Origin of the sequence: Sphingomonas sp. KR3-1 (assembly GCF_040049295.1) — a bacterium.
Lineage (GTDB): Bacteria > Pseudomonadota > Alphaproteobacteria > Sphingomonadales > Sphingomonadaceae > Sphingomonas.
Window position 1 is genome coordinate 1 of record NZ_JBDZDQ010000002.1, and the last position, 57,671, is coordinate 57,671.

The following is a 57,671-nucleotide window of genomic DNA, read 5'->3' on the forward strand; positions in this document are numbered from 1 at the left end:
TCGCCGCGCCCAGCGCCAGCGTGCCGCCATTGACCGCGACGGCCGTCGCCGCCGACGTGCCGTTCAGCACCGAGCTGCCGCCCAGGTTGAAGACCGTGCCCGTGCCCAGATTGGCGTTCACCGTCGCGCCGGTCAGCTGATACTGGCCCGCGGTCAGCGTGCCGCTGCCCGCCAGCGTCCCGTTCAGCCCGAGCGTGCCCACCGTGTCGCTGAAGCCACCCAGGTCGAGCGTCGCCCCCGAGGCAACCATCACCGTCGCCGTATCCGCAAGCCGGTTCGCCGCGCCCAGCGCCAGTGTCCCAGCCTGCACCGACACGTTGGCGGCGGCGGACGTCCCGCCGAGATAGCTGGTGCCACCGAGCTGGTACAGGTTGCCCGCACCCAGATTGGCGTACACCGCTGCCCCGTTCAGCTGATACTCGCTCGCCGTCAGCGTGCCCCCGGTACCGTTCAGCTGGCCGCCGACGGCGACGATGCCGACGGTGTCGTTGAAGTTGCCGATGTCGAGCACGGCACCCGAAGCGATGGTGACCGTGGCGTTGTCGGAGATGCGATCCGAAGCACCGAGGATCAGGATGCCGCCGTCGATCGCGACAGTGGCGCTGGTCGCGGTGCCGTTCAGCACCGAGGTGCCGCTATGCTGCACCAGCGTACCGGCGACATTGGCGTTCACCAGCGCGGTATCGAGCTGGACGATGTTGGCGCTCAGCGTGCCGGTGCCGTTGAGATACCCGCCGATCGCCGCCGTGCCGACGGTATCGTTGAACGCGCCGAGGTTTAGCGTCGCACCCGAAGCGATCGAGACCGCCGCATTGTCCGCAAGGCGGTTCGATGCGCCCAGGTTCAGCGTGCCGGCATTGATTGCCACGACGCCGGTCGCGGACTTGCCGCTCAGCGTCGAGTTGCCGCCCATCTGCACCAGCGTGCCGGTGCCGAGATTGGCGTTCACCGTCGCGCCGTTCAGGTCATATTCGGCCGCAGTCAGCGTACCGAAGCCGTTGAGCGTGCCGGACAGCGCGAGGCCGCCGACCGTGTCGTTGAACCCGCCGAGGTTGAGCGTTGCGCCCGAGCTGACCGTCACGGTGGCGGTGTCGGCGAGGCGGTTCGACGCGCCGAGCGTCAGCGTGCCGGCGGAGACGACCACCGTGGTCTGCGCCGCGGTGCCGTTCAGCACGCTGGTGCCGCCGCCGTTCAGCAGCAGGCCGCTGCCGGCGAGATTGGCGTTGACCGTCGCGCCGTTGAGGAAGGTGGTGCCGGTGGTGCTCAGCGTGCCGGTGCCGTTGACCGTGCCGGCCAGCGATGCGGCCGCGACCGTGTCGCTGTTCGCGCCGAGGTCGAGCACGCCGCCCTGCTGGACGACCAGGCTCGAGCCGTCCGCCAGAATGTTCGACGCGCCGAGGGCGAGCGTGCCGCCCACCGTCGTGGTGCCGGTATAGCTGCTGGCGCCGTTCAGCGTCAGCGAAGCGCCGCTGAGGACGGCCACGCCGCCGGTGCCGGCGATCGTGCCGTCGAAGCTGCCGGTGCCGCTCAGTGCCAGCGTGTTGCCGCCAAGCGCGACATTGCCCGCGCCGGCCAGCGTGCCGATCGTCTCGTTGCTGGCGAGGCCCAGCGTGCCCGGTGCCGAGATCGTCACGATGCTGGCATCGCCGATCGCGCTGCCGCCGGCAGCGACGATCGTGCCGGAGTCGATCGCCCAGTTGTTGTTCGAGCTGTCGAAGCCGGTGAGCGTCCACACGCCCGTGCCTTCCATCGTGCGGCTGTCGAAATTGGCGACGTTGGTGACGTCGAGCGTGGCGTTGCCGGTGCCGGCGAGCACCAGCGCATCGGTGCCGCCGTTGCCGTTGAAGCTCGAATTCGCGCCGATCGTGGCGTCGCTGAACAGGATCAGCGTGTCGTTGCCGCCGCCCAGGTTCACGGTGCCGGTATAGCTGCCTGCGATGCTGAGCGTGGAGTCGGCATTGCCGAACAGCTGGATCGCGCCGTTGGTGGTCGAGCCCGCCTGCAGGTCGATCGTCGTCGCGCCGTCGCTCTGAATCAGGCCGGTGAGCGTGCCGCCGGCCTGGTTGGTGAGGCTGAGCGTGCCGTTGCTGACGATCGCGGTGCCGTTGGTGCCGCCGGCGATCGTACCCGAATTGACGATCGTGCCGCCGCCCTGGAGCCCGATGGCATAGTCGGTGCCGCTCGAGGCGATCGTGCCGGCATTGGTGATGTTGGCAGAGCCGCTGGTGACGTTGACGCCGATGCTGCCGGTGATCGTGCCGCCCACCGCGTTGGTCAGGGTCAGCCCGCCGTTCGACGCGATGCCGACGCCGTCGCCCGCGATCGTGCCGCCGGCCTGGTTGTTGACCGTGCCGCCCGCCTGCAGGGTCACGCCGGCGCTGCCCGCGTTGAGCGTGTAGCCGCCGACGCCGAAGGCGCCGCCGATAATGGTCCCGCCATTGTCGATCACCGTGGCGGCATTGTTCAGATAGACGCCGGCATAGCCGCCCGAGACGTTGCCGTCATTGATCAGGTGGATCGCGCCATTGCCGATAAAGGCCGCGCTCGAACCACCCTCGATCGTGCCGCTGGCCTGGTTGTCGACCGTGAGCAGGCCGGTGCCGCCATTGTAGAGCACGCCGAAGATCGCGCCGCTGTTGCTTACCAGCGCATCGGCCGCGCCGCTGCCGCTGACCGAGCCGGTGACGCTGCCCTGGTTCAGGAAGCTGCCGCCGCCCGCGAGCGACACGGCGTCGGCCGAAGTGGTGGTGATCGAGCCGGCATTGATCAGCGTCGAGCCGTCGAGGACCTGGAAGCCCTGATCGTTGGTTGCGGCGCCCGCATAGGTCAGCGCCTCGCCCGCCGCGAGGCCCGAGACGGTGACCGCGCCGGTGCCCGAGATGTCCTGGAAGACGATCCCGCTGGTCGGCTGGACATAGGCCAGCGTGCCGTTGGTGACGATGCTCGTTCCCGAGATCGTGCCGCTGGTGCCCTGGAGCGTCGCGCCCGCATTGATCGTGGTGGTGCCGCTCCAGCTGTTCGCGCTGTTGGAGAGGACGATCGTGCCCTGGCCGCCGATCACCAGATCCTGGTCGGGATCGACGCCCGCGCCGGTGCCGGTGGTGATCGCGCCGGTGAGGTTGGCGATCACGCCCGCATCGGCATTGAGCGTCGAGGGATTGGCCGAGGACGGCGTCACGACTTCAAGCGAGATGGTGTTGCCGAAGGTGCCGCTCGCCCCGAAGGTCGCGGTCGGGTCGATCATGTGGATCGTGCCCGAGCCGAAAGCGCCGTCGCTCTCCGCGCGGATCGAGCCGCCATTGACGTAGATGTCGCCGGTGATGTTCGACGTGCCGTCGAAGGTGATCTCGCCCGAGGGCGCACCGTTGCCGGCGTAGATCGCGGTGCCCGGCGAGGTGCTCGGGCCGCTGAGCGTCAGGTTGCCCGAGAGCAGGCCGATGCCTTCGAAATTGGTGAAGCTGGTGAGGTTGACGGTGCCGCTGTTGCCCGAACCAAAATCGGCGAACAGCGTGTCGTTGCCCGCGCCGCCGTCGATCATGCCGGCGATGGTGCCGCCATAATAAGTGAAGGTATCGTCGCCGTCGCCGAGATCGGCCGAGGTGATCGAGCCGCCATCGGTGAGCACGAGATTGTCGATGCCGGCGCCGGTCGAGAGATAGCTGCCGTTCAGCGCGCCGGAGATGGTGACATTGCGGCTGCCGCCGCCGGTCGAGACGATGTCGCCATTGACGGTCGAGCCCGCCTGCAGGCTGACCGAGATCGCCGAAGCGCTGTTCAGCGCGATCGCGCCGGCGCTGCCGCCGGTGATCGTGCCGCTGTTCTCGATCGTCGCCGCGCCACTGCCAACCAGGACGCCCCAGCCGCTCTCGGCAACGCTGCCGCCGCTGATCGCGCCGCTGTTGATGAGCCTGCCGCCCTGGCTGAGCGTCACGCCGTTGCCGATCGTCGCAGTGATCGTGCCGGCGTTGGTGATCTGGGCGTTCGTGCCGCCCATATAGATGCCGGCCTGGCCGGTGATCTCGCCGCCATCCTGGTTGTCGACGATGCCGTTGAAGCTGGTCAGGTTGACCGCAGCGTTGATGTTGGCCGTGGCACTGGTCACGCCGGTGATCGTGCCGCTGTTGACCAGGCTCGAATTCGGGCCGGCCAGCGTGATCAGCGCATAGTTGTCCGCGGGGGCGAGGGCGGTGATCGTGCCGGTGTTGTTCACCTGCCCGCTGGCACCCTGCAGCGAGATCGCGCCGGCCGAACCTGCGTTGATCGTGCCGTCATTGTTGACCGTCGCAGCAATGCCGCTGGCGTTGCCGGCGATGGTCACGGTGTCGCCGCCGACGGTGCTGTTCCAGTTGACGTTGACCGTGGCGTTGCTGTTGTTGAGCGTTGCCGCGCTGCCGCTGGTCGACAAGTCCGCGAACCCGCCCGTGCCGATGTTGAGCGTGGTGCTGGTCCCCAGCGTCCAGCCCGCCTGGCCGCTCTGCGTGCCGACGAGCGTCAGGCTGCTCGACTGGAGGTTCTGCGTCTCGAAGCCGGTGAGGTTGGCGACGTTGAGCGTCGAGGCCACGCCGGTGTTGACGTTGAACACGTCGGTGCCCGTGCCGCCATCGGCCGACGTGAAGGTGCCGCCGTACCAGTTGAGCGTGTCGTTGCCGCCGCCCAGGTTGATCGCGCCGTTCACCGCGCCGCCGTTCAGCGTAACCGTATCGGCGCCCGTCCCCAGCGCGACGTTGCCGTTGATCGTGCCCGCATTGGTGAGGGTGAAGCTGGCGGTTGCGTTGATCGCATTGCCGACGCCGGTGATCGTCCCGTTGTTGACCAGGCTCGTGCCGGCCGTGCTGCTGGCTACCGCCTGGCCGTTTGCCGAGCTCAGCGTCGCGCCGTTGTTGACGGTCAGCTGGGTGCCGGTGCCATTCAGGGTCACGGCGCTGCCGTTCGTGTTGGTGAGCGATCCGCTCAAGGTCAGCGTGCCACCGCTCACCGCCCAGCCGATGCCGCCAGCGCGGTTGCCGGTCAGCGTCAGGTTGCCCGTCTGGTTGGTATGGACCTCGAAATTGGTCAGGCTGGCGAGGCTGAGCGAACCGCTGACCCCGGTGCCCAGGTCGCTGGCGAAGCTGTCGGTGCCCGCGCCGGCGTCGATGCTGGTGAAGCTGCCGCCCCGCCAGGTGAAGCCGTCATTGCCGGCGCCGAGCTGGACGGTGCCCGCGATCGATCCGGTCGCCGCGAGCGTCAGGGTATCGATGCCGCTGCCGCTGCTGGCGTTATAGCCGCCCAGGCTGCCGGCGATCGTGACCGCGTGCGTGCCGTTGTTGGCGGTAACGATCGCGCCGGTGGTCGAAGACTGCAGCAGGCTGACCGTCATCGTGCCGGCGGTGTTGGTCAGGTTGATGCCACCGGCCGTGCCCGAGATGATGCCGCTGCTGGTGATCGTGCCGGTGCCGCTGGCGACGATCCCGTAATTGCCGGTCGAGGTGATCGAGCCGGCATTGCTGATCGTCGTGGTGCCGGCGATGTTGATCGCCGCGGTGCCGCCGCGGATGAAGCCGTTCACCTGGTTGGTGATGCTCGCCCCGCCCGTGGCGAGGATGCCGTAGCTGCCGCCGTCGATCGTGCCGCCGGTCTGGTTGAGGACCGTGCCGCCGCCGCCGTTGAGCGAGATCGCCTCGCCGCCGGAGATCGTCGCCGCGCTGCCATAGCCGCTCGCGAGCGTGCCGGTGAGGATGCGCCCCGAATTGGTGATCGAGTCCGCCGCGTTGCGGCCGACCACGCCCCAGCTGTAACCGACGATGTCGCCGGCATTGGTGAGGCTGAGCGCGCTGTTGGTCAGGTCGATCGCCGAGCCGGTGAAGGTCCGAGCGACCAGGCCGCCCGCATTGTTGGTGATCGTCAGCGTGCCGCCGCCGGTCGCGCCGATCGCCGCGGTCGTGCCCGAGTTCGTTACGCTCGAGGCACCGGTGCCGTTGAAGAGCACCAGGCCGCTCAGCGTGCCCCCGGCATTGTTGGTGATCGTGCCGGCGCTGGCGAAGATCGAATTGCCGGTACCGCCGGCGATCGCGCCCGAATTGACCACGGTGATCGTGCCGGCGCTGTTGGTGATGCCGTTCGCCGAACCGGCGTTGATCGAGCCGGTGCTGCCCACGGTGAGCGAGGTGCCGCCCGCCATCGTCACGCCGCCGCTCTGGCTCGCCGCGCCGCCCAGCGTCAGCGCGCCGCCGGTGAGCGCCAGCGCGCCCGTGCCGCCGATCGTCCCCGAATAGGTGCCGGCCGCATTGGCAAGCGTCAGGTTGCCGCCGCTCAGCACCGTCGAGCCGGCGCCGTTCAGGCTGGCGATCGTCTCCGCGCTCAGCACCGAGAAGGTCGCGCCCGCGCCGACATCGACGCTGCCCGCGTCCGAAATCGCCGAACCGCCCGAGATGGCGAGCGTGCCGCCCAGGATCGAGGTGAGGCCGGTATAGGTGTTGATGCCGTTCAGCGTCAGCGTGCCGGTGCCGGTCTTGGTCAGCCCGCCGCCCAGGTGCAGGCCGCCGGTGAAGGCATAGTTGATCCGCGTGGGATCGGTATGGTCCTGCACATAGGCGGACGTGTCGCCCTGGAAATTGTAGCCGGCGGTGTTGTTGTCGACGCGGTAGGTGGCGGACGCCTGGACATAGGCCGTCGGGCTGGCGCCATAGGCATTGTACCAGGCGAGATCGTTGATCGTCGCGGTGCTCGAGCCTGCGGTCGAGGTGCGATAGTCGCTCGCGTTGCCGCCGAAGAGCAGGGCCGCGGCCTGCTGCGCGGTATAGGTCGGCGGGTTCGTCGACCAGGCCGGGCCGTCCGAGACGACCCAGCTGCCGATATAGGCGACGGGCGTGGTATCGATGATCGCGCCGGAGAAGGTCGTCGAGGCATTGTCGCCGCCGACGGTAAGCCGATTGGCGAGCACGTTCGCGGTACCCGCGCCGGTCAGGCTGCCGACCGTCTCGCCGCTCGCAAGGCTCAGCGTCGCGCCGCTGGCGACGCTGACTGCGCTGGTGTCGCCGATCGCGAGGCCGCCGCTGACCGAAAGCGTGCCCGCAACCACGTTGGTCGCGCCGCTATAGGTGTTGGCGCCGTTCAGCGTGAGAATATGCGACGGCACATTGATCTGGACCGCGCCCGCTCCCGAGATGTTGCCCGTGAAGCTGCCGTCGAAATTCTGGCTGAACGCCAGCGTGCCGGCATTGGCGAAGGAAGAGCCCGAGATGGTGTTGGTCGCGCCCTGCAGCGTCGCGCCGGCATTGATCGCGGTGACGCCGGTCCAGCTGTTGCCGGTATTGGCGAGCACGATTGTGCCGTTGCCGCCGATCGTGACATACTGGGTCACGTCGCCTGCGCCGCGGCTGATCAGGCCGGTCAACGTCGCGGTGACGCCGGCATCGGCCGAAAGGATCGTCGGGTCGCTGCTCGCCGGGACGACGACTTCGAGCGAGATGGCGTTGGCATAGGTGCCCGTCGCGCCGAACTGGATGGTCGGGTCGATCGCGTGGATCGTGCCGGTGCCGAACGCCGTCGTCGTCGTGGCGCGGATCACGCCCGAGCGAAGATAGATTCCGCCCGTCAGCCCGGTGCCGCTGAACACCAGCGTGCCGCCATTGGCGTTGATCACGCCGGTGGTGAGCCCACCCGATGCGGTGCCGGTGAGCGTCCAGGTGCCCGTGTCACCCTTGGTCAGGATGCTGGCGGTGGCGATCGAGCCGAGATTGTAGGTGCCGGCGGCACCGTTCGCCGCCGTGCCGTCGCCGGTGCCGAGCAGCGCCAGCGTGTTGGTGCCCGTGCCCAGGTCGACCGTGCCGAAGCTCGCGGCAGCGAGCGTGCCGGCATTCTGCAGCGTGATGCCGCTGGTGCTGTCCACAGTCGCTGCGCCGGCCGTACCGCGGCCGTTGAAGATCGACAGCGTGTCGTTGCCCGTACCGAGCGTGATGTTGCCGGTAGTCGAGCCTGCCTGCAGATTGACGTTCACGAGGACGTTGCCGGAAATCACGCCGACGCCGCCCGTGCTGGTCGCGGACCCGTAGTTGACGAACGTGGCGGCGCCGGCGAGCGAGACGCCCGCGGTGCTCGCACCGATGATATGCCCCGCCGCGGCATTGGTGATCGTGCCGGCGCCCGCGTAGATGCCGGCATAGCCGCCGCCGGTGATCGTGCCGCCGTTGACGATAGTCGCGTTGCCCTGGACGGTTACGCCGTCGAAATTGCCGGTGCCCGTGCCGCGGCCGGTGATGGTGCCGGTGTTGTACAGGGCCAGAAAGGCGCTGGCGACGATGCCGCCCGCGGCGCCGTCGATCGTGCCGCTGTTGGTGATGGTGCTGGAGTAGACCTTGATCGCATCGGCGGTTCCACCGGCGGTGAAGGTGCCGCCCGAGACAGTGCCCGTGCCGATCGTGCCGGCATTGTTGACCTTGGTGATGGTGTAATCGGGCGCAGTGATGCCGTTGGTCAGGCCGGCGATCACGCTGGTCGCGCCGATATTGTTGACGGTAACCACGCCGTCGGCCTGGCGGATGCCATAGCTCGCCGCGTCGGTGCCGCGGATGACCGCGCTGTTGTCGACCGTAAGGCTGGTGCTGTTCACCAGCAGGCCGCCGCGGCCGCCGGTGATCAGGCCGGCGCTATTGGTGACCGTTCCCGTAGCGGTGCCCGAAGACTGCACGCCATAGCCGAAACTGGTGTCGCTGCCGCCGGTGATCGTGCCGCCATTGTTGGTCACCGCGCTGTTCGCGCCGGTGAAGGACACGCCCGAGGCGGCTGCAGCGGTGATGCTGCCGCTATTGGTGAGCGTCAGCCGGTTGGTGACCGTGATCGCATCGAACGCACCCGTCGCGGCGGTCGAGATCGTGCCGTCATTGGCGATGGTCGTGATGCCGGTGGAATAGATGGCCGCGTTCCGGTTGGCAGCCACCTGGCGGATGATCGCGCTCGCCTGGTTGGTGATCGTGCCGCCGCCGGTGCCCAGCACGACCGTATAGGGGCCGCCGGTGCTCGTCTGGAGGATGCCCGAGCCGTTGTTGTTGATCGTCACGCTGGCAGTCGTGGCGCTCACCGCCGCGCCGAGGTTGGAGGCGGTGAAGCTGCCGCCCGTGATCGTGCCGATATTGGTGAGCGTGCCGCCGCCCGAGGCGAAGCTCACGCCGCCATAGGATGCCGCGGTCATCGTGCCCGAATTGGTCACGTCGATACGCGCGCCATTGGACAGGAAGATATTGCCATCGACGCTGATCGTGCCGGCGTTGCTGAAGGTAACGGCGCTGGTGCCCAAGCTCGCCGCGAAGTTGTTCAAGCCGGTGACCGTTGCGCCGGCCAGCACATTCACGGTGCCGCCATAGGCGCTGACGGCGTAGGAGGCGCCGCCCGCGACATTGAAGGCGGTGGTGGCGAAATTGAGCGTCGTATCGGTCGCGATCTGCCAGTAATTGCCCGAGGCTGCCGTCGAGCCGATGAGCGTTAGCGTGCCGCTCTGCAGGGCGCGCTGGCTGAAGTTGGTCGGCGTTTTCGAGACGTCGAGCGACGCGGAATTCCCTGCCCCGATCTGGGCGGTGAAATAATTGGTGCCGGCGCCGCCATCGACGACGCCGCCGAGCGTGCCGCCCTGCCAGTTGAAGTTGTCGCTGCCGCCGCCGAGCGACACGGTGCCGCTGATCGAGCCGGTCGCCGCGAGCGTGACGGAGTCGATCCCCGTGCCGGTGCTCGCGTCGTAATTGCCGGTCAGCGCGCCGGCGATCGTGATCGTATGGAGGCCGCTGCCGTTCGAGACGAGGTTGCCGGTCGTCGTCGAGCCATTGGCCAGCGTGACGCTCGCTGCCGTCGTGCCGTTGAGCAAGATGCCGCCGGTGAGCGACCCATTATTGGTGAAACTGCCGCCTGCGAGAAGCGAGACGCCGGTGCCGCTCGAGACGATGCTGCCGTTGTTGACGACCGTCGAACCCACCTGGTCGTAGATGCCCTGCGCCGCCTGGACGGTCGCGCCGTTGGCAACCGTGATCGCGAATGCGCCACCGGTAGAGGTATAGATGCCGGCGGTTCCGGCGGTGACGTTGGCATTGACGTTGATGGCGTTGCCGGTGGTGGCGCTGGCCTGTGCCTCGATGCCGCGGGCGAAAGCGGTGGCGTTGCCGATCGCGGCGCCCACGGTGATTGCCACCCTGCCCGCGCTGACCGCATTGATGCCGGTGCCGAGATTGGCCGAGCTGCTGTTGATCGTGCCGCCGCCGCTCGTCGTGATCGTGGTGGCGCCCGTGGCATCGCCGGCCGCAGTCGAACTGATGCCGGTCGCCGCGGTGATCGCGCTCTGCGAGTTGACGCTGTTGTTGCCGCCCGTCGCGTTGAGCAGGATGCCGGTGCTGGTGGCGTTGATCGAGCCACCGGTCGAGATGAAGCCGGTGCCGTAATAGTTCGACGCGTTGACGCCGGTGGCGAAGCCGCTGATCGACGATCCGCCGATCTGGATGCTCGCGTTGACGCTCGAGATCGCATTGATGCCGGCGACCGCGGTGCCGTTGCCGATGAACGACTGGCTGTAGCCCGACGAATCGAAGCTGATATAGCCGCTCGGCGCGTTGAGGTTGATGCCGTAGCTGCCGGTGAAGACCGACCCGCTCGAGGTGAGGCCCACGCCCATATTGGCGTTGGTCTGCACATAGAGCGCCGAACCGCCGCTCACCGTGGTGGTCAGGTTGTTGGCGCCGGCAAGCGTAAAACCGGTCGAGTTCAAGCCCGAGGTATAGCCGCGGATGTCCAGCGCGTTCGCGCTCGTGTTTCCGGTCGTGTCGTTGATCGTGACGCCGTTCGCCGTCAGCACGGTGGCCTGGGTGAGGTTGCTGATCGCTACGCTGCCGCCGCTGGCGGTCTGGTTGTTTACCGTGGGGCTCCCGCCCGAGGCGGTGATGGTGCCGCCGGCCGTGGGCGAGGCGATCGTCTGCGCCGCGGCGGGGAGCGCCAGGCCGATGCCGATCAGCGCGGTGGTGCCGAGCAGTGCCTTGCGCCGGCGCTTGCCGGCAGTGCCGCTACGAACGAACGAACCGCTCGACGCCTGTGCGTCGCGACCAAAAAGCGCCATTGTCTGAACCCCCGGGGATCGAAAAAATAAGAGCCGCAAGGGGCGCGAAGAGCGCAGTCCGACGACTTAACCTGCGCGCACTACAGTATTTTTCCGATTAACCTCTTGAATGGACGTGTCATCGCTTGTCTGTATGCGTCATCGGCGTGGGAATTTTTTCGAATTGTGCTGGCGCCTTGCACGACCTGCGCTGCGAGCGGGCAGTCGCCACTTTGGGTCACGAACCCCGGATCCCGGCTTGTCGGCCAGCCTCCACCTCGAGAAGCTGATGCCCATGCCCGGGATAGAATGTTTATTCTTCAATTAATGAAATTCGCTAACCTATACTGGCTTCGTGCAGGGGGGGCTTTCTGCATGGATTCGAAGATTTCCCGGGAGAGGCGAGTTGGGATTGCCGGCCGGCGGGTGTGCTGCACGACAGCGCGCGCGTCTGTGCGCTTGAGGGGGCGTGGCCGGCGCAAAGGGGGGCGTTGCGAGTGCGTTTGCGGCAGATCGAAGTTTTCCACGCAGTCTATGTCAACGGATCCATCAGCGCGGCGGCACGGACGCTGAACGTCTCGCAGCCGGCGGTCAGCAAGGTGCTGCACCACACGCAGGACCAGCTGGGGCTCAGGCTGTTCCATCTCGTGCGCGGAAGGCTGGTGCCGACGGCGGAGGCCCATGCCCTGGCGCGCGAAGTGAGCGATGTGTACGGCCGGGTCTCGTCGCTCCAGCAGGCGATCCGCAACCTCAAGAGCGCGGGGCTGGGCGGGCATCTGCGCATCGCGGTGGTGCCCTCGCTCGGGCTGGCGGTGGCGCCGCTGGCGGTGGCGCGCTTCCGCGACGAGTTTCCCGACGTCACCTTCGACGTGCAGACGCTGCACCATGTCGATCTCTTCCGTGCGCTGTACGAGCGCGAATGCGACATCGCCTTCGCCTATGATCCGCCCGCGCATCCGCGGATGAAGCGGGTGACGCTGGCCAAGGGCAGGCCGATGCTGCTGGTCCACGAAGCGAGCTATCCCGATCTGCCCGATCCCGTGCCGCTCAAGCGCCTGGAAACCGAGGACCTGATCGGGCTGGGCACCACTGGCCCGGTGGGCGACCTGGTCGCCGCCGAGATCGACCGGCAGCAGCTGATGATCCGCGAAGTGGTGTCGGCGCAGACCTTCTACATCGCCGCGGCGGTCGCGCGGTACGGACGGGGCATGACGATCATCGACGAGTTCACTGCGCGTGCCTGTGCGGGGGACGGGATGGGCTTCCGCGCGCTCGAGCCGAGGATGGAATTCGCAGTCCAATATGTATTCCTAGAAGATATACCTCCAACGCCTATGGCTAAGAAGTTTGTAGAGATGTTTCGCAAGGCATTGATCGAACAGCAGGTCGGCTCCGGGTGAGCCCATAACCCAGCGTTATGTAACATTAATGTAATCTTGGGTTTGCTCGCAGCCATTTCGGATCAATCGTTAACCCCATCGATCGTGCTCGCCAGGGGCCGCCATTTCCGGCGGTAGCGCGCGCGAAGCGAAAACGGGGTGGGCTACATATGATCGTTGGGGTCAGGGTTCGGCGCGCATGCATGTGCGGCGCGTCGATGTTTGCGTTCGCAACTGCACAGGCGCACGCGCAGGATGCGCAATCGGTCGCGGCGTCGCCGCAGCCGCAGCAGCAGCAGCAGGAAAAGCCGGAGCGCGAGCCTGCCGAGCCTTCCGCGAACATCGTCGTCGTCGGCAGCCAGATCCGCGGGGCGCAGATCGAGGGCATCCTGCCGGTAACCGTGGCCGACCGGGACGATATCGACGCGCAGGCGGCGACGGACGGCGACGACCTGTTCCGCGCCATTCCGCAGAATGGCGATGTCGCGTTCAACGAATCGCGCGACACCGGCGGCATCAACGATGCCCGCGGCGACGTCGGTTCGGTCAATTTGCGCGGATTGGGTACCGGAAACACGCTGGTACTGCTCAACGGCCGCCGTCTGGTGCTCCACCCCGGTGTGCAGGCCGAGAACCTCATCCCCGTCGTCAGCGTCAACACCAACGCCATTCCGGTGACGGGCGTCGAGCGCGTCGAGGTGCTGCTCGAGGGCGCTGCGGCAATCTACGGCACCGATGCAGTGGCGGGCGTGGTCAACACCGTGCTGAAGACTCGCTTCGACGGTCTCACCATCGACACGACGGTCGGCCAGACCGACGGCACGCAGCAGACCGAGCGCCAGGTCAACTTCGAATGGGGCAAGACCTTCAACGGCGGCCGCACCAACATCTCGCTCTTCGGCACCTACAACAAGCGCGACCCGCTCTATGCGAGCGAGCGCCGCAATTCGCGCTCGAGCGACCTGCGCCCGCTGGTCGCCGACACGGCCTTTGCCGGGGACGGCGATTTCGACAATCGCAGTCTCGATACGATGTGGGGCGAATTCGTCCGCCTCGATTCGAACTACCAGCAGGTGACGACCGTCGCCCGCTACAATGGCACCGCGCTTACCACGAGCGGCACCTTCCATGTCCAGCCTTCGAGCAACGAGGGCTGCATCGCGCCGGCCGGCAACGGCATCTGCTTCGACAACAGCGTGCTTTCGACGGCAAGCACCGACGCCAACCTGAAGTACAACACCAATGCGGATCGCACGATCCAGGGCGGCAACGAGCGGCTGAACCTGTTCGGCTTCGTCAACCATGAGTTCAGCGCCAGCCTGAACTTCTATGGCGAGCTTGGCTTCTACAAGTCGGACTTCAATTCGCAGCGCGAGCAGGAAACCCCGCTCGCCACCCAGCGCCTGATCATCCCCGCCACCGCCTATTGGAATCCGTTCGGCGTCGCCGGCAGCCCCAACCGGCTGCCGGGGCTAACCGGCGTATCGACGGACGGCGTCGCGCTCGAGTTGCAGGACTATCGGTTCGTCGATGCCGGGCCGCTCAACATCAACGTGAAGAACACCACGCTGCGCTTCCTCGGCGGCCTGCGCGGCAATTTCGGCCATTTCGACTTCGATACCGCCGCACTCTATTCGCGCGCCGACACGACCGACACGATGGAAACGATCAGCATGACGCTGCTCCAGCAGTCGATCGCGGGCACCACGGCGGCGGCGTACAATCCGTTCAACGGCGGCGATCCCAGCAATCCGGGCAGCGTCGACAGCACGCCCAACCCGCGCGCGACGATCGACAGCTTCCTGGTCGACGTCTATCGCAAGAACAGCACCACGCTGGCGCTGTGGGACTTCAAGATCTCCAACGCGCGCCTGCTCCGCCTGCCCGGCGGCAATGTCGGCTTCGCCGCCGGCGTCGAGGTGCGGCGCGAGACCTATCGGGACGATCGCGATCCGCGCCTCGACGGCACGATCACCTACACCGCGCTCGACGGCACCAAGAACGGCAGCGACGTGATGGGCGCCAGCCCGACGCCGGATTCGGGCGGCGGCCGCACGGTGGAATCGGCGTTCGTCGAGCTTGCCGTGCCGCTGGTCTCGCGCGGGATGCACGTGCCCTTCGTCCGCAGCCTGGCGATGCAGCTGGCCGGCCGCGTCGAGAATTACACCAGCTTCGGCATGATCGCGAAGCCCAAGGTGGCGGTGGGCTGGACGCCGATCGATGGCCTGCAGTTCCGCTCTGCCTGGTCGCTCGGCTTCCGCGCGCCGAACCTGCCGCAGCTCTTCGAGAACGGCGTCCAGCGCAGCAACACCCGCACCGACTGGATCAATTGCGAAGCCGATGTCCGCGCCGGCCGGATCGCGAACTTCGATGCCTGCACCCGCTCGGTGGCGGTGGTGTCGAACCGGTCGGGCAGCCAGTCGCTCAAGCCGGAGGAGTCGAGCAACTTCACCGCCGGCGTGGTGTTCCAGCCGCCGATGCCGGCGGGCCTGGGTCGGCTGACCTTCACCGTGGACTATTGGCGGATCCACCAGACCAACCTCATCGGCCTGTTCGGGGACAACAATGCCCTGACCCTGGATTATTATCTGCGGCTCAAGGGCTCGTCCAACCCGCTCGTACAGCGCGACACGCCGACCGCGACGGAGATCGCCAACTATGCCGGCACCGGGCTCACCGCGCCGGGCCGCGTGATCCAAGTGATCGACGACTACGCCAATCTCAACCCGCGCACCGTGCGCGGGCTCGATCTCGCCATGGCGTACCGCCTGCACAAGACCCCGATAGGCGACTTCGACTTCAAGGTGAACGCGGCGCACCTGATCGAATTCTATCAGGATCCCGATGCGCAGAAGGCGACGCTGATCGCCGCCCAGGCATCGGGCGCGATCGATGCGACGATCCCGATCAGCGGCGCGGAGAGCCTGTTGCGGCAGAATGGCCGACCGACCTGGCGCTTCACCAGCACGATCACCTGGCGCAAGGACGGGTGGGGCCTGGGCTATTACAACAGCTATGTCGGCAGCGTGGAGGACACCTCCGCCTCGCTCCCGGATGGCACGCTCTGGGAAGTGAGCGACGTGCTGACCCACAACCTCTATGGGCAGTACAGCTTCGGCCGCAAGGCAGGCGTGCTCAGCAACACCCGGTTCCGGATCGGCGCGCGCAACCTGCTGAACACGCTGCCGCCGATCGCCGACGGCTCCTATGGCTATCTCGGCGAGCTGCACAGCATCCGCGGGCGTTACATCTACGCCTCGATCCGCAAGCGGTTCTGAGGGGGCGGGCGATGAAGGGCATCCTCCCCCGCGCGGCGCTGGCCGTGCTCTCGCTCCTCGCCGCCGCGCCGGCGCTCGCTCAGGTGGCGGCCGGCGATTCGGAAGCCGATGAGGCACCGGTTGCGGAGAAGGCCTCGGCCGAGGCCAAGGTGAAGGTCGAAAGCGTCAAGTTCCTCAGCGCCGACGGCAAGAACATGATCAACGGCTATGTCTTCACCGCCGAGGGTGGGACGGGGCGCAAGCCGGCGATCGTGATGGAGCATGGCCGCGGCGGCGCCTATTCGAGCCTCGCCGACGGTGTCTACAACGCCGATACGCTGTCCTCGCGCCACAAGATGTGGGGCAGGCTGTGGGCGCGGCGCGGCTATGTGGCGATCATGGTCGATGATTTCGGCCCGCTGGGCTATCCCCAGGGCTTCGGGCGCTTCACCTACAACAGCCGCCCCGCCGAGCTCGACGAAGTCACCAACCGGCCGCTCCACGCCTATGGCGCGCTTAAATATCTGAAGACGCGCAGCGACGTGGATCCCAGGCGGATCGGGCTGATGGGCTGGTCGAACGGCGGCAGCCTGACGCTGGCGGCGATGGCGAACGACAAGCCCGAGGGGATCAAGGCGGCCGGCTTCCAGGCCGGCGTCGCCTTCTATCCCGGCTGCGGGCTGAAGAACCGCTTCGATCGGACCGGCTACAAGCCGTACAACCCGGTGCTGCTGATGATCGGCACCGGCGATGCCGAGGTATCGCCCACCTTGTGCGAGCGGCTCGTGTCGCACAGCCGCAGCAGCAAGGGCGATATCGAGATCGTGCTCTACAAGGATGCCGAGCACAGCTTCGATACGCCCACCAAGTCGCGCCAGTCCGTACCCGCCAACGCGGCGGCCAAGGACGACGCGATCGCGCGCACGCTCAGCTTCTTCGACGAGAAGCTGAAGCCGCGTCCCTGACCTGACCCATCTCCAGCGGGAAGGGTCGCGATCCTTCCGGCACCTTCACTGCATTTCCGTTTTCCGGGGGATCACCATGACTGCTGTCGCCGCCAACACGCTTTCGCCGACCCGCCGCCGCAACCTGCGGCCGTTGCTGCTCGCTTCCGTGTTCGCCGCGGGCGCAGTGCCGGGCCTTGCCCATGCGCAGACCGTGGTGAGCGCGAACACCTCGACTTCGACCTCCACCAATGTCGGCGGCGAAGCCACGGTGACGGTCAATCCGGGCGTCACGGTCACCTATACCGGCACCAGCCGCTGGATCGGCTACACCACCGCGCCGACCAACAACGGCCCGGTGATCACCAACAACGGCACGATCCTCGCCACCGCCACCGGCGCGCGCGTGCTCGACACGACCGGCAATTTCACGACGCGCTCGCTGACCGTGAACAACAATGCGGGCGCGGAGATGCGCTCGGACGAAGACGTCATCCGCATCTACAATCTCGCCACCAACGTTGCCGCCACCGGCACCACGGTCACGATCAACAACGCCGGCACGATGACGTCGATCAACGGCGATGGCATCGACCTGGCGAATGTTTCCTATGCCAACCTGCTGCTGACCAACACCGGCACGATCAATGCCGGCGCGAACGGCATGACCTTCGGCAACGGCACGATCGAGCAGCGGGGCCAGATCACCGCGGCGGGCACGGCGATCAACTCGACCAGCACGATCACCACGCTGGTGCGCAACATCAACCTGCGCACGGGCAGCGTGACCCGGAGCACGGGCGGCGAGGGCATCACCCTGGCCGGCAACAGCAGCACCAACCTGATCTCGATCGAGAACGGCGCCACGCTGCGCGGCGCGACCAACGGCATCTCCGCGGGCGCGGTGACGATCAACAGCGCGGGCTCGATCACCGGCACCTCGGGCTATGGCATCACCGGCACGACCACGGCGGTGCGCAGCATCACGCTGAGCAGCGGCAGCACGACGCAGGGCGGCACCAGCGGCATCAACCTGACCGGCGGCAGCAACACGGTCAACGTGCTGGGCGGCGCGAGCGTCACCGGCGTGACCGCCGGCCTCTATCTGACCTCGACCGGCACCAACGTGGTCACCGTCGCGGCAAATGGCAGCGTCACTGCGTCCGGCGCGGTCGATACCGACGGCAATCCCGACAGCGACGGCATGTATCTGAGCACCGTCACGCTCAGCAATTACGGCACGATCAGCGGCACGAGCTATGCGCTTTCGGGCCAGTCCTCGACGGCGCATGTCCGCGACATCACGCTCTATGCCGGCAGCACCACCAGCGGCGGCATCAGCGCGATCGATTTCTACGGCGGGATGAACACGATCTCGGTCGAGACCGGCGCGACCGTGATCGGCGAGATCAGCGGCGGCGTGACCAGCACCGGCGGCTACGACACGCTGAAGCTGTTCGGCAGCGGCGTGGCGGTGATCCCGACCATCTCCAATTTCGAAGCGCTCCAGGTCAATGGCGGCGACTGGACGACGACCCAGACGCTCAACGTCACCACCGCCGGTGCGACGGTCGCGCAGGGCGCGATCCTCCGCCTCGGCAATGGCGGCACGCTCGGCAGCGTCAACGGCGCGATCGTCAACAACGGGTCGCTGATCTTCAACCGCAGCGACACCTACACCCAGGCCGCGGCGCAGACGATCAGCGGCACCGGCACGCTCGAGATCACCGGCGGCACCTATTCGCTGCTCAACGCCAACAGCTATACCGGCGCGACGACGATCACCGGCGGTGCGTTGCGCGCCGGCGCCGACAATGCCTTCTCGGCGGCGTCCGCGATCACGATCGGTGCGGCGGGCACGCTCAACCTCAACGGCTTCAGCCAGACCGTGACCGGCGTCACCGGCGCGGGCAACATCGATCTCGGCACTGCCGGGGCGACCCTGAGCTTCGGCGGCAACAACGCCGATGCGGTGCTGTCGGGCGTGATCTCGGGCACCGGCAACCTGACCAAGATCGGCACCGGCCTGCTGACGCTGAGCGGCGCCAACAGCTTCCTCGGCCTGACCACGATCGACAGCGGCAGCCTTCGCGTCACCGGCGCGCTGGCGAGCGGCGTCGCGATGAACACCGGCACGCTGAGCGGCAACGGCACGATCGCTGGCGCCGTGACGATGGCGGCGGGAACGGTGATCGCACCAGGCTCGCTCGGCACCGCCGGCACGCTGCGCACCGGCTCGCTGGTGCTCGATGCCGGCACCACGCTTGCCTTCGACCTGGGCGCGCCGGGCACGGCCAATGCCGCGCAGAGCGATCGCATCATCGTCACCGGCGACCTGACACTCGGCGGAACGCTCGCGGTGAACGATGTCGGCGGGTTCGGCATGGGCGTCTATCGCCTGATCGACTATACTGGATCGCTCACCAACAACGGCCTGACCGTCGGCACGATGCCCGCCGGGACCGACACCAGCCTGGTGACGATCCAGACCTCGATCGGCCAGCAGGTCAATCTGGTCTATGGCGATGCCGGCACGCTGGTGCCTGCGGTGCAGTTCTGGGACGGTTCAGGCTCTTCGGGCGACGGCGTGATCAGCGGCGGTTCGGGCAGCTGGGTCAACGGCATCGACAACTGGACGCGCAGCGACGGCGTGATCAACGACGCCTGGGGCGAGCAGTTCGCCGTGTTCGGCGTGACCGGCGGCACGGTGACCGTGGACGACGCGATCCACTTCGGCGGCATGCAGTTCATGACCAACGGCTATGAGATCGCCGGCGGCACCGGCACGCTGCAGGCGATCGAGGCGGTCACCTCGATCCGTGTCGATCCGGGCATCTCGGCGACGATCTCGGCGGCGATCAGCGGCACCGGCGGGCTCGCCAAGCTCGACAGCGGCACGCTGACGCTCACCGGCGCCAACAGCTATACCGGCGGCACCGTGGTCAATGGCGGGCGCCTGCGCCTCGCCGGCGCCGGTGCGCTGCCGGGCGGCTTCACGGTCGCTTCGGGCGCAGTGGTGGAAGTCGCCACCGCGCAGAGCGCGACGACCATCGCGGGTGACGGCGCGGTCGAGCTCGGCGCGCAGCTGACCATCGGCGCCGGCAATGCCGACAGCAGCTTCGCCGGCGTGCTCACCGGCACGAGCGGCATCACCAAGACCGGCACGGGCACGCTGATCCTGAGCGGCGCCAACAGCTATGGCGGCACCACCGTCCTGACCGGGGGCACGCTGCGCCTCGCGGCGGGCGGGACGCTCGGCACCGGCAATGTCTCGATGACCTCGGGCACGACGCTCGACCTAGCCGGCATCGCCACCACGATCGGCACGCTCGCGGGCGGCGGCACGGTCGCGATCGGCACCGACGGATCGCTCACCACCGGCGGCAGCGGCAACACCAGCTTCGCCGGCTCGATCACCGGCACGCGCGGCGCGCTGGTCAAGACCGGCACCGGCACGCTGACGCTCAGCGGCTCGAACAGCTTCAGCGGCGGCACCACGATCGGTGCCGGCACGCTGGTGGTCGCGGCGGCCAATTCGCTGTCGAACACCGGCACGGTGCGGATCGAGGCGCCCGGCACGCTCCAGATCGGCGTCAGCAAGACCCTGGGCGGCGTCAGCGGCAGCGGCGCGATCGCGCTCGGCGCCAACACGCTGACCGTCAGCACCAGCGGCGCCTATGACTTCGCCGGCACTGCCAGCGGCACCGGCGGCATCGCCAAGGCCGGCACCGGCACCTTCACGCTGAGCGGCGTCAACAGCTATACCGGCACGACCGCGGCGAGCGCGGGCACGCTGCTGGTCAACGGCAGCGTTGCGGGTGACGCCAGCGTGGCGAGCGGCGCGACGCTGGGCGGCACCGGCGCGATCGTCGGCACGGTGACGGTGGCGAGCGGCGGCACCCTGACCGCCGGCACCGCGGGAGCGGCGGGCACGCTGACGCTCGGCAACCTGGTGCTGACCGGCGGCGCGAACCTGAACTATGATCTCGGCGCGGCCAGCATCGCCTCGGCCAGCGACCGTCTGGTCGTCACCGGCGACGTGACGCTGGCGGGCTCGCTCAACATCACCGATGTCGGCCAGTTCGGCACCGGCGTCTATCGCCTGATCGACTATGGCGGCACGCTGACCAACAACGGCATCGCGTTCGGCACCCTGCCGAGCGGCGTGGCGGTCGCCCAGCTCGATCTCCAGACCAGCGTCGCCAACCAGGTCAACCTGGTCGTCTCGGGCGCGCTGCCCGACGTCCAGTTCTGGGATGGCACCGGCACCGGTGGCGACGGCGCGATTGCCGGCGGCGGCGGCAGCTGGAACAACAGCGCCTATAACTGGACCGGCTCGGCCGGGCTGGAGAACACGCGCTGGGGCTCCAAGTTCGCGGTGTTCCAGGGCACCGGCGGCACCGTGACGGTCGATGCCGGGATTTCGTACACCGGCATGCAGTTCATGAACAACGGCTATGTCATCGCCGCGGGCACCGGCACGCTGACGGTGACCTCGGCCGACGGCAGCATCCGCGTCGATGACGGGGTGACCGCGCGCATCGATGCCAGCATCGCCGGCACCGGCGGGCTGACCAAGCTCGACAGCGGCACGCTGATCCTGGGCGGGCAGAACAGCTATACCGGCGCGACTCTCGTCAGCGGCGGCACGCTGCGCCTCGCCGCGAGCAACGCCATCGCGGCGACGTCCGCGGTGACGGTGGCGAAGGGCGCGACGCTCGATATCGCCGCCGCCAATACGCTCGGCGCGCTTGCGGGCGAGGGCGCCGTGGTGCTCAACGCCAACCTGGCGGTGGGTGCCGGCAACGCGACCAGCGCCTTCGCCGGCACGCTCTCGGGCACCGGCCAGCTCAGCAAGACCGGCACCGGCGTGTTCACGCTTGGCGGCACGCAGAGCTACAGCGGCGGCACCAGCATCGACGCGGGCACGCTGCGCCTCTCCGGCGCGACCGTGCTCGGCACCGGCGCAGTGAACGTCGCGACCGGCGCCACGCTCGATCTGGCCGGCAACGCCCTGTCGGTCAGCCGCCTCGCCGGCACCGGCGCGGTCACGCTGGGCACCAGCGGCGCGTTGACCGTCGCGGAGACGGCAGCCGATGGCAGCTTCGGCGGAGTCATCTCGGGCGCGGGCACGCTGATCAAGGCAGGCGCAGGCACGCTGACGCTCACCGGCGCCAACACCTATACCGGCGGCACCCGCATCGATGCCGGCACGCTCGCGCTGACCGCAGCCAACTCGATCAGCACCACCGGCGCGGTCGACATCGCCTCGGCGGGCACGCTGTCGATCGCCACGGCCAAGACCATCGGCACGCTGAGCGGCGCCGGCAGCGTCACGCTGGGCAGCAACACGCTGACCGTGGGCAGCGGCAACGGCAGCAGCAGCTTCTTGGGCGTCGTCTCGGGCACCGGCGCGCTGACCAAGACGGGCACCGGTACGCTGACGCTGGCGGGCGCCAACACCTATACCGGGCTCACCACCATCTCGGGCGGCACGCTGGTGCTCGCCGCCACCGGCAGCCTTGCCGGCGGCGTCAACATCACCTCGGCCACCGGCGTGCTGGATCTCACCGCGGGCAGCAAGACGCTGGCCGGCCTGCGCGGCGTCGCCGGCGCCGCGGTCCAGCTCGGCACCTCCAACCTCGTCATCGCCGGCACCGCGACCGAGACCTGGGCCGGCGTGATCAGCGGCACCGGCAATGTCGAGAAGGCGGGCACCAACACGCTCACCGTCTCGGGTGCCAACAGCTATACCGGCACCACCACGATCAGCGGCGGCATCCTGCGGGCAGGCGCGACCAACGTGATCGCGCTGAGCGCGCTCAACATCGCGGCGGGCCGCTTCGACCTGGCGAGCTTCGACCAGACGATCGCCGGCCTCACCGGCGCGGGCACCGTGACGCTGGGCACCGCCACGCTCACCGTGGGCGGCAACAACGTCAGCACCACCTATGACGGCGTGATCAGCGGCACCGGCAACCTGGTGAAGACCGGCACCGGCACGCTGACGCTCACCGCGGCCAACACCTATTCGGGCTATACCCGCGTCGATGCCGGCAAGCTGGTGGTCAACGGCACGCTCTCCAACACCGCGATGACCGTCGCGGCGGGCGGGCGCCTGGGCGGCACCGGCACCTTCGCCAGCCTCGACGTGGTCGGCACGCTGACGCCGGGCAATTCGGTGGGGACGATCACGACCACCGGCAACGTCACCTTCCGCGCCGGATCGGTCTACGAAGTCGAGACCAATGCGACGATCGGCAGCGACCTGGTCGCCGCGGGCGGCAATGTCGTGATCGAGGGCGGCACGGTGCGCGTGATGCCGCTGGGATCGGGCTATAACGCCTCGACCACCTATCAGATCGTCAGCGCGGGCGGCACGCTGACCGGGAAGTTCGCCGGCGTCACCAGTGACCTGGCGTTCCTCGCGCCGAGCTTGGTCTACACGGCCAATGCCGTGAACCTGGTGCTGCGCCGTACCGACATCGCCTTCGAAGCGGTAGCGGCGACGCCGAACCAGGTGGCGGTGGCCAAGGCGGTCCAGGCGGCCGGCGCGGGCACGGTGTTCAGCCAGGTGCTGGGCCAGGATACTGTCGGCGCGCGCCAGGCCTTCACCCAGCTTTCGGGCGAAGTCTACGCCGCGCTGCCGGCGCTGGCGCTCCACCAGGCCCGCCAGAACCGCGACGCCGTGCTGGATCGCCTCGGCGAGCCGGTAAACGGCGGCGTGTGGCTGCAATATTCGTCGAGCGACATGGATATCGACGCGGACGATGGGCACGCGGCGCTCGGTCGCCGGATGACCGGCGTGCGCGGCGGGCTCGACGCCACGCTCGGCGGCCTGCGCCTCGGCGCGGTCGCCGGGCACGGCACCAGCGACATCCGCGCGGACGGGCTCGCGAGCCGCGCGACGATGACCGCCACGACCTTCGGCATCTATGGCGGCTACCGCGCCGGCCGGCTCAAGGTGCGCCTGGGCGCGACGGTCGAGAGCAGCCTCGCCAAGGCCTATCGCTCGGTGTCGATCGGCGGCTTCGGCGATACGCCGGCCGGGCGCGGGACGACCAACATCGTCCAGGCCTTTGGCGAAGTCGCCTATTCGATCGCGCTGCACCGCTGGAACATCGAGCCCTTCGTCGCCAGCGGCGCGAGCCGCGTGGCCGCGAAGCACATCGTCGAGACCGGCGGTCTCGCCGCGCTCGAGCTCGGCAAGGTCCAGCAGGGCGTGCTGGGGAGCAAGGCCGGCGTGCGCTTCAACGGCGCGCTGCCTGTCTTCACCGGCAGCCGGCTGCGCCTGACGGGTGCCGTCGCGGTGCAGAGCCAGGATCTCGACAAGGTCGCGGCGCGCGATGCCCGCTTCCTGGCGACCGGCCAGGCCTTCACCATCTCCGGCAACCAGCCGTCGAACACCAGCGCCGCGCTCGATCTCGGCATCGCGCTCGACGCGGCGGGCGGCACGCTCTCGGTCCGCTATGTCGGCGAATATGCCTCCAACGCCCAGGATCACGGCGTCCGCGCGACGCTCGGCTGGCGCTTCTGAACCTCGCACAAGGGAAGACCATCATGTTGAAGTCGTTCGCGATCGCGCTGCCGCTGTTCTCCGGAGCCGCGGTCGCCGCCACTCCGGCACCTACCGCCACCGAGGCGCAGGACAAGGCGCCGTCGCTCCAGTCTGTCTGGGGGGACAAGGGCTATATCGAATATATGCCGGGCAACGGGCCGGTGATCATCACCGCGCCGCATGGCGGCAACATGATGCCGGAATCGATCCCGGACCGCACGCCCGAGAGCTGCGGCGGCAAGGCGGTGGTGGTGCGCGACACCAACACGCTCGAGCTCGCCAAGGCGATGCGCGATGCCTTTTATCGCCGCCACGGCTTCTATCCCTATGTCGTCGTCAGCCATATCGCCCGCAAGAAGCTGGACGCGAACCGTCCGCTCGAGGAGGCGGCCTGCGGCTCGCCCGAGGCCGGCAAGGCGTTCGACGAATGGCATGCCTTTATCGAGCAGGCCGAGCGCGAAGTGATCCGCGACTTCGGCAAGGGCTGGTACATGGATGTGCACGGCCACGCCCATCAGATTCAGCGGGTCGAGATCGGCTATCTGCTGACCACCGCGCAGGTCAATTATTCGGACGCGTCGCTCAATGCCGACAAGGCGCTGCGAGACCGGGTGTCGATCCGCAACCTGCTGTCGGACAAGGTTCAGCTCGCCGATATCCTGCGCGGGCCGGATGCGCTGGGCTCCGCCTTCGAGCGTGACGGCTTCCGCGCAGTGCCGAGCGACGCCGATCCGGCGCCGGGCGCCAACAAATATTTCTCGGCGGGCTACAACACGCTGCGCCACGGCTGCTCGGCCGATGCTGCCGCGGCAGGCAGCAAGACCGACGGCAAGATCTGCGGCGTCCAGTTCGAGACCAACTACAAGGGCCTGCGCGACACCGCCGAGAACCGCCGCCGCTTCGGCGACACGGTGGCGATCGCGGTGGGCGACTATCTGAAGCGCTATTACGCGATGGATATCGGCGCCAAGAAGAAGGGCCGCCGCTAAGGCCAGGGTGCGTCGCCGTGCGGACCGCCGGCGACGCACTTCGCTGGAAGGCATAGTCGCCGGTGCTGCCCGGCGGAGAGGGTGGGTAATTACCCATCGGCTTGCTTGACCTGAATTTCCCCGTGGAGACTAATCCGTCCAAACAGGGGGTTCAGATGAAGGCTTTGACATTGCTCGCCGTTCTGCTCGTTCCGGCGATCGGCTTCGCCCAGCCGCCCGCAGCGGAAGAGCCGTTTCCCAAGGCCGCCTTCGAGGTCTTCCGCATGGCGCCGGGCCGGCAGGAAGACTTCATCCGCAAGCTCGCGCTGTGGGACGAAGTCTCGGCCGCGGGCGGCCAGCCGCGCACCCAGATGTTCATCCACGAAGAGGGTGAGGGCTGGGACGTGCTGCTGTTCAAGCCCTATCCCAAGACCCCCGCCACGCCGGCGCAGCAGGCGGCGATGGATGCCAAGGCGAAGTCGCTGGGCCTGGCGACCGGGCCGGCCTTCTGGCTCGAGATGCGCAAGAACGTCGCCTGGCACAGCGAGACCACCGCGCAGGGCCCGATCCTGGCGTCGCAGTGGCTGGCGCGGCTCGATGCGTGGCGCGCCGCCAATCCCGGTTCGGCGCAGGGCCAGTGACGCTCTCGCGGCGGCACCTGATCGGTGGCGCTGCGGCCTTGCCCACGCTGGCGAGCGTGCCCGTGCGGGCGAGGGCGGGCAGCGGTTGGGACGTCATCGTCGTCGGTGCCGGCGTGTTCGGCGCCTGGACCGCATGGACGTTGCAGCGCCGCGGCGAGAAGGTGCTGCTCGTCGATGCCTGGGGCGCGGCGCATGCGCGCAGCTCCTCGGGCGGCGAGACCCGGCTGATCCGCACCGAATATGCCGGCAACGCACTCTATACCCGCTGGGCCTGGGAATCGCTCGCCGAGTGGCAGGCGCTGTCGAAGCGGCACGAGAGCCCGATCTTCCACGATGTCGGCGCGCTCTACATCTATGGCCAGGACAGCGCGAAGATCGACGCGAGCATCGCGCTGCAACGCGGGCTCGGCATCCCGATCGAGAAGCTCGGCGCGGCCGATCTCACGCGGCGCTGGCCGCAGATGAACTTCGACGGCATCGCGGTCGGCATCCTGCAGCCGACCATGGGCGCGCTGATGGCCCGGCGCAGCGTCCAGACGCTGGTGCGCGAGTTCGTGGCGGCCGGCGGCAGCTTCCGCCCGTTCGCCGTCGATCCGCCGCACGCCACCGGAGCGGCGCTCGCGGCGATCACCGGCAATGGCGGCGAGACGCTCCGCGCCGATCGCTTCGTCTTCGCCTGCGGTCCCTGGCTGCCCAGGCTGTTCCCCGAGGTGGTCGGCAGCCGCATCGTGCCGACGCGCCAGGACGTGTTCTTCTTCGCCCCCGCGCCGGGCGACGACCGGTTCGAGGGCAGCAAGCAGCCCGCTTGGGTCGATGCCAGTGATATTGATTTGCATTATGGCTTTCCGGACATCGAATATCGCGGCTTCAAGATCGCGCTCGATCGCCACGGCCCGCGCTTCGATCCGGACGGCGCCGACCGCGTCGTCACCGAGGAAGCGCTGGCCAAGGTCCGCGCCTATCTCGCCCGGCGCTTCCCCGATCTCGCCCGCCGCCCGCTCGCGGAATCGCGGGTCTGCCAATATGAGAATAGCGACAACGGCCATCTGCTGATCGATCGCCATCCGGGCTGGGCCAATGCCTGGATCGCCGGCGGCGGCAGCGGCCACGGGTTCAAGCACGGCCCCGCGGTGGGCCGCTATCTCGCCGACCGGGTGCTCGGCACCGGCACGCCCGAGCCGGCCTTCACCCTCGCTCAGCACCAGCCGCATGGAGAGACCCAGTGACCCGTTCATGGAAAGCCGGGGCCATCGCCCTGGCGCTTTCGGCAACCGCCGCGCAGGCCCAGCAGGCTGCGCCCGTGCCCGCGGCGGTGCCCACGCCTGCCGTGCCGGGCTACACCATGCCCTCCACCCAGATGTGGGACATGACCGCGCCCAACGGCGCGATCTACCGCATCTTCGTCTCCTATCCCGGCAAGGACATCGCGCCGCCCCCGGGCGGCTTCCCGGTGCTCTACGTGCTCGACGGCAACGCGATGTTCGCCGGCTTTGCCGAGGCGCGGCGGATCCAGGAGGGCACCGATATCGGCAAGTCGATCGTCGTCGGCGTCGGCTATCCGGGCGATGCCGCCTATGACATCCGCCGGCTCGACGACCTGACCGGCGGCCCGCCGCCGCCGCCCTGGGAGGCGCTGGGCAAGTCCCCCTATGGCCATTGGGAGCGGTTCCTCGATTTCCTCACCGGGCCGCTGCGCACCGAGATCGGCAAGCGCTTCCCGGTCAATCCCGCCCGCCAGGCGCTGTTCGGCCATTCGCTCGGCGGCCTGTTCGCCGCGCATGCGCTGCTTACCCGGCCCGGCGCCTTCCACGCGATCGTCGCGGCGAGCCCGTCGCTGTTCTGGCAGGAGCAGGAGATGCTCAAGGAGGAACGCGATTTCGCCGCTGGCCTGGCATCGGGCAAGATCGCCAAGGTCGCGCGCATAATGGTCGTCGCCGGCGAACGCGACGAGACCGCGCTCGAGCGCTGGGATCCCCAGGCCTTCGCCAAGCGGATCGAGCCGCTTTCCGCCTATGGCCTGCGCAGCCGGTTCGAGCTCTATCCGGGCGAGGTGCACATCACCGTGCCCAGCCGCTCGGTCACCGAGACGCTGCGCTTCGCCTTCACCTGGCCTTGACGCGATATGGAACGGAAGGGGCGGATCATGGCGCATGAGATTTCGCGGCGCGGCTTCATCGCATCGGGAGGCGCGGCGATGCTGTGCGGGCCGGCCTTCGCCGCGGCCGGCACGCTCGACATCGCGCTGGTCAACGCGCGCGTGTGGACGGGCGGCGCGGGCATGTCCGACGCGGTCGGCATCGCCGGCAACCGCATCGCGGCGCTCGGCGCGCGGGCGGTGCGCTCCGCCACGGGCACGACGACGCGCGTGATCGATTGCAAGGGCGCGTTCGTCATGCCCGCCTTCACCGATTGCCACACCCATTTCCTGCGCGGCTCGCCCAACCTCACCCAGCCCGACCTGCTCGAGGTCCGCTCGCGCGAGGAATGGGTCGCGCGGATCGGTAAGGCGGTGCGCGACGTGCCCCGCGGCCAGTGGCTCACCGGCGGCCCGTGGGACGAGCAGCGCTTCGGCGGCCAGCTGCCGCGCAAGGAATGGGTCGATGCGGTGACCGCCGACGTCCCGATCGCGATCCCGCGAACCGATCTCCACTCGCTGTTCCTCAACTCGGCGGCGCTCAGGCTGGCCGGGATCGATCGCAACACGCCCGACATTGCCGGCGGCGTTATCGAGCGCGACGAGCGCGGCGAGCCGACCGGCGTGCTCAAGGACAATGCCACCCGCCGCGTGCTCCAGGTCATCCCGCCGCCCACCGAGGCGATGATCGACCAATATATGCGGCGCGGCATCGAGAATGCGCTGAGCAAGGGCGTCGCGCAGGTCCACAATACCGAGGTCGACTGGTCGGTGCAGGATGCCGCCCGCCGGCTGCGCGCGAAGGGGCCGACGGGGCTGCGCTTCTATTCCTTCGTGCCGCTCGCCGATTGGGAGCGGATGCTCGCGCTGGTCAAGGCGGAGGGGCGGGGCGACGACTGGGTGCGCTGGGGCGCGCTCAAATGCGTGTCCGACGGCTCGCTCGGCGCCCGCACCGCGCGCTTCTACGCGCCCTATGTCGATGCGCACGACCAGCGCGGCGTATGGACCACCCGCGTCGAGGACATGCGGCAATGGATCCCGGCAGCGGATGCCGCCGGTCTGGCGATGACCACCCATGCGATCGGCGACGAGGCGAACGACACGGTGCTCGACATCTATCTCGATGCCGCCCGCCGCAACGGCCCGCGCGACCGGCGCTTCCGCATCGAGCATGCCCAGCATCTCAGCCCCGGCGCCTGGAACCGCATGGCGCGCCAGAAGGTCATCGCCTCGGTCCAGCCCTATCACGCCGCCGATGACGGGCGCTGGGCGGTCAAGCGGATCGGCGAGGAGCGGCTGAACCGCACCTATGCCTTCCACACCCTGCTCAAGGCCGGGGTGACGACCTGCTTCGGCTCGGACTGGCCGGTCGCGCCGATCGATCCGCTGACCGGCATCGACGCCGCGGTGACGCGCCACACGATCGACGGCGCCAATCCGAACGGCTGGCATCCCGAGCAGCGCGTCTCGATCGAGGCGACGCTCACCGCCTATACCCGCACCGCGGCCTATGCCGGCTTCAGCGAGGATCGGATGGGCCGCATCGCGCCGGGCTATCTCGCCGACCTGGTCGTCCTCGATCGCGACCTGCTCACCGTGCCGAGCGACCAGTATCTCAAGACCGGCGTGCTGCGCACCTTTGTCGACGGAGTCGAGCGCTTCACCGGCGCGGCGGCGTAGCGATGGAACTGAGCCGCCGCACCGCGCTGCGCGGGCTGCTCGCCTCGCCGCTGCTCGGTGCTGCCCGCGCGCCGGATCCGGCGCCGCCGACGCTCCTGATCAAGGGCGCCTGGCTGTTCGACGGCACCGGGAGCCCGCGCGCGGCGCGCAATGTCCGGATCACCGGCAACCGGATCGACGCGGTCTCGGCCGGCGACATCGCGGTGCCGGCGGGCGCCACGGTGATCGACGGGGCAGGGCAGACGCTGATGCCCGGCCTCACCGATGCGCATTGGCACATGGCGGCCGTGAAGGGCGTGCCCTGGGTGGGGCCGGAAGACCCGGTCTCGGTCGCGCTCGTCTTCAAGGATGCCGAGCGCCAGCTGTTGCGCGGCTTCACCACGGTGCGCGACACCGCCGGCTCGATCTTCGGCATCCGCGACGCGATCGAGCGCGGCATCATGCCCGGCCCGCGCTGCTACCCGAGCGGCGCGGCGATCTCGCAGACCTCCGGCCACGGCGATTTCGATCCCGCCGATGAGCTGCCGCCGACCCTGGGCGGCGCGCCCTCGCGCTATCGCCGCATGGGGATGACGGCGGTGGCGAACGGCGTGCCCGAAGTGCTCGCCGCCGCGCGCCAGCAGTTCAAGCGCGGCGCCACCCAGGTCAAGATCATGGCCGGAGGCGGCGTCACCTCGGACTTCGATCCGATCGACACGCTCCAGTTCACCCCCGAGGAGCTGCGCGCGATCGTCCAGGCGGCGAGCGACTGGGGCACCTATGCCTGCGCGCATGTCTACACCGCCGCCGGCGTGCGCCGCTGCTTGGAGGCCGGCGTGGTCTCGATCGAGCACGGCCATCTGATCGACGACGCCACCGCCGCGCTGATGGCCGAGAAGGGCGCCTGGCTCTCCACCCAGCCCTTCGAGACCGGCGACAATGTCCTCAGCCCGGCGCAGCTGGAAAAGGCGCATGAATCGCTCGGCGATGCCGGCTGGCGATCGAGCGTCGGCCTGGCGAAGAAGCACGGCGTCCCGGTCGCCTTCGGCACCGACCTGTTCGCCCGCACCGCGGAATCGCGGACGGAGAACGCGATGCTGCCCCGGCTCGGCGCGATCTTCTCCAATGCCGAGGTGCTGCGCATCGCGACCTCGGGCAATTGCGCGCTGTTCGCCCGCAGCGGCAAGCGCAATCCCTATCGCGCCGCGCCGCTCGGCGTGGTCAAGGAAGGGGCCTGGGCCGATCTGCTGCTCGTCCGCGGCAACCCGCTCGACGATCTCCCCCTGCTCGAGGATCCCGCGCGCAACCTGCTGCTGATCGTCAAGGACGGCGTGGTCCACAAGAACCTGCTCGGCTGAGCGCCTTACCCGCCTGCGCCCTTGTCGCGCGGGCGATCGGCTGGAATGATCGCGCCCGAAGAAGAAGGGGGAGCAGGATGGGGATTTCGCGATTTCAGGCGGGCTGGCGGCTCGCGGCGCTCTGTCTCGTGCTGCTCCTGGTCTGGACGGTCCGCCCGATCGGCGTCAGCGCCCCGGGCAGCGCCGGCGCGTTCGACACGCAGCGCGCGGTCGCGCGGCTCGCGACGATCCTCGGCGATCAGCGCCCGCATCCCGCCGGCACGCCCGCCAATGAAGCGGTGCTCCAGCGGCTGATGCAGCAGGTCCGCGCGCTCGGCTTCACGCCCGAGATCGACGAGCGTTTCCATTGCAATACCGCGCGCAAGGGCGCCGCGATCTGCGCGCGCCCGCGCAACCTGCGCTTCTGGGTCACCGCGCCCGGCGACGACGCGATCGCGATCGCCGCCCACTATGACTCGGTCCCCGCCGGCCCCGGCGCCGCCGACGACGGCATGGGCGTCGCCGTGGCGCTCGAGATCGCGCACCTCCTCAAGGCGAACCCGCCCCGCCGCCCGGTGCTGGTGCTGGTCACCGATGCCGAGGAGGCCGGACTCGTCGGCGCCGCCGCCTTTGCCGCCGAAGACCCGCTCGCCAGGCGGGTGGGCGCGGTGGTCAACCTCGAGGCGCGCGGCACCACCGGGCCGGCCAACATGTTCCAGACGAGCACGCCCAATGGCCGCGACGTCGCCGCGCTCGGCGCGGGCGGGCAGGTTCCCGCCGCCAATTCGCTGGCGAGCGACCTTTATTCGATCCTGCCCAACGATACCGACCTTACCGTGCTGCTGCCGCTCGGCGTCGATGCGGCGAACTTCGCGGTGATCGGCGGCGGCAAGCGCTATCACACTCCGCTCGACAATCTCGCCCATCTCGATCGCGCCACTGTCCAGCACATGGGCAACAGCGCGCTCGCGGCGGTGCAGGGCTTCGCGACCCAGCCGCGTAGCGGCGCCAAGGCGGGTGCCGAGGGCCAGAAGCTGTTCGTCGACCTGAATGGCGCGCTGTTCCTGGTGCTGGCCAAGCCGGTGGCGCTCGGGCTGATGCTGCTCGGCTTCGGGGCTTCGGTCCTGCTCTTCGTGCGCGAACGCGCGGGCGCTTCGGTCCGGACGGCGCTCGCGCCGCTGGTCGCGCTGTTGATGGGCGCGGTGCTGGCGATCGCGGTGACGGCGCTCGTCGCACTGCTGCGCAGCGAGGCCGACTATGCGACCGCCTATCCCGCCGCCTTGCGCCTCTTGCAGGGAGCCGCCGCGCTTGCCGGCGCGACGCTGGCGCTACGTGCGCTCCGCGTGACCAGCGGCGTGCAGCTCGCCGCTTCGGCCTGGGCCTGGTTCGCCGCGATCGTCCTCGGGCTGTTCGCTTTCGTCCCCGGCCTGTCGGTGCTTGCGGTGTGGCCCTTGCTCTTCGTGATCGCGGCGGTGGCGGCGAGCTTCGTGCCCCGCCTCGCGCCGGCGACGCCCTGGCTGGCGGCGCTGGCGGGCATCGCCTTCGCGTTGCTTGCCTTGCCGGTGATGGGCGGATTCCAGGACGGCCTGTTCCCCGAACATGCCGCGCCGATCGTGCTGCTGCTCGTCTTTCTGCTGCTGTTCCTTGCCGTCTTCCGCGAGGCGCCGGCCTGGCTGGCGTCCGCGGCGAACGGCGTCCTGCTCGCCGGCGCCGGCATCGCGGCGCTGCTCGTCCCGGCCTTCAGCATCGACGCGCCGCGCCATTTGCCGATCGTCTATCGCCAGATCGACGGCAAGCCGAGCTTCTCGATCGAGGACAACGGCCCGCTGCCCGCCGCGATGCGCCAGGCCGCGCCTTTCGCCGATACCGCGCGCGAGTCCGGCAATCCGGTCGAATGGGGCAATTCGTGGCAGGCGCCCGCGCCGGCGATCGCCGAGGATGGCGCGCTGACGGTCCTCTCCGATACCCGTGATGCCGCCGGCCGCACGATCCGCCTGCGCGCGGTTTCGCCGCTTTCCGACCGGCAGGAGCTGTTCTTCGGCAAGGGCGACGCCGTCCGCGGGATCACCGTGCAGGGAACCACGCCCAGGACCAGCGGCCCGCTGCGCTATATCGGCTGCACCGGCCAGGGTTGCCGCAGCCTCGACGTCAAGGTGCTGCTCGATCCCAAGGCGCCGGTGCCCGAGCTGACCTGGCTGCGCACCCGCTACGGGCTGGGCCCGGCCGGGCAGGCGCTGGTGGCGGCTCGTCCCGCCACTGCCCAGCCCGTCCATGTCGGCGACCGTCAGGTAATCCTGCGGACGGTGAAGCTCTAGGGCGATCCTACCGGCATCTTGTTCCCCGGCTTCCGCCGGGGAACGGCAGGTTCGATGTGGCGCAGTCCTCCTTTACGCCGCGCGCTGGATGGCTTCCCGCCCGCTGACCAGCCCGAACAGGTCGCGCGGATCGCTCGGCTCGACGATCAGGTCGAGCCGGCGCAGGTCGTCGCGGCCTTCGATCAGGTCGTGGAGGTAGGAGAGGGCGGAGAAGTCCTCGATCCCGAAGCCGACCGAGTCGAAGATAGTGATCTCGTCGGCGCTGCTGCGCCCCGGCGCCTGGCCGGCGAACACCTTCCACAGCTCGGTCACCGGGAAGTCCGCGGGCATCTGCTGGATCTCGCCTTCGATGCGGGTCTGCTCGGGATATTCGACGAACACGGTGCCGCGCGACAGGATCGCTGGCGCCAGCTCGGTCTTGCCCGGGCAGTCGCCGCCCACCGCGTTGATGTGGATGCCCGCGCCGACCATGTTGTCGGAGAGGATCGTCGCCTGCGCCTTGTCGGCGGTGACGGTGGTGACGATGTCCGCGCCGAGCACCGCGTCCTGTGCCGAGCTCGCCGCGGTCACCTGGAAGCCCAGCCCGGCCATGTTGGCGCGGAACTTGGCGGTGGCGGCGGGGTCGATGTCCCATATCTGCAGCCGCTCGATCCCGCACAGCGCGCGGAAGCCGATCGCCTGGAACTCGGACTGGGCGCCGAGGCCGATGATCGCCATCGTCCGGCTGTTCGGCCGCGCCAGGTAGCGCGCCGCCAGCGCCGAGGTCGCCGCGGTGCGCAGCGCGGTCAGCAGCGTCATCTCGCTCAGCAGCACCGGATAGCCGGTATCGACATCCGCCAGCACCCCGAACGCCGCGACGGTCTGCAGCCCGAGTTTCGTGTTTTTCGGGTGCCCATTGACGTATTTGAAGCTGAATCGCGCGCGATCCGCCGCGGGCATCAGCTCGATCACTCCGTCCGGCGAATGACTGGCGTACCGGGGCGCCTTGTCGAATTCCTCCCAGCGGCGGAAGTCGCTTTCCACGCGCGCGGCGATGCCTGTGATAAATGCCTCGACGCCGACCGATCCGACCAGCCGGCAAAGATCCTCCACCCCGACATACACTGTCATGCTGCTTCCCCTATTTGCGTTTCGGGACAAGGGTAGCTCCGCAGGTTGTCAGGAAAAATTATCGGATTGCGTAGCTGTCGGGTAATCGTTCGGCAAAATGCAGGGTCATGCTAGGCAATCTGCATGATCCTTCTCGACTCGCTCGATCGCCAGCTCATCTCGCTGCTCCGTGCCGATGGCCGCGCCCCGGTCTCGCGGCTGGCGGCCGCGCTCAAGGTATCGCGCGCCACGGTGCAGGCGCGGCTCGACCGCTTGCTCGAATCGGGCGCGATCCTGGGGTTCACGGTGCGCGCCGAGGAGCGCGGCGCCCGGGACGGCGTGCGGGCGATCACCCTGATCGAAGTGGCGGGCGCCTCGACCAGCGCCGTGATCCGCGCGCTGCGTGGCCTGCCCGAGATCACCGCGCTCCACACCACCAACGGCGCCTGGGACCTGGTCGCCGAGGTGCAGGCGGAATCGCTGATCGATCTCGATCGGGTGCTGCGCGAGATGCGCACGGTGGAAGGGGTGCTCAACAGCGAGACCAGCATCCTGCTGCGCTCGGTGCAATAGCACCCTCTTGCAATGTAGGATTTCGCCTGCTTGCCTCACGCGGCCGGCGCACTGGCCGGCCGCTCTTTGAAATGTTGGAAAGATAGGATCCCGCGCACGCAAGGATGTTGCGAGATGCGACGCGTTTGCGGGAAGTTAGTCAACTTAAGCACCGCCAAAACCAGCCCTTGGCGTAGACTTCGTGAACTTTGCCGAGTCGGTGCGGGCGGCTGTGTAGGATCGGGGCCTTAGCGCTTGGGCCGCAGCAGCACGATCGCCGTCGCCGCGATGATCCCGCCCAGGCCCATCACCAGCGACACGGTGAGCAGTCCGGCACCGCCGGCGAACAAGGTGCCGGCAAGCAGCGGCCCCACCGCCGACCCACCGCGGCCGATGCCGATGACGAAGCCGGTGCCGCTGGCGCGCAGTTCGGCCGGATAGGCATGCGCGAGCAGCGGGTAGATGCCGACCACACCGGCGTTGACGAAGAAGGCCGCCACCGCGACGCTCAGCGAAAGCAAAGTCAGGTCGTGGAAGCCCAGCCCAAACACACCGATCGCGGCGACGCCGACCAGCATCGCCCCGGCGATCAGCGGGCGCAGCGGCAGGTCCTGGGTGGCGAGGCCGATAGCGAGCGCGCCGAGCAGATTGCCGACATTGGCGAACACCAGCACCCGCGCCGCCTGTGCCGCGTCGAAGCCCATGTCGACGACGATCTTCGGCACCCATTTCTGGATGTAGTAGAAGAAGGTGATCTGCGCGAAATAGGCGATTGTCAGCAGGATCGTGACGGCGCGATAGTCGCGCGAGAACAGCGCGAGGATCGACGGGCGGGCGCGTGCTTCGTCCACCGGCGGCAGTGCCTCGATCGGCGCGCGCCGGAGACGTGCGAGCGTGCGGTTGATCGCCGCCAGCGCGTTGGCCGGGCGCCGGGCGAGCAGCGACTCGATCGATTCGGGCAGCAGGAAGAAGGCGAGGGGCAGCGCCACCACCGTCATCGTGCCGCCGAACAGGAACACGCTGCGCCAGTCGCCGCTGCCCGCGAGCAGCCTGGCGGCGACCAGCCCGCCCAGGATCGCCCCGGTCGAATAGCCGGCGATGTTGAGCACGGTCGCCAGCCCGCGGCGGCGGCTGTTCGAGAATTCGGCGACCATCGCGCTCGTCGCGGAGAGCATGCCGCCGATGCCCAGCCCGGTGAACAGCCGAATTGCGGAAAGCATCTCCACCCCGGTCGCGTGCGCTGCGCCGAACATGCCCAGCGCCATCACGCACAGGCAGGCGAGGATCGTCGGGCGCCGCCCGATCCGGTCGGCGAGATTGCCGAGCAGCACCGATCCTGCGGCCATGCCGATCAGCTCCATCGACAGCACCACGCCGAGCACCGCCTTGTCGACACCCCACTCCTTGGCGATCCCGGGCGCGGCGAAGCTGATCGCCAGCACGTCGAAGCCGTCGAGCGCGTTCAACGCGATGCAGACCGCGACCACCGCGATCTGCGCCAGGCGCATGGGTTCAGCGGCGATCGCCGCGCGGGGATCGTTGGACATGGGCTTCCTCTCGGTGAAGGGCGTGCTCGCGCCTGCATGGGCCGGGCATCGGGATTGTTGGGAGCGGGGTCTGCTGTTCCCCTCCCTGCAAGGGAGGGGCTAGGGGCGGGTTGGAAAAGGTCGGGCTCGATGCCCGAGATTTTCCTTTGTTCCTGGCAGCGGGGCTCGCTGCGTTCGCAACCCACCCTCGGCCCCTCCCTTGCAGGGAGGGGAGTGGGCTCAGCCCAGCTTCCCCACGTGCCGCGCCAGCACCGCAGCCATCTCCGGCCGCCGCTCGAGGCAACGCGAGACCGGGCCGACCACGACGATCGACAGGCGCCGGCCGCTGGTCGACAGTGGCAGGGCGACGCCGGCCAGGTCCGGCGTATATTCCGCATTGCTCTGGTGCCAGCCGCGCGCTGCGGCCTCGGCCAGCTCGGCCTCGACTCGCTCCGGCGTCATCGGCGTGGTTGCCGAATAGCGGGCGAAGTCGATCTTGCGGTAGAGCGCCTGGCGCTCGTCCGGCGCCATCTGGGCGAGCAGCGCGCGGCCCGCCGAGCTGGCATGGATCGGCACCCGGTCGCCCACCTGCGCGAAATAGCGGACCGCGTGGCGCGATTCCTTCACCGCGACAAACATCGCATGCGTGCCCGCCGGGGCCGAGATCGCGGTGGTCTCGCCGGTCTCGGCACTGACCTCCTGAACCAGCCGCTGCAGCGCGGGCGGCAGCGGGTCGGCCTGCGCCACCTGCTCGGCCAGTTCCAGCCAGCGCGGGCTCGGATAATGGCCGCCGCGCGCTTGCGGCTCGTAGAGATAGCCCCGCGCCGCCAGCGTGCCGAGCAGCTTGAAGGTGCTCGAGCGCGGCCAGCCAAGATCGTCCGCGATCTCCGCGGCGGTGGCGGGGCGCCGGCGCTCGGCGAAATATTCCAGCACCTGAAGCGCGTTCTCCGCCTGCTTTACCGTCATGTCCGCAATCGCCCGCTGGAGGGTGGAAGAGAGGGCGATATGCCACGCTCAGCGCGCCGTGAAGCCGCCATCGACGGGAAGCGCCACGCCGGTGACGAAGCTGGCTTCGTCCGAGGCGAGCCACAGCGCAGCGTCGGCAACTTCGCCGGGCTTGACCAGCCGGCCCATCGGCACCGCGCCTACTACCTTCGCCTCGTTCGCCGCCGCCTCGGCCGGATCGCCGCTGCGCCCGGTGAAGCCGATCTTCATCGGCGTGTCGGCCAGGCCGGGGCAGACGACGTTGACGCGGATATTGTCGCCGGCCAGCGCCAGCGCCAGGCTCTTGCCCAGCCCGACCACGCCCCATTTCGCCGCCGAGTAGATCGGGCTCATCATCGAGCCGACCAGGCCCGAGATCGACGAGGTGAAGATGATCGAGCCGCCGCCGCGCACGCGCATGTGCGGCGCGACCTGGCCGGCGCCTAGCGCGGCGGCGGTGATGTTGAGGTCGATCGCCTTGCGATAGGCGTCCATGTCGAGATTCTCGACCGAGGCAGGGCCGGGCATGCCGGCATGTGCCCACAGGATATCGGCGCCGCCCAGCGCCTCGACGGCCTGATCGATGCTGCCGCGCGCGCCCTCGGGCGTGAGCAGGTCCGCGACGATCGGCACCACCTTGTCCGATCCGAACTCGGCGACGAGCGCGTTGAGCGCCTCCGAGCTGATGTCGATCGCAGCGACCCGCGCGCCTTCGCGCACGAAGCGGCGGACGCCCTCGCGGCCCATGCCCGAAGCGGCGGCGGTGACGATGGCGAGCTTGCCCTGCAGACGCATGACTTCAGTTCCTCAATTGGCGAAGGGGTCGGCGAACTTGCCGGTGGTCGAGATGACGGTGGTCTTGGTCTCGAGATAGGAATCGAGCGCCTCGACTCCGTTCTCGCGGCCCCAGCCGCTGGTCTTCACGCCGCCATAGGGGGTGGACCAGCGGATGTAGCGATAGGTGTTGACCCAGACGATGCCCGCCTCGATCCGGTTGGCGACGCGGTGCGCGCGGCCGACATCGCCGGTCCACAGGCCCGCCGCGAGTCCATATTGCGTGCCATTGGCGATCGCGACGGCCTCTTCCTCGCCATCGAACGGGATGATCGCGGCGACGGGGCCGAAGATCTCTTCCTGCGCGATCCGCATGCTCGGCGCGACGCCGGCGAACACGGTCGGCTCGACGAAATAGCCGTCCTGGTCGAGCCGCTTGCCGCCGGTTACCAGCTCGGCGCCTTCGCCCTGGCCGATCGCGACATAGGAGAGCGTCTTGTCGAGCTGCTGCTGGTGCGCTTGCGGCCCCATGTGCGTCGCCTGGTCGAGCGGATTGCCCACCCGAACCCGGCCGGCATTGCGGCGGAAGCCCTCGATCACCTGGTCGTAGATCGGCCGCTCGACCAGGATGCGGCTGCCGAGCGCGCAGCTCTGGCCGCACAGCGCCCAGGCCGAGCCGGTCGCGGCGTTGAGCGCATTCTCGACGTCGCAATCGGCGAACAGGATATGCGGTGCCTTTCCGCCGAGCTCGAAGCTGAAGCGCTTGAGCGTGTCGGCGCCGGTCTTGAGGATCGTCTTGGCGGTCGCGCCCTCGCCGGTGAACGCGATCTTGTCGACGCCCGGATGCGAGACGAGGTGCGCGCCGGCCTCGGGGCCATCGCCCGGGACGACGTTGATCACGCCGGGCGGGAAGCCTGCTTCTTCGAACAGCTTGGCGAGCGCCAGCGACGAGGCCGGGGTCTGCTCGGCGGGCTTGAGCACGACCGTGCAGCCCGCGGCGAGCGCGGGGCCGAGCTTCCAGGCGGCGGCCATCAGCGGCACGTTCCACGGCGTGATCGTGCCGACCACGCCGACCGGCGAACGGGTAGTGAAGGCGTGGACGCTGTCGTCCATCGGGATCGTCCGCCCGCCCAGCTTGTCGGCGAGCGAGGCGAACCAGTGATAATATTGCGCGTGCATGCCGATATCGCCACGCGACTCGCGGATTGCGCGGCCATTGTCCTGCGATTCGATCCGGGCCAGCGCATCGACCTGGGTCGCGTAGAGATCGGCGAAGCGCCGCATGATCGCCGCGCGCTCCCACGGCGCCATCTTGCGCCACGGCCCCTCGAACGCAGCGCGTGCCGCCGCGACGGCGCGGTCCACATCCTGCCTGCCGCCATAGGCGACGTCGCCCCAGGGCTTGCCGGTGGCCGGATCGATGCTCGGTCGCACGCCTCCGTCGACGGGCTCGACCCATTCGCCGCCGATGAACAGACGGTCGAAACGATACTCCATTGGCGGCCTCTCCAATTTCTTATCCTGGACTAATTTGTCCCCATATGGAAATAAGAGTCAATTGATTTTGCGGAGAGATGCAGTGCTTCCCCTGCTCGAAGGCGTGCGCGTGATCGAAGTCGGCGCGGTGGTGCTCGGGCCCTATGCAGGGCAGATCCTCGCCGATCTCGGTGCCGAGGTGATCAAGGTGGAACCGCTCGAGGGTGACATCGCCCGGCATGCCCATCCGCACGGCCCGGGGGGCGGCGCGCTGTTCGTCAACAACAACCGCAACAAGCGCATGCTCGCGCTCGACCTGAAGACGCCCGAGGGTCGCACGGCGCTGGCGAGGCTGATCGAAGGCGCCGATGTGCTGTTCCACAATATGCGCCTCGACGCCGCCGATCGCCTTGGTCTCGGATATGCGCAGGTCGTCGCGATCAACCCGCGGATCGTGCACTGCGCGGCGACCGGCTTCGGGCGCGGCGGCCAGTATCGCGACCGCCCCGCCTTTGATGACATCATCCAGGCAGCGAGCGGGCTGGCCGGGCTTGCCGCCCTGCAGAACGGCACTCCGCAGTTTGCGCCGACGATCGTCGCGGACAAGGTCGCGGCGCTGCATCTGGTCTATGGTTTACTTTCGGCTCTGCTTGCGCGCGAAAGGGGGCGGAACGGACCCTTCCGCGTAGAGGTGCCGATGTTCGAGGCGATGGTCGCCTTCCTGATGAACGAGCACCTCTCCGGCGCAACTTTCGCCAATGACGGTGTTCCAGGCTATCCACGCCTGCTTTCGCCCGACCGCCGGCCCTTCCGCACCGCCGATGGCTGGATCGCGGTGCTGCCCTATACCGAGCCGCAATGGCGGCGCTTCCTCGGCGCGATCGGGCGCGGGGAGGTTTGCGAGGCGCCGTGGTTCCAGTCGCCCGCCGAGCGCCAGGCGCATATCGGGGAGCTCTACGCGATCGTCGCGGCCAGCGTGGAGGCTCGGAGCACCGCTGCCTGGATCGCGGCGCTGGAGGCGATCGACGTGCCCTGCTCGCGAGTGGCCAGCCCCCTGGAAATACTCGACGATCCGCACCTGAAGGAGATCGGCTTCTTTGACGTGCCCGAAGGCTTCCCGGTCGCGCGCGTGATCCCGCAGCCAGTGCAGTTCACCGGCGTCCCGCAAGCGCCCGACGTCCCGCCGCACGCGCTGGGGGCCGACAGCCGGAACGTGCTTCGCGAGGTCGGCTACGACGATGCGGCGATCGATGCGCTGATCGCCGCGGGGGTGGTCAGCGCTTCCTGAACACCGCGTAGATCAGCCCCGCGACGAGCGTGGCATCGAGCGCGGGCACGGTGGTGATCGTCCAGCCCTTGTAGGTGCCGAGCACCCCGACCACGACCGAGGCCAGCCAGGTCGCGATCGCGCGCCAGTCGAAGCGGGGCAGGCCGAGCAGCGATTCCGCAGCGTCAGCAGTGCGGTAGCGGGTCCAGGCGTCGATCACATAGATCGCGGCGATCGGCGGGATGATCAGTCCCAGGAACAGCACGAAGGGAATGAACGCCTCGAGAATGCCCATCAGCGCCAGGATCGTGCCGATCACGCCACCCGCGACCGTGAACAGCCAGGGGCGCACGCGCGGGAAGGTGCTGCCGAGCGACAGGCTCGAGGAATAGAGATTGAGCGCGTTGACCGTCCAGGTCGGCAGCAGCAGGAGGAACAGCACCGGCGTGCCGAAGCCGTAGGCAACGACCAGCTTCATCACGCTGGTCTCGTGCGTCGCCAGAGCGGGGATCGCGGCGGCGGTCATCATCAACGGCGTGGCGATCGGGAAGGACAGCGCCATGCTGGCGATCGCCCCGCGCGGAGTGCGGGTGTAACGCGACAGGTCAGGCATCGTCGCAACCGCCAGCATATAGGCGCCGATCAGCGCCGAGACGGCGATGCCCAGGGTCATCGGTTCGGGCGGGTTGGGATCGGGCGCGGTGACAAGGCCGTGGGTGCGCAAGGTGACCGCGACCACGGCGAGCAGGATCGCGGCTAGGAGCGGTACCGCGACCAGCGCGAGCCGGTCGAGCGCGCGGAAGCCGATTACCGTCGAGCCCATCATCAGGATGCTTCCCAGGACCACGAAGGCGGCGAAGTTGCTCGGCAGGCCGTTCGCTTGCGCCGCCTCGACCATCGCTTCGCCGAAGAAGGAGGCGTTCACCCCGAACCAGCAGAAATGGATCAGCGCGATCACCGTGTTGATCAGCGCGGCGCCGCCGGTGCCGAACGAGCGGCGGACGAGGAGGTAGGTCGAAAGCCGGGTGCGCACGCTGACGATCGCCGTCATCGATCCGCCGATGCACAAGATCAGCCCCGCGATCACCGCGGCGGTCACCGCGCCCGAAAAGCCGAGCGCCAGCGCGTTGTGCGATCCGTTGAGGAAATCCGGCAGGCCGATCGAGAAGCTGGCGACGATCAGCCCGACCCGCCAGCCGGGGACGGTGACTCCCTGGGGCACCGGCGAGTGGGCATAGGCGTCGTCGGCGTCGTTGCTCATCCGCGGTTCCAGCCGTTGAGGTCCTCGATCGGACGATAGGGTTCGGTAAAGCCGAAAGCGGCCGGCCCGACAAAGGTCAATGCCCGCTCGGCGCGCAGCATCGCGGGCGCGGCGGCGCCGACCACCTTGACGCGCTGGCCGAACTTCAGCCGCTCGGTGGTGATGCTGTCGGCGGTCTCGCGGTCCATCACGGTGATCAGGTCGGGCACCATCGCGCGAACCGCCCCATCGACACGGGCGATCAGGTTCTCGTTCTGGAACTCCAGGTCCATTCGCCCTTCGCCGCCGAATCCTTCGATCACCACGCGGCCGACCGAAAAGCCGCCTCGCGTCTCGCGCTCGACATCGACGACCTTGCCGTCGAAGATCGTGCCGGCAAAGGGGTAGAGCCCGCTGGCCCGCAGTGCCGCATGCAGCGCCTCAAACGGATCCTCGCTCGCAGCCCGCGCGATGCGCACTGCCGCCCCGATCGCGATCGCCGCCGAGACGCTGCCACCAATCGCGTGGCGTTTCGCCGCCGCGCCGCTCAGCGGATATTCCACCATATGGGCATTGCCGCCGAACTCGATCGACAGCGCGCGCGCCTGGCGCTCATGTTCGAGATTGTCGTCGGTCTCGATCAGCCGCAATTCGCCGTTCGCAGAGGTGACTACCGATGGGCAGGCCGGGAGCCCGTCGATGCTGAACACGGTCATCTGCGATTCCGGGAACGCGCGCCCCATGCCGTCGGCATCGACCACCGGGATGCCGAGCTCGGCTGCGGCGAGCAGCGGCGCCAAGCCGTTGCCGCCGCCGATCTCGATCGCCATCACGGCGTCGATCGGGCGGCCGTTGATCCGCTCCAGCTCGCGCAGGCCCAGTAGCGCTTCCTGGCCGTTGGGCAGCTTCTCCGCGGAGACGGTCGGTGCGCCGATCCAGCCGCACGGCGCGATCAGCGCATCATCGGCTAGTGAATCGAGCGGGATCAGCTCGAAGGCGCCGCGCCGCGCGATCTCGGCCTCGCCGAGCAGCTGCGAATAATAGGGATCGCCGCCCCCGCCCGAGCCGAGAAAGGCGGCGCCGGTGGCGAGATCGAGCAGCGCCTGGCGATCAATGCGCATGGGCGGCCAGGGCAGGCGTGCCGGCGAGGTCTGCAACGGCGCGGACGCGAACCTGCGCGGCCCGGCCGGGCAGATAGCTCAGATACACTTCATCCATCTCCACGATTTCGACGCTGTCGGGAATGCCGCCCGCTGCGATCGCCTGGTCGCGCGCCTCGGCCCGCAGCCGGTCGAGCGCCGCCTCGCGCGGTTCGCGTTCGTACGATACGACCTGCTCGACCATCGCGCCGACCTGGGCGATGGCCGCGCCCACGGCATTGGCGACCGCGGCGTGCGGCGGGCGTACCACCCGGGCAGCGCCGCGCAGCGTATCCGGCACCAGGAAATTGCCGCCGCCGACTGCAAGCAGCACCACGTCGCCGCGGCTGGTCTTCATCCGGTCGACCGCTTCCTCGAGCATCGCCTGCATCCGCGCCCACAGCGCATCGCGGACGCTTCGGGAGAGCGCGGGCAGCTTGGTCGGATCTCCGAAGCGGGCGCGCCCGGCGGCGACGGCGACATCGCTCGCCGTGAGCGTGGTGCCGCCGAACAGGCGCGCCTGCTCGGTGATGCGGAAGCCGACCGAGTCCGGGCCGACGCGCAGCTCGTCCTCGCCGATCACCTCGGCGCCGTAGCGCGCGGGGTCGAGATGGATGCGGGTGCCACCGCCCAGCCCGAGCGCCAGGATGTCGGGCATGCGGAAGTTGATCCGCACCCCGCCGATATCGACGGCGACCGAGGATTCGCGCGGAAAACCGTTGGCGAGCACGCCAAGATCGGTGGTGGTGCCGCCGACGTCGAGAACGATCGCGTCGCGCACGCCGGTGAGGAAGGCGGCGCCGCGCATCGAGTTGGTCGGCCCCGATCCGATCGTCAGCACCGGATAGGCGCGCGCGCGATCGGCGGAGATCAGGGTGCCGTCATTCTGCGACAGATAGAGCGGCGCGTCGACGCCGATTTCTGCCAGCGCCCGCTCGAACGACGTGACGACGTGCGCCGCGAGGCTGCCCAGCGCTGCATTCAGGATCGCGGCATTCTCGCGCTCGATGAAGCCGATCCGGCCGAGCGTGTGCGAGACGGTGATGCGCGCGTCCGGATGTTCCTCGAGCACGAGGGCGGCGGCGCGCTCCTCCATCGAGGGGTTCACCGGCGCGAACACGCTGCTGATCGCGATCGAATCGATCCCGGCGTCGCGCAGTTCGCGTGCCGCCTCGCGGATCGCCGACTTGTCGAGCGGGGCGATCTCGCGCCCGTCGAACTCGAAGCCGCCGGGTAGGAGATAGGTGCGCGCGTCGATCTGCCCGGCCAGCGCCTCAGGCCAGCCCGTCATCGGCGGCAGCGCCTCGCCCGAGGGGCTGGCGAGCCGCAGGATGCCGACGCGGTCGAGCCGGCTGCGCTCGACCAGGGCGTTGGTGAAGTGTGTGGTGCCGATCATGACCGAGGCGATTTCCTCGGGCGCGATCCGCGCATCGGCGAGCACTGCGCGGATCGCCGCGGCGACGCCGGAGCCCACATCGGCCGTCGTCGGCTGCTTGGTCCAGGCGACCACTTCAGCCCCGTTCATCAACACGGCGTCGGTATTCGTTCCCCCGACATCGACCCCAATTCGCACGCTAACCCAATCCTTTGGCCCGCCCCTATGGTCGCATGAGCTAGGGGCCGGGAGCTTCGCGGCGCAATGCGCGAAACGGGTGCCGGGGCCCGGCGAACGGGTAATCTGGGCGTCCGAACGGGTAAGCCGCTCCCGTTTCCGCCATCTTCTTGTACCGTCTTCGGTCTAGCGACTCAGCATGGACGGAGTAGCCGCGATCGACGAACTGATCCCGACCAAGGTCGCGCCGCCGCTGTGGATGGGCAACCAGATCCGCCGCGACGCGCTGCTCGATCGGCTGGACGGCGCGCTCGGGCGGCGGCTCACGCTGATCCATGCGCCGGCCGGATATGGCAAGACCAGCCTGCTCGCCCAGTGGCGCCGCCGCTTCGCCGAGGCGGACCTGCTCGTCGCCTGGCTCACGCTCGAGCGCGACGACGCCGACGCCAAGCGCCTCGCCCAATATATCTCCTATGCGATCAGCGGCGAAGGCGAGGAGGAGGGCGAGCCCGTTTCCGCCGGCATGCCCGCCCGCGCCGCGCTCTCTGCGATCATCAACCGCCTGGCTCGCGATCCGCGCCAGGCGGTGCTGATCCTCGACGATCTCCACTGCGCCGAGAGCCCGGAAGTGCTCGATTTCCTCCAGTCGCTGATCCGGCTCGCACCGCGCAACTGCCACTTCATCATCGCCTCGCGCGATTATCCGCGGCTTGGCCAGGCGATGCTCGCCGCCGAGGGCCAGCTGCTCGAGCTCTCCGCCGAGGACCTGAAATTCTCCAGCCCCGAGGCAGAGGAGATGCTCGCCCGCGCCGACGGGCTGCCGCTCGGCGCGGACGATGTCCGCAGCCTGATCGAGCGCACCGAAGGCTGGCCGATCGCGCTCCAGCTCACCCTGTTCTCGCTGCGGCGCGGCGTCGATCGGCGCAGCTTTGTCGGCGGGGCAGGGGGATCGGGCCCCGAACTGGCGGGCTATCTCTCCGAGCAGGTGCTGATGTCGCTGCCGGAGGACGTCCAGGAAGTGGTGCTGCGCACCGCGTTGCTCGGCCGGGTGACGGGCGAGGCGCTCAACCTGATCTGCGAGCGGCAGGATGGCGGGCTGCTGCTCGAGCGGCTGGAGCAGCAGGGCGTGCTGCTCACCCCGCTCTCGCCCGAGCGCGATGCCTATCGCTACCACCAGCTCTTCGCCGAATATCTGCGCGAACGGCTCGCCCGGCGCGACATTGGCCAGTATCGCGCGCTGCACCAGCGGCTGGCGCTATGGTTCGATGCGCGCGGGGATACCGCCGAGGCGATCAGCCACGCGATCGAGGCGGAAGACAGCGCGCTGCTCTCGGGCGTGCTCGAAGATGCGGGCGGCTGGCGGCTGATCCCGCAAGGCCAGCTCGGGCTGGTCGAGCGCGGCCTTGCCAAGCTCAGCGCGGCGGAGATCGACGCGAGCCCCGCGCTGGTGCTCGCCAAGCTCTATCTCGACATCAAATGCGGGCGGATGGATGCGGCTCGGCTTGGTTATGACCGGCTCGTGGCGCGCTCGGAGGAGGAAGAGACTTCGGCGGATTTATGGACCGAAATCCGCGTTGTCGGCGACATTCTGGGCGAATATGAGAACGAACCGCTCACACTCGAGGACCTGCTCGCCCGCGAAGCGCTGCTGCGCACGCTGCCGGCGGACGACCACCTCGTGCTCGCCAATGTCAGCGAGTCGCTCGGCGCCAAATATTACGAGGGCGGCTGGCTCGAGCGCGCGATGGAGCCGACGCTGGCGGCCCGCGGCCACTACCAGGCGATGGGATCGCTCTACAGCGAGCTGTTCACCCGCTTCCACGAAGCGCGCATCCGCGAAGGGCAGGGGCGCCTCAAGGACGCAGTGACCGTGCTCGCCCTGGCGCATGCGGAGATCGACACGCATTTCGGGCCGCGCTCCGACCTCGCCGCCAATTGCGCCGCGTTCGAGGCGGAGCTGCTCTACGAGCAGGACCGCACGGCAGAGGCGAACGCGCTGCTCGAATGGGCCTTGCCGCACATGGAACAGTCGGACGGCTGGGTCGACGTCTACGCCGTCGCCTATTTCACCGCGGCGCACGCGCTGATGGACGAAGGCGCGATCGACGCGGCGCGGGCGCTGCTCGCGCGGGCACGCAACGTCGCCCAGCGCCGCCGCCTGCGCCAGCTCGAACTGCTCGCCGAGCTGTGCGAGCTCGAGCTGCTGCTGCGCGACGAAGCCGCGCTGGGCGAGGCGCGCGCCTTTGCCGGCGCGATCGGGCTCGACGCGCTGGCCGACGCGATGGCCGAGGAATCGCCGCTGTACCGCCCGGTGGCGGTCGCCGCGGCGCTGTGCCGGGTCCGGCTGGCGCTGTTCTCCGGCGCGCACCACACCGCGCTCGACGAGCTGAGCGCGATGGCCCGCTGGGCGCGCCAGCACGGCGCGGGCCGGCTGCTGATCGATCTCAACCTGCTGAAGGCGCACGGCTATCGCGCGATCGGCGAGCCGGGCAAGGCGCAGGCCTGTTTCGACGAGGCGGTGGGCACGGCGATGTTCCAGGGGATCGTCCGCCCGTTCCTGAGCGGCCGCGCCTTCGTCCAGGCCTCGCTCGAGGACGCGCTGGCCGGATCGCCGGACCGGTTCCGCGCCCAGTTCCTCAAGAACCTGTCGCGGGCGCTCGGCAGCTTCCGGGCGCCGGCGGCGCCGCCCGATGCGCTCAACGATGCCGAGGCCGCGATCCTGCGCCACTTGAGCCAGGGGTATTCGAACAAGGAGATCGCCCGGCTGATCGGCATGTCGCCCGACACGGTGAAATACCGGCTGAAGGCGGTGTTCCGGAAGATCGGCGTCAACAAGCGGCGCGACGCGGTGCGCGTGTCGCACGAGCGCGGTCTGATCGAAGCCGGCGACGCCCGCTCGGTCGCCTTCTGAGGGGAGATATCCCCGAAATGGGTAAAAGCCTTACCCGTCTTGCACTCGCATTTACCCTGAAAAGCGCGTGACGGTTTCGCGACACTGCCTGTTCAATGCCCTTGCTGAAAAACAGCCGGCAGTCGTCAAGGGAGGCGACATCCAGGGCCGGCGCAATAGCAAAGGGTGGGCGGCCATGACACACGAATCTTCGGGCGAATTCTCAGGGAAATTGGTAAAGCAGGCGCGGCTGGCGCTGCTCTCGGCCTGCGCGGTGATCGGCTGGTCGGGCGCCGCGATGGCGCAGGACAGCGACGCGCCGGCGCCGGCGAAATCGGACGAGACGATCGTCGTCACCGGCACGCGGGCAATCGCCGGCACCAAGACGGATACGCCGCTGACCGAGATCCCGCAGTCGATCAGCGTGATCACGTCGGAAGAATTCCAGGACCGCGCGGCGACCAATTTCCAGGACGTGGTGCGCTACAGCGCCGGCGTCGCCACCGAGCTGAACGGCGTCGACGCACGCGGCGACTTCCTCTCGGCGCGCGGCTTCGACGTGAACCAGTATCTCGACGGCCTCAACCGCATGCCGAGCTTCGTCTATGGCGCGCGGCTGGACATCTACACGGTCGAGCGCGCCGAGCTGATGCGCGGCCCGTCCTCGACGCTGTACGGCGGCGGCGGCGCGGGCGGCATCCTCAACGCGGTCAGCAAGCGCCCGCAGGAACAGTTCGCCGGCGAAGTGGGCGTCACGCTCGGCACCGATGCGCGCAAGGAATTCCGCTTCGACGTGACCGGCGGGCTGACCGACGGGGTCTCGGCGCGCCTGGTCGGCCTGGCGCGCGACGGGCATCTCCAGCAGCCCTCGCAGGATGACGACCGCATCCTCATCATGCCCGCGGTCACCTTCAAGCCGAGCTCGAGCACCGAGATCACGCTGATCGGCCTCTACCAGAAGGACCGGCTGGGCACGCAGACCTATCTGCCGACGTCCAAGACCGTCGATGCGGCCAATGCCAATGTGGCGATCCCGTTCGACTTCTACCTGGGCGAGCCGGACTTCAACCACAGCCGCAGCGACTATTATTCGGGCACCGCGCTGCTGACCCAGCATTTCGGCGACAACATCACCTTCAGCAGCCGCAACCGCTATTTCCACCAGAAGATCGACTATCAGGAAGTCTATGCGGACTATTTCTACGTCGATGCCGGCGTGGCCTATGCCGATGGCCGCGGGCCGCGGATGCCGTCGCGCTACTGGTATTTCAACCGCGCGAACTACGACAATTTCAACACCGACAACAACCTGACCTTCAAGTTCGACACCGGCCCGTTCGAGCACCAGATCCTGCTCGGCGCGGACTATACCAACTTCAAGGAAGACAAGAGCGAGGGCTTCGGCGCCGCGCCGACGATCAACCTCTATGCGCCGGTCTATGGCCAGGCCTTCGCCACCGCGCCCTGGGGCCCGAACAAGGTGACCAAGAACACCCAGCTCGGCTTCTACGCGCAGGACCAGATCCGCGGCTGGGACCGCGTCTCGCTGGTGTTCGGCCTGCGCCACGACAAGGTCACCTCGACCGTCGACGGCGTCGACCAGCCCGACAACACCGCCTGGACCTTCCGCGGCGGCATCATCGTCGACGTGACCAAGGGCGTGTCGCCCTATTTCAACTATTCGGAATCGTTCCTGCCGGTGTTCGGCACCAGCTTCGCCGGGGTGCCCTTCGTGCCGCGCAAGGGGCGGCAATATGAGGCGGGCATCAAGTTCGCGCCGACCCGCAACGCGCTGATCACCGTCGCCGGGTTCGACGTGAAGGAGCAGAACTACCTGATCTCCGATCCCGCCAACATCCAGAACTTCCTGCAGAACAGCACGGTGGGCTCGCAGGGCGTCGAGGTCGAGGCGACGTGGCGGCTGCCGCGCAAGTTCGAGCTGACCGCGTCGTACAGCTATACCAAGGCGAAGTTCCTCGAGAATCCGGTGCCCTCGATCGTCGGCGACCGGGTGAGCAACATGCCCGAGCACCAGGCATCGATCTGGGGCGCGAAGAACTTCGAGCTGGGCAGCGACGTCGACGGCAAGGTCGGCCTGGGCGTGCGCTACCAGGGCGACAAGATCGACACCTCGCAGACCTATTTCATCGATCCGGTGACGCTGGTCGATGCGATGGCCGAGCTGAACTACAAGGGCTGGAACCTGTCGATCAACGCCAGCAACCTGTTCAACCAGCGGGTCTACACCAACTGCAACTACAGCGCGGCGGCGAGCGAGGGCTATTGCTACCTCGGCAAGGACCGTACCGTCCTCGCCTCGGCGCGCTTCCGCTTCTGATCCCTCCGGGGCCGGAGCAGTTTCCTCCGGCCCCCAGTTCCATGCTTTCACAGGATATGCCCATGCCCGCCTTCCGGTCCCTCCGCCTCGCGACCGCCGGGTTGCTGCTCGCCGCCACCGCCAACAGCGCGCCGCCGCTGCCGCCGCTGCCGGCGCCGCAAGCGGCCGACCTGATCCTCACCAACGGCCGGGTCTACACGGTCGAGCAGGGCAAGCCCTGGGCCGAGGCCGTGGCGATCAAGGATGGGCGCATCCTCGCCGTCGGCACCGCCGCCGAAATCGCCCGCCGCAAGGGCGCAAAGACGCAGGTGGTCGACCTGCACGGCCGGCTGCTGATGCCCGCCTTCGGCGATGCGCATGCCCATCCGATCTTCGGCGGCATGAGCCATGCCCGCTGCGCGCTCCACGCCGGCAAGACGCTGGACGACTATCGCCGGATCATCGCCGACTGCGTCGCGAAGGCGCCGGGCACCGGGACGATCTTCGGCTCGGGCTTCAACCAGACGCTGTTCCCGCCCAACGGCATTCCCAACAAGCAGCTGCTCGACGAGATTTCGAAGGATCGCCCGCTGATCTTCGAGGCCGACGGGCACACGCTCTGGGTGAACTCCAAGGCGCTCGAGCTCGCCGGGATCACCAAGGACACGCCCGATCCCAAGAACGGGACGATCGACCGCGATCCGAAGACCGGCGAGCCGGTCGGCGGGCTCGAGGAATCGGCGATGGCGCTGGTCGACAAGCTGGTGCCGCCGCCGAGCGACGCCGACCTGCAGGGCGCGATCAGCTATACCGTCAAGTTCTTCAACTCGATGGGCATCACCTCGTGGCACGACGCCGCGGTCGAGTGGGACAAGGGCGGCACCAGCCGCGCGATCGAGGCCTACAAGGCGGTCAAGGCGCGCGGCGCGCTGACCATGCACACCGCGATGGACCTGCGCTGGAACAACGAGCGCGGGATGGAGCAGATGGCCGACATCCTGAAGCTCTCGGCACGGGCGAAGGAGATCGGGCTCACTGCGAACGGCGTGAAATTCTTCATCGACGGCGTGATCCCGCAGCGGACCGCGGCGATGCTCGCGCCCTATGAGGGGACCAGCGAGAAGGGCGCCACCCAGATCCCGCTCGCCACGCTCGCCCAGGCGGTGACCGCGCTCGACGGCCGCGGCATGCAGTCGCATTTCCACACGATCGGCGATGCCGCGGTGCGCGAGGCGCTCGATGCGGTCGCGGCGGCGCGGGGCAAGGATGGCATGAGCGACACGCGGCCGATGATGTCGCACATGAACGTGATCGACCCTGCCGACCAGCCGCGCTTCGCCGCGCTCGGCGTCACGGCGATCTTCCAGCCGCTCTGGGCCTGCAACGAGGCCTATATGGGCCTCACCAAGGTGCAGATCGGGCCGGTGCGCTCGACCTATATCTATCCCGCGGGCAGCGTGCTGCGCGCCGGCGGCCGCCTGGCCTATGGCGCCGACTGGTCGGTCGCCTCGGCCAATCCGTTCGAGGGCATCGAAGTCGCGCTCACCCGCGTCGCGCCGGAGGGCAAGCTGCCGCCGCTCGAGCCCAATGAGGCGGTGACGCTGGAACAGGCGCTGCGCGCCTACACGCTCAACGTCGCCTATGTGAACCATCTCGACACGGAGACCGGATCGATCGCGCCGGGCAAGAGCGCCGACCTGATCGTGCTCGACCAGGACCTGTTCAAGATCCCGGTTCGCCAGATCCACGCGACCAAGGTGCTGGTCACGCTGTTCCGCGGCAAGCCGGTCTATGGCAGGCTGGGCGGCTGAGGCAGCAGGAAATGCGCCGCTTCGCACCGCGCCGCCCGGGCGACGTCGCCGAGATGATCCGCGAGGACGTGCTCGGCCTGGTCACCACGCATGACGCGCAGGGCTTCATCACCACGCCGCTGCCGCTGCTCGCCGAGCTGGACGAGGCGGGCGAGGTGCGGGCGCTGATCGGCCATTTCGCCCGCGCCAACCCGCATCTGGCCCGCGCCGAGGCGACGCCGCGCGCGCAGGTCAGCTTCTTCGGCCCGCACGGCTATATCTCGCCGTCGATGGTCTCCAAGCCCGATTGGGGGCCGACCTGGAACTATCGCCTCGCCCAGTTCGAGGTGGACATCGAATTGCAGCCGGGCGCCGAGGACGCGGCGATCCGCGCGCTGGCCGAGGCGCTGGAGGGGGATCGCTGGACGGTGGAGCGGATGGGCGCGCGCTATGCGGGGCTGGTCGAGCAGGTCGTCGCGTTCCGCGCCGTGGTGACAGCGTCGAGCGCGCGCTTCAAGCTTGGGCAGGACGAGAGCGACACGTCCTTCGCGGAGATCGTCGCGGCGCTGGGGGACGGTCCGCTGGCACGGGCGATGCGCAGCCAGCGCGGCTGACCGGCCAGGCTTGCGGCCAAATCAAGATAGATGCTGGAAGGCAGATATGAGTAGGGGCGAGCCGGATGCCGCCTCGCCCCATGACCTCAAAAGGGACTCGAACCCCAAGACCAATACCATCATTATCAATCGAGGCCGTCGCAACTTTCGCATTTCTTCGGAAGAATGCAAGTGGATTCGTCCTATAGCTGGGGCCAATTGTCGCGCAGGCGCATGAAACCTGGGTGGTGGACGACGCGATCGGGCGAAACGCCCTCGACCAGATTGTCGGCGGCGAGCCACAGATAGCCGCTGACCGCGTTTTCCGAGATCGCCGGCTGTGGGCGCACGCAGATTCCCACCCGGGCGACGGGGCCGACGCGGTTCTCGGAAACCAGCAGGAATGTGCCGATATCCCCCCAGATGCGGATGCCGTGATTGTACAGGTCCTCCCCCGGCTTGTACGGCGGCACCGCCCAGTCGAGCAGGTTGCGCTGGACGCGGATCGTGTCGGCATTGCCGACGAACAGCGCCATCGGGACATAGGTGTCCTGCCCCGGCTTGATCAGCGAGACATGGTTGTCGGCGATGCTCACCGTGCCCGCGCGCAGCGGCTTGGTGGTGTCGCGCGTGCCCGGCTGCGGCTTGTCGCGGTGCGTGCTGGTGCCGACATGCACGCCGCGCACGAAGCCATAGGCCTTGTTGCCGCGGATCTGCACCGTGGTCAGCACGCTGCCGCCACAGGTGATCGCCTGGCGCGCATGCGTCGGCATCGCGCCGATATAGCGGTTGTACCAGGTCACCGCGCTCGGCAGCGTCTCGCGGAAGCGCGCGTCGCTGGCGATGCGGCCGGCCAGCGTGCGCAGATAGGCGATCAGCGCGGCCTCGTCCTCGATCTCCTTGGGCTGCACCAGCTTCATCGCCTTGCCCCAGTCGACCTGGGTGATCGGCGAGGTGAACTCGACCGCGAGCGAGCGGTAGCGGATGGTGACGTCGCGCCCGGTCTGCGGCGCTTCGCGGTTGACGCGGCCCGAGGGTTCGGTGGTGAGGACCAGGGTGCGCTTGATGCCGTCCTCGATCCCCGCCATCCGCCCCTCGCCGAGCCGGCCGCCCAGCGTGTGCATCGATCGCGCATAGGTCGGCGCGAGCTCGGGCTTGGCGATGATCAGGTCGGTGACGCGCTTGAGATAGGCCTGCATGCCGGTCGGCGACTTCTGCTCGGCGGCACTGGGCGGGTTGGCGGCGAAGATCGGGTCCCATTCGGGCTGCGGGATCGGCGATTCGAAGCTGACCTCGATCTCGCCGTCGCGGTAGAAGCGCTGCGCGCCGCCGGCGGTCGCCACCGCCTTGGGGGCGATCACGAGCATGTCGCCGATCCGCTTGCGCCACAGCGGCGTCTCGAACAGCCGGTCGGGCCGGACGCCGGCCTTGCCGGGCACCACCGCCAGCTCGTTGTCGGCGACGATCGTGTTGACCGCGTCGGTGATCAGGATGCCGTCCTGCGCCAGCCCGACCGCCAGGCGGTTGTTGACGACATGCACCGAATCGAGCGGCTTCCTGGCCGAGCCGCGGATGGTGAGCGCGGTGCGCTCGGTCACCGCGCCGCCGCCGGTGCGCACCGACAGGCCCGACACCTCGACGTCCGGGCAATCGACGATCGTCACCGCGCCCTGGCGGAAATCGATATGCTCGATCGCGCCCGAGCCGTCGGGCGCCGACACGTCGAGGTCGCGCAGCGTCACGCTCGCGCAACCTTCGAAATGGAGCGCGCATTCGGCGCGGTTGGCGACGATCCGCGTGCCCTCGCCGGCGCCGTGGATCGTCAGATTGCCCTTGTTCTTGAGCTCGACCCGCGCGCCGGTCTGATAGAGCCCGCGCTGGAAGCAGATGCTCGCGTCCTCGCCATCCTTGATCGCAGCCAGGATCGCGACCCAGTCGCTGCCCTCGGTGATGACATAGGTCGAGCAGCCGACCCGCTGCAGCCCGGCGAGCTTCTCGATCGCCTTCTGCACCGTGTTCGCGCCGGAGAGATTGGGCGTGGCCGCCGGATCGAACGACACTTCGGCGGCGGTGCTGAGCGTGGCGGTGAAGACGATCGGCAGATGCGTCGGGTTGCCCGCCGCATCGAGCAGGCGCGCCCGCACCCGCTGCACCGGCAGCGCCGCATCGAGCGACCAGGCGAGCGTCGCGATACCGTCGCTGCCGGTCTGCACGGTGCGCTTCTTGAGACCGTCGGCGACCGGGCCGAGCCGACCGTCGCCGTCGAGGATCTCGAAGTCGATGTTCAGCCCGGCGAGCGGCGTCTTGCCGCGGATCACCCCGACACGAAGCGGGGAGGGGAGCGCGATGCGCGTCGCCGGGGCGAGCGGATCGGGCATCGCCTCCTGCCCGTCGCCGCCCAGATAGAGGAAGCTGCGCAGCGCGGTGAGCGGCGGGAAGATGTTCCGGCAGTCGCTGTCGACCGTCCAGATGCCCGTTCCAGCGCGCGTGACCAGGGCGAGCGCGGCATAGTGATGCGTGATGCCGCGCGGGGGCAGCAACGCCTCCGCGCCCGTTGCCGGATCGGCCGGCCACTCGATCGCCGCGGCGAGCGAGCGCGCCGGGATCTGCCAGAAGTCGCCGGTGGCGAAGCGCCCGGCGGCGAACTCGACTTCGATTCCCTGCTCGATCGCCACCCAGGCGTTCGGCGCGATCGCGGCGGGCAGGCCGCCTTCCCAGCGGCGGATGATGCCGCCGGTCTGGGGAAGCGCGCTGAGATCGGGGGAGGTGCCGCTGGTCAGCGGCGCCAGCGTATCGGGATGGCGGACCTCGCCCAGGCTGACGCGCAGGCCATTGATGTCGGACAGGCGGGCGAAGAAGCCGGGCTTGCCGGCGAGCAGCCGGGCCTCGTCGAGGATCTCGACCCAATCGTCGCGCTTCAGCGCGGTCGGATCGTCGGGGCCCAGGCTGTCGACCAGCAGGGCGCCATTGTCGATCGCAGCATAGCGCGCTTCGCGGATGGCGTTGTCGCGCGACCATTTCCAGGTGCCGGACGCCGCGCCGCCATTGTGGATCTCGACGCGGTAGAGATGATTCTCGAGGCTGCGATAGCCGCCGGTCGCGGGCAGCGCGCAGGGATCGGCGACCGCCGCGGCGGCGCGTGCCCGCGCGGCCATCCGGCCCGAGGCGCCGGGGCCGAAGGGCGACCAGCCGGGGACGAAGCTGGCGCACGAGACGGGCGCGGCGACCGCGCCGGCAGCGACCAGGTCGCTGGTCTTGGCGAAGCGGAGCTGCCAGACGATCTGGTCGCGGATCGCCGTGTCCGGCCCGCCGAGCGCGGTCTCGCGCAGCAGCCGGTCGTCCGCCGCGCCGACGCCGCGCTCCCAGACGTCGAGATAGGCGAGATAGGTGCCGGCGGTGGCCGGCAGCGCCGATTCGCGCAGGAAGGGCTGGCTCTCGGCACTGCGATAGAGATCGGCCGCGACCGCGCTGTTGGGCGACAGCGATGCGGCGGCCTGGAAGGTCTGGAGGCCGTTCACATCGGCGAGCAGCGTTGCGACGCGCACCGCGTCGTTCGCTCCGCTGCCGACCAGCACGACATAGTCGCCGGCCGCAACGCGCGTGCCGCTGTCGACCCGCCACCGCGTGGCGGCGCCCGAGCCCGATTGCCGGGTCAGCGCCAGCCGGGTGGGCGCCGTGTTGGCTACGCCGATCCCGTCGAGATAGGCCTGGCCGCCGCCGATCAGCAGCGCCTGGCCGCCCGCGCCGGCGAGGATCGCGAAACCGGGCGCGTCCTCGGGAAAGCCGCTCGCGCCGATCACCGAGCGCGCGGTGGTGCGCAGCGCGGTGCGCTGGATGTCGCCCTGCTCGTTCCAGTCGGCGTCGGAGAACAGCCGCCCCTGCTGCATGCGGACGGCGCTGAACCCCTGATCGGGGCGGAACGTGTCGCGGGTGAAGTCGCCGGTCATCGTCTTGGTCCTCAGGTCTGGAACAGCGGGGCGGCGGTGAGGCCGAACGGCAGGAATTCGTCGAGCATGTCGCTCAGATTGGCGCGGCGGAACGGCTCGCCCGACGCGAAGCCGGCGCCCATTTCCGCGCCGCCGAAGCCGCCCGAGGCGATCTGCGGCGGGCCCGAAAGCGCGAGCTGGCCAAAGGCGCTGGCGGGATAGGCGCTGGCGGTGAAAATCGGCGCGAGCGAGCGCGCGATGCGGGTGCGCTCGGCATCGGAGAGGATTACGCCGGGGATCTGGTCGGCAGCGGCCAGCGCGCGATCGGGCTGGCAGCGATAGCGGCGCGGCACGCGCGAGGTGAGCGGCGCGTAGCAGAAGCGCACGCAGCCCTGCTGGCGCTGCCCGGCGCGGGCCGTGCCCATGAACAGGCTGTTCTCCGCCTCGATCGAGCGGATCCGCGCGCGCCCGAAGATCGTGCTGCGCGCGATCTCGGCGTCCGCCGACAGCGCATCGATGACGACCGCGAGCTTGTCCGGATCGGCTTCGAGCGTGCGGTCCTCGCCGACGATCGAGTCGGCGATCGTCAGCCCGCCGCCGGCCTTGTCGAGCGCGACGGGGCCGATGATGCAATGATCGATCTCGACCGCGAGCTCGCCGTTTTGCGAGGTGACGCGCACGCCCTTCGCGAGCCCGGTGGCGGCGGCGCCGATCGTGCAGTGGCGCAGCGACAGCGCGCCGAGCGTCCCCGCCACGACCTGCACTTCGCCCTCGACCAGCAGTCCGTCGAGGACCAGCTCGCCGAGCTCCTCGCCCGCGGCGGGCGGCACGCCGCGCACGCGGATATCGGCCTGGATGTGCGGGCGGCGATAGAGCGGCGCGAGCCCGGCGAGGTCGCGGCGGATGACGCCGCCGGGCAGCTTGACCCGGGGCCAGTCGGCCGCGGCGATCGCCAGCCGCGCGCCGGCCGGGATGCGGACGACATGGTTGGCGGCGGACAGGTCCTCGGCATAGCTGGCATTGTCGAGCAGCAGGATGATCCCGCGCGTGCCGGCGATCGCCTGTTGCTGCCACCGCTCGATCGCGGCGGCGAGCGAGGCGACGACGATGCCGCCCTGGTCGAGATTGTCGGTCTGTTCCTCGGCGCGCGCCGAGACACCGATGATCCAGGGCGGCGGCGCGTTGTCGACGAAGAACTGCTCGCGCCAGGCGGCGAAGCTGGCGCTGCGGTCATAGGGGCCGCCGCCGATCGCGAAGGGCGCCGCGAACGCGCAGCTCGCCTCGACGGCCTTGCCCTCGTCGCTGGCGTGGAGCGCG

The 57,671-nt window shown here is 68.9% G+C and carries 28 protein-coding genes (1 of these 28 running past the window's edge); 17 read left to right on the plus strand and 11 right to left on the minus strand.

Annotated features, from left to right (window positions below; translation table 11 throughout):
- Positions 1-11,068 (minus strand): hypothetical protein (locus ABLE38_RS12245; RefSeq protein WP_348974505.1); only part of this gene is annotated, 11,068 nt, incomplete at its 3' end.
- A 476-nt stretch (positions 11,069-11,544) separates the two neighbouring features.
- Here ABLE38_RS12245 and ABLE38_RS12250 point away from each other — a divergent pair.
- From ABLE38_RS12250 to ABLE38_RS12300, 11 genes are all read left to right on the plus strand, one after another.
- Positions 11,545-12,447, plus strand: a complete 903-nt coding sequence (locus tag ABLE38_RS12250) for a LysR family transcriptional regulator (protein ID WP_348974506.1) — start codon at positions 11,545-11,547, stop codon at positions 12,445-12,447.
- A gap of 197 nt (positions 12,448-12,644) precedes the next feature.
- The gene (locus ABLE38_RS12255) at positions 12,645-15,704 is read left to right on the plus strand and encodes a TonB-dependent receptor (protein ID WP_348974507.1); all 3,060 of its coding nucleotides are present in this window, start codon (positions 12,645-12,647) and stop codon (positions 15,702-15,704) included.
- Between the two features lie 11 nt (positions 15,705-15,715).
- Positions 15,716-16,648, plus strand: coding sequence for a dienelactone hydrolase family protein (locus tag ABLE38_RS12260; RefSeq protein ID WP_348974508.1), 933 nt, complete (start codon positions 15,716-15,718; stop codon positions 16,646-16,648).
- A gap of 76 nt (positions 16,649-16,724) precedes the next feature.
- Complete coding sequence (locus ABLE38_RS12265) at positions 16,725-24,164, plus strand: autotransporter-associated beta strand repeat-containing protein (RefSeq protein WP_348974509.1); 7,440 nt, start codon at positions 16,725-16,727, stop codon at positions 24,162-24,164.
- A 23-nt stretch (positions 24,165-24,187) separates the two neighbouring features.
- Entirely contained in the window at positions 24,188-25,174 is a 987-nt protein-coding gene (locus ABLE38_RS12270; protein ID WP_348974510.1) for a hypothetical protein, read from the plus strand.
- Between the two features lie 155 nt (positions 25,175-25,329).
- Complete coding sequence (locus tag ABLE38_RS12275; RefSeq protein ID WP_348974511.1) at positions 25,330-25,794, plus strand: hypothetical protein; 465 nt, start codon at positions 25,330-25,332, stop codon at positions 25,792-25,794.
- Positions 25,791-27,020, plus strand: coding sequence for an FAD-dependent oxidoreductase (locus ABLE38_RS12280; protein WP_348974512.1), 1,230 nt, complete (start codon positions 25,791-25,793; stop codon positions 27,018-27,020). The genes ABLE38_RS12275 and ABLE38_RS12280 overlap by 4 nt, the downstream gene beginning before the upstream one ends.
- On the plus strand, positions 27,017-27,910 hold the full coding sequence (locus tag ABLE38_RS12285) for an alpha/beta hydrolase-fold protein (protein WP_348974513.1): 894 nt from the start codon (positions 27,017-27,019) through the stop codon (positions 27,908-27,910). Before ABLE38_RS12280 ends, ABLE38_RS12285 begins: the two co-directional genes overlap by 4 nt.
- A gap of 27 nt (positions 27,911-27,937) precedes the next feature.
- Positions 27,938-29,608: an amidohydrolase family protein gene (locus tag ABLE38_RS12290; RefSeq protein ID WP_348974514.1), complete on the plus strand. Its 1,671-nt coding sequence runs from the start codon at positions 27,938-27,940 to the stop codon at positions 29,606-29,608.
- 2 nt (positions 29,609-29,610) lie between these two features.
- Positions 29,611-30,945, plus strand: coding sequence for an amidohydrolase family protein (locus tag ABLE38_RS12295; protein ID WP_348974515.1), 1,335 nt, complete (start codon positions 29,611-29,613; stop codon positions 30,943-30,945).
- A 77-nt stretch (positions 30,946-31,022) separates the two neighbouring features.
- A complete protein-coding gene (locus ABLE38_RS12300) occupies positions 31,023-33,239 on the plus strand; it encodes a M20/M25/M40 family metallo-hydrolase (protein WP_348974516.1) in 2,217 nt (738 codons plus the stop codon).
- 72 nt (positions 33,240-33,311) lie between these two features.
- Here ABLE38_RS12300 and ABLE38_RS12305 read toward each other — a convergent pair whose 3' ends face one another.
- On the minus strand, positions 33,312-34,349 hold the full coding sequence (locus ABLE38_RS12305; protein WP_348974517.1) for an ornithine cyclodeaminase: 1,038 nt from the start codon (positions 34,347-34,349) through the stop codon (positions 33,312-33,314).
- Between the two features lie 123 nt (positions 34,350-34,472).
- Between ABLE38_RS12305 and ABLE38_RS12310 the strand changes: the two genes are divergently transcribed.
- Positions 34,473-34,901, plus strand: a complete 429-nt coding sequence (locus tag ABLE38_RS12310; protein WP_348974518.1) for an Lrp/AsnC family transcriptional regulator — start codon at positions 34,473-34,475, stop codon at positions 34,899-34,901.
- 227 nt (positions 34,902-35,128) lie between these two features.
- Here ABLE38_RS12310 and ABLE38_RS12315 read toward each other — a convergent pair whose 3' ends face one another.
- From ABLE38_RS12315 to ABLE38_RS12330, 4 genes are all read right to left on the minus strand, one after another.
- The gene (locus ABLE38_RS12315) at positions 35,129-36,427 is read right to left on the minus strand and encodes an MFS transporter (RefSeq protein WP_348974519.1); all 1,299 of its coding nucleotides are present in this window, start codon (positions 36,425-36,427) and stop codon (positions 35,129-35,131) included.
- Positions 36,428-36,646: 219 nt separating this feature from the next.
- Entirely contained in the window at positions 36,647-37,372 is a 726-nt protein-coding gene (locus tag ABLE38_RS12320) for an IclR family transcriptional regulator (protein ID WP_348974520.1), read from the minus strand.
- Positions 37,373-37,420: 48 nt separating this feature from the next.
- Positions 37,421-38,185, minus strand: a complete 765-nt coding sequence (locus ABLE38_RS12325; protein ID WP_348974521.1) for an SDR family NAD(P)-dependent oxidoreductase — start codon at positions 38,183-38,185, stop codon at positions 37,421-37,423.
- A gap of 12 nt (positions 38,186-38,197) precedes the next feature.
- A complete protein-coding gene (locus tag ABLE38_RS12330; protein WP_348974522.1) occupies positions 38,198-39,661 on the minus strand; it encodes an aldehyde dehydrogenase in 1,464 nt (487 codons plus the stop codon).
- Between the two features lie 82 nt (positions 39,662-39,743).
- Here ABLE38_RS12330 and ABLE38_RS12335 point away from each other — a divergent pair, with 82 nt between their 5' ends.
- Positions 39,744-40,928 (plus strand): CoA transferase, encoded by a 1,185-nt coding sequence (locus ABLE38_RS12335; protein WP_348974523.1) that lies wholly within the window; start codon positions 39,744-39,746, stop codon positions 40,926-40,928.
- Here ABLE38_RS12335 and ABLE38_RS12340 read toward each other — a convergent pair.
- Genes ABLE38_RS12340 through ABLE38_RS12350 form a run of 3 tightly spaced genes read right to left on the minus strand, consistent with a single transcriptional unit; the run spans position 40,915 to position 44,859 of the window.
- Positions 40,915-42,168, minus strand: a complete 1,254-nt coding sequence (locus tag ABLE38_RS12340) for a cytosine permease (RefSeq protein ID WP_348974524.1) — start codon at positions 42,166-42,168, stop codon at positions 40,915-40,917. The two genes, ABLE38_RS12335 and ABLE38_RS12340, sit on opposite strands and share 14 nt — an antisense overlap.
- Positions 42,165-43,268, minus strand: coding sequence for a DUF917 domain-containing protein (locus tag ABLE38_RS12345; protein ID WP_348974525.1), 1,104 nt, complete (start codon positions 43,266-43,268; stop codon positions 42,165-42,167). Before ABLE38_RS12345 ends, ABLE38_RS12340 begins: the two co-directional genes overlap by 4 nt.
- Positions 43,258-44,859, minus strand: a complete 1,602-nt coding sequence (locus ABLE38_RS12350) for a hydantoinase/oxoprolinase family protein (RefSeq protein ID WP_348974526.1) — start codon at positions 44,857-44,859, stop codon at positions 43,258-43,260. Before ABLE38_RS12350 ends, ABLE38_RS12345 begins: the two co-directional genes overlap by 11 nt.
- 178 nt (positions 44,860-45,037) lie before the next feature.
- On the opposite strand from ABLE38_RS12350, the gene ABLE38_RS12355 reads away from it, so the two are divergent.
- From ABLE38_RS12355 to ABLE38_RS12370, 4 genes are all read left to right on the plus strand, one after another.
- Positions 45,038-47,749 carry a LuxR C-terminal-related transcriptional regulator gene (locus ABLE38_RS12355; protein ID WP_348974527.1) on the plus strand — a complete coding sequence of 904 codons (2,712 nt, stop codon included), beginning with the start codon at positions 45,038-45,040 and terminating at the stop codon, positions 47,747-47,749.
- Between the two features lie 175 nt (positions 47,750-47,924).
- A complete protein-coding gene (locus ABLE38_RS12360) occupies positions 47,925-50,066 on the plus strand; it encodes a TonB-dependent siderophore receptor (protein WP_348974528.1) in 2,142 nt (713 codons plus the stop codon).
- A gap of 62 nt (positions 50,067-50,128) precedes the next feature.
- On the plus strand, positions 50,129-51,856 hold the full coding sequence (locus tag ABLE38_RS12365) for an amidohydrolase (RefSeq protein WP_348974529.1): 1,728 nt from the start codon (positions 50,129-50,131) through the stop codon (positions 51,854-51,856).
- Positions 51,857-51,867: 11 nt separating this feature from the next.
- Positions 51,868-52,449: an FMN-binding negative transcriptional regulator gene (locus ABLE38_RS12370; protein ID WP_348974530.1), complete on the plus strand. Its 582-nt coding sequence runs from the start codon at positions 51,868-51,870 to the stop codon at positions 52,447-52,449.
- A gap of 182 nt (positions 52,450-52,631) precedes the next feature.
- On the opposite strand, the gene ABLE38_RS12375 is transcribed toward ABLE38_RS12370, so the two are convergent.
- A complete protein-coding gene (locus ABLE38_RS12375; RefSeq protein ID WP_348974531.1) occupies positions 52,632-56,375 on the minus strand; it encodes a DUF6519 domain-containing protein in 3,744 nt (1,247 codons plus the stop codon).
- Between the two features lie 11 nt (positions 56,376-56,386).
- Positions 56,387-57,671: the 3' portion of a hypothetical protein gene (locus ABLE38_RS12380; RefSeq protein ID WP_348974532.1), read on the minus strand. 995 nt of this gene lie beyond the right edge of the window; the window shows 1,285 of its 2,280 coding nt (coding positions 996-2,280); its start codon lies beyond the right edge, outside the window; the stop codon is at positions 56,387-56,389.

What these genes read in the sequence shown, in the direction of transcription:
- ABLE38_RS12255 (WP_348974507.1), top strand. Translation starts at nt 12,645, where the DNA reads ATGTTTGCGTTCGCAACTGCACAGGCGCACGCGCAGGATGCGCAATCG.
- ABLE38_RS12260 (WP_348974508.1), top strand. Translation starts at nt 15,716, where the DNA reads ATGAAGGGCATCCTCCCCCGCGCGGCGCTGGCCGTGCTCTCGCTCCTC.
- ABLE38_RS12265 (WP_348974509.1), top strand. Translation starts at nt 16,725, where the DNA reads ATGACTGCTGTCGCCGCCAACACGCTTTCGCCGACCCGCCGCCGCAAC.
- ABLE38_RS12270 (WP_348974510.1), top strand. Translation starts at nt 24,188, where the DNA reads ATGTTGAAGTCGTTCGCGATCGCGCTGCCGCTGTTCTCCGGAGCCGCG.
- ABLE38_RS12275 (WP_348974511.1), top strand. Translation starts at nt 25,330, where the DNA reads ATGAAGGCTTTGACATTGCTCGCCGTTCTGCTCGTTCCGGCGATCGGC.
- ABLE38_RS12290 (WP_348974514.1), top strand. Translation starts at nt 27,938, where the DNA reads ATGGCGCATGAGATTTCGCGGCGCGGCTTCATCGCATCGGGAGGCGCG.
- ABLE38_RS12295 (WP_348974515.1), top strand. Translation starts at nt 29,611, where the DNA reads ATGGAACTGAGCCGCCGCACCGCGCTGCGCGGGCTGCTCGCCTCGCCG.
- ABLE38_RS12300 (WP_348974516.1), top strand. Translation starts at nt 31,023, where the DNA reads ATGGGGATTTCGCGATTTCAGGCGGGCTGGCGGCTCGCGGCGCTCTGT.
- ABLE38_RS12305 (WP_348974517.1), bottom strand. Translation starts at nt 34,349, where the DNA reads ATGACAGTGTATGTCGGGGTGGAGGATCTTTGCCGGCTGGTCGGATCG.
- ABLE38_RS12310 (WP_348974518.1), top strand. Translation starts at nt 34,473, where the DNA reads ATGATCCTTCTCGACTCGCTCGATCGCCAGCTCATCTCGCTGCTCCGT.
- ABLE38_RS12315 (WP_348974519.1), bottom strand. Translation starts at nt 36,427, where the DNA reads ATGTCCAACGATCCCCGCGCGGCGATCGCCGCTGAACCCATGCGCCTG.
- ABLE38_RS12320 (WP_348974520.1), bottom strand. Translation starts at nt 37,372, where the DNA reads ATGACGGTAAAGCAGGCGGAGAACGCGCTTCAGGTGCTGGAATATTTC.
- ABLE38_RS12325 (WP_348974521.1), bottom strand. Translation starts at nt 38,185, where the DNA reads ATGCGTCTGCAGGGCAAGCTCGCCATCGTCACCGCCGCCGCTTCGGGC.
- ABLE38_RS12330 (WP_348974522.1), bottom strand. Translation starts at nt 39,661, where the DNA reads ATGGAGTATCGTTTCGACCGTCTGTTCATCGGCGGCGAATGGGTCGAG.
- ABLE38_RS12340 (WP_348974524.1), bottom strand. Translation starts at nt 42,168, where the DNA reads ATGAGCAACGACGCCGACGACGCCTATGCCCACTCGCCGGTGCCCCAG.
- ABLE38_RS12345 (WP_348974525.1), bottom strand. Translation starts at nt 43,268, where the DNA reads ATGCGCATTGATCGCCAGGCGCTGCTCGATCTCGCCACCGGCGCCGCC.
- ABLE38_RS12355 (WP_348974527.1), top strand. Translation starts at nt 45,038, where the DNA reads ATGGACGGAGTAGCCGCGATCGACGAACTGATCCCGACCAAGGTCGCG.
- ABLE38_RS12360 (WP_348974528.1), top strand. Translation starts at nt 47,925, where the DNA reads ATGACACACGAATCTTCGGGCGAATTCTCAGGGAAATTGGTAAAGCAG.
- ABLE38_RS12365 (WP_348974529.1), top strand. Translation starts at nt 50,129, where the DNA reads ATGCCCGCCTTCCGGTCCCTCCGCCTCGCGACCGCCGGGTTGCTGCTC.
- ABLE38_RS12370 (WP_348974530.1), top strand. Translation starts at nt 51,868, where the DNA reads ATGCGCCGCTTCGCACCGCGCCGCCCGGGCGACGTCGCCGAGATGATC.
- ABLE38_RS12375 (WP_348974531.1), bottom strand. Translation starts at nt 56,375, where the DNA reads ATGACCGGCGACTTCACCCGCGACACGTTCCGCCCCGATCAGGGGTTC.